Origin of the sequence: Streptomyces sp. NPDC002265 (genome assembly GCF_040296125.1) — a bacterium.
In the GTDB taxonomy this organism is placed as follows: domain Bacteria; phylum Actinomycetota; class Actinomycetes; order Streptomycetales; family Streptomycetaceae; genus Streptomyces.
Genome location: NZ_JBEOWS010000014.1, coordinates 1 through 55,830, shown reverse-complemented (window position 1 = coordinate 55,830; position 55,830 = coordinate 1). Strand labels below are relative to the sequence as shown.

Below are 55,830 nucleotides of genomic sequence, written 5' to 3'. Positions count from 1 at the left end.
CACCGTCTCGCCGCGTACTTCCCCGACGGGCAGCTCGCCCTGGACCTGCACGGCATGGCTGCCGAACCGACCACTCCGCGTGACGCGCTGGCCCGGCTGCTGGGTGCCATGGGAATCGCCGACGCCGCGATACCGGCCGGTACCGACGACCGCGCGAGCCTGTGGCGTTCCCTGGCCGCCGATCGACGGCTGCTCCTGCTGCTGGACAACGCCACCGACGAGTCCCAGGTCGGCCCGCTGCTGCCCGGCACCGGCGCGTCGCTGACCATCGTCACCAGCCGCCAGGCCCTGGCGGGTCTGACGTCCGTCCACCGCTGCGATCTGGCCCTGCTGCGCCGAGAGGAGTCGGTGGAACTCCTGACCCGCATCGTCGGCCCGGCACGGGTGCGGGCCGAACCGCAGGCCGCGCGCGATCTGGCCGATCTGTGCGGGCACCTGCCCCTCGCCGTGCGGATCGCCGGACAGCGCCTCCTCAGCCGCCCGCACGAGCGCCTGGGCAAGCTCGTCGCCCGGCTCGCCGCCGAGGGCCGGCGACTTGACGCTCTCCAGGCCGGAAGCCTGCGGATACGCGCCGCCTTCGCCCTCTCGTACCGCCAACTGTCCACGGAATCACGGACGTTCCTGCGCCGCGCCGCACTCGCCGCCGGGGCGGACTTCAGCCCGGAGACCGGCGCCCTCCTGGCCGGGCTGTCCTACGACGAGGCGGTGGACTGCGCCGAGGAACTGGCCGACGCCGGGCTGCTCCAGAGCGACCCCAGCGCCGAGCGCTACCGCTTCCACGACCTGCTCAGGCTCTACGCCGCCGAGCAGGTCGAGGCGGAGGACGGCCCCGCCGTCCGCGACACCGCCCTCGACCGGACCACGCACTGGATGCTGCGCCGGGCCACCGCCGCCGCGCTGCACTTCGACGTCGACCACGACGGGAAGGCGCCTTCCGGCGACCCCGACCCGGACGGAGCACCCGCCACCCGGCAGGATGCGCGGGCCTGGCTGGAGGCCGAGCGGGCCCAGTGGCTGGCCGCGCTGCGCCGGGCGCACGACACCGGCCGGCACCGGCAGGTCGTGGACACGGCGGAGGCGATGCACTGGTTCTCCGACCTGAACCAGCACTGGGAGCAGTGGGTGGAGGTGTTCCGGCGCTCCTCCGACTCCGCCCGCGCACTCGGCAGCAGGCGGGAGGAGGCGGTCCACCTCAACTACCTCGCCTGGGCCCACAACCTCTGCGTCCACGACCCCCGGGCCGCCCTGGTCTCCGCCGACGCCGCCCTCGCGGCCGCCCGCGACAGCGCGGACGTACTCCAGGAGGGCTGGGCGCTCGGCTACGGCGCGGGGGCGCTGCAACGACAGGGCCGGACCGAAGAGGCCCACACGCGACTGCGCGAGGCGGCCTGCTGCCTCGCCTCGCAGGACTCCCCGCAGGCGAGGCTGGCCGAGCTGACCATCCTCAACACCCTGGGCACCCTGCTGCGCGAGATCGGCCGACCGGCGGAGGCCCTGGACATCCACCGCCGCAGCGAACGGATCTGCCGGACGGGTGTCCCGGGCCGTACGGACGAACTGATCGCGCTGTACCACGCGGTCGCCCGCCAGCAGATCGGCAACGACCTCGCGGCCCTGGGGCGCCGGCAGGAGGCCGAGCCGCAGCTGCGGCAGGCCCTCGCCTCCTTCGAGACCGCGCAGATGCCGGCCTGGGCCGAACAGGCCCGGCTCGACCTGGGCCGGGTGCTCGGCGCGCTGGGCCATCCGGAAGCACGTCGGACACTGGCCGCCGCCCACGACGCCCTCGCCGAGCTGCGAAGCCCACGTCAGGACGAGGCCGCCACCGCACTCGCCGCGCTCGACCGGGCCGCCACGGGCAGCTGAGGCCCGGCCGGCCGCACGCGCCGTATGCCGCTGGCGTCCGCCCCGCCCGAGGCCCGGTCGGACCGGCCCGTACACCGAGAGCCCGGACCTGGGATGATCCGTGCATGCGTGCGGCGCGGCTCCTCTCACTCGTCCTCCTGTTGCAGAACAGGGGCAGGCTGACGGCCGACGAGCTCGCCCGGGAGCTGGGTGTCTCGGCCCGGACCGTCTACCGGGACATCGACTCACTGAGCAGCGCGGGCATCCCGGTCTACGGGGACGCCGGGCACCGCGGCGGCTACCGGCTGCTCGGCGGCTACCGGACCCGGCTCACCGGACTGCACGCCGACGAGGCCGAGTCGCTGTTCCTGGCCGGGATGCCCGGCGCGGCGGACGACCTGGGACTGGGCGAGGTGCTCGCGGCGGCGCAGCTGAAACTGACGGCGGCGCTCCCGACGCCACTGCGGGACCGGGCCGGCCGGATCCGCGAGCGCTTCCACCTGGACGCCGTCGGCTGGTACCGGGAACAGGACTCCCCGCCGGCTCTGGTGGCCCTCGCCGATGCCGTGTGGAACCAGCGGCGGATCCGGGTGCGCTACCGCCGCTGGGCCGAGCCGCAGGAGGTCGAGCGTGAACTCGACCCCTACGGCCTGGTCCTCAAGGCGGGCGTGTGGTACCTGGTCGCGGCGGTGGACGGCACGGTACGGACGTACCGGGTGTCGTCGATCCTGCGCCTGGACGTCCGGGAGGACGGCTTCGAGCGCCCCGACGGCTTCGACCTGGTGGCCCACTGGCAGGACTACCTCGTCGCCTACGACGCCCGCAGGCTCCGGCTTCAGGTCTCGCTGCGGATCGCTCCGGCACTGTTCGCCGCACTGCCGGATCACTTGGACGCGGTACTGGTCCGCGCCGTCGAGGCCTCGGCAGGTCCGCCGGACGCCGACGGCTGGGTCACGGCGACCGTGCCGCTGGAATCGGTCGACCTGGCGGTGCCCACACTGCTGTCGCTGGGGCCGGACGTCGAGGTGCTCGCCCCCGAGGAGCTGCGCCGCAGGATCGCTGAGACGGCCGCGGCCGTGCTCGACCGGTACCGGCCGGCGCGCGCATCGGGCCGGGCGGAGGCCGGCGACCTGAGCAGCAGTCCGGCGGACACGGTCGCCAGCAGTGCGAGGGCGGCGAGGACCGCGAAGCCGTAGCGCGTGTCGCTGTGGTCGGTGACCGTCGCGACCAGGAACATCACCCCGACCGTGGCCGCCAGCCCGCCGCCGTTGGCCAGCCCGAAGGCCCGGCCGACCGAGGCGTCGTCGGCCGAGGCCATCAGCATGGTGCGGGAGGCGATCCGGGCCTGCCCGAAGAAGAACGCACCCAGGGGTACCCCGACGAGGTATCCGGCGATCCCGAACTGGCTCTGCAGTACGAGGCCGACACCGACGAGCAGGAAGCCGACGACGGCGATACGAAGGTCCGTACTGCGTGTGCTGACGATCCGGTAGGCACCGGTGGCCGCCAGGAAACCGAGGCTCCCGAGGGCATCCACCACCCCGAACGCCCCTGCCCCTAGGTGTAGTTCACTGAGCACGGCGGTGGGCAGCAGGGCGTTGAAGACGGTGACGACCACGCTTCCCTGGGCGTAGAGCAGGATGAAGCGACGCATCCGCAGCGGCGTCCGCGCAGTCGTCCGGGACGGCGGCTGCTCTCCGGCGACGGGGGCCGCGGGCACTCGGTCCGGACGACGTCCCACCGCGCACACGCACAGCGCCGAGACCATGAACGTCCCGGCGTTGAACACCAGCAGCGGCATGGCACCGAACGCCTGGACGCACAGCCCGCCGACCGTCGCCGACAGCAGCATCCCCGCCTGGGTCCCCATCTCGTAGCGGGCGTTGAACCGCCGCAGCCGCTCCGCGGGAATCCGCTCCTTGACCAGCGCGGAGCTGGCCGGAACGAACAGGGCACCGATCACGGCGAGCGCCAGATTGGCGCCGTAGATCCCGGAGCCCGGGGCGCCACCGCAGGCCAGCCACAGCGGCAGCCCGAGGGCCAGCGCCGCGCTGGTGACATCGCAGCCGATCCACAGGGCCCGTCGGTCGAAGCGGTCGGCCAGGTGGCCGAAGAACGGTGACAGCAGGGCCTGCGGCCCGGCGACGGCGATGAACAGCCAGCCGACGGCCATCATGGTCTGCTGCTCCCTGATCAGGAGCAGTGCCCCGACGATGAGCTGGACGTTGTTGCCGAGCGCGGTGGCGAAGGCGGCGGGCACGAGCAGCCGCTCGGCCCGGCGGGAGTGGTGACTGAGGATCATGGCACCACTGTCCGGAGGTTCACTGACATCTTGTGTCAGTGAAGAAGTCCGGACGGGTCCAGACGGGACGGGAATACCCCAGGGGGGTATATGGTTCGGGTCGGTGACAGGATCCGGCAAAGGGGAGGCCGACGATGGACCACGGCGCACACCACCACCACGAGCACCAGCACCAGCACGACGCCCACCATGGCTCCGGCACGTCCTGGCGCACCGCCGCTCAGGCGACGCTGCACTGTCTGACGGGCTGCGCCATCGGTGAGGTCCTCGGCATGGTCATCGGTACGGCAGCGGGGCTGCACAACGCGACCACCGTCGTCATCTCCATCGCGCTCGCCTTCGTCTTCGGTTACGCCCTGACCATGCGCGGCGTGCTGCGTGCCGGACTGCCGCTCGGTCAGGCGCTGAAGGTCGCGCTGGCCGCGGACACCGTGTCCATCGCCGTCATGGAAGTGATCGACAACACCGTCATCGTGGCCGTGCCCGGAGCGATGGACGCAGGCCTCGGTCAGTTCCTCTTCTGGGCCTCCCTCGCGCTCTCCCTGGTTCTGGCCTTCGTGCTCACCACGCCGGTCAACCGGTGGATGATCGGCCGCGGCAAGGGCCATGCCGTGGTGCACGCCTACCACTGACGGCGCCGTCCGTCACCCGGTCCGGACCTCGTGCCGGACCGGTTCGGCTTCGCTCTGAGCCGCGCCCGGCGGGCTGCTCCCCGATACTGAGAAAATGGGCAAACTTGGGCGATTCGTCCCAGCGAGCCGACGGGACGGCCGTGTACCGCCGAAGGCCGAACCGCCGAAGGCCGTGCCACCGGAAGCCGGCCCGGAGGCCCGTCGCCGGTCGGCCGGCCGGCGCATGTGGTCGTGGCTGACTCCGCGCAGCGTCGCCGGTCAGGTTTTCCTGTTGCAGCTGGTGGTCGTCCTGCTGCTCATCGCCACGGCCGTGGTGGTGCTGGTGTTCCAGGACCGCAACCGTGCGGTCGAGGATGCCGCCGAACGGTCACTGGTGGCGGCGGAGTCGTTCGCGAACGCCCCGGGCACCGCGGAGGCGATGCAGAGCGACGACCCGACGGCGGCGCTCCAGCCGCACGCCGAGGCCGTACGCAAGAAGACCGGCGTCGACTACGTCGTGGCGCTGAGCCCGTACGGCTTCCGGTGGACCCACCCCGACCCGAACCAGATCGGCAAGCACGTCTCCACCTCCTACGGCCAGGCGCTGGAGGGCGAGCCCCACCAGACCACGTTCGACAGCAGTCTGGGCAAGGCGGTCGACTCGACGGTGGCCGTCTTCGACGAGAAGGGGACCGCCGTCGGGCTGGTCACCGTGGGGGTCACGGTGGGCAAGGTGTCCGGTGTGGTGCAGGACCAACTGCCGGTGATCTTCGCCTCGGGCGGTGTCGCGCTGTTGCTGGCCGCGGGTGGGTCGGCACTGGTCAGCGCCCGTCTGCGGCGTCAGACCGGGGGTCTGGGGCCGGTGGAGATGACCCGCATGTACGAGCACCACGACGCGGTGCTGCACGCGGTCCGCGAAGGCGTCATCATCCTGGACGGTGAGGGAAAGCTGCTGCTGGTCAACGACGAGGCGCGCCGGCTGCTCGCACTGCCGCCGGAGGCCGAGGGCAGGCCGGTCACCAGGGTCGGGCTGAGTCCGGCCCTGGTCGGACTGCTGAAATCGGACCGGGCGGTCACGGACGAGGTCTTCCTGGCCGGGGACGTCCTGCTCGCGGTCAACCTGCGGCCGGTGGGCCTGAAGGGGGGCAGTGTGGCCACCCTGCGCGACACGACGGAGCTGAGCGCCCTCGCGGGCCGCGCGGACGTGGCGCGCGGGCGCCTGCAACTGTTCTACGAGGCCAGCACGCGGATCGGCACCACCCTCGACATGACCCGTACCGCCGAGGAACTGGCCGAAGTGGCGGTCCCGCGCTTCGCCGACTACGCCACGATCGAGCTGATGGAGCCCGTGCTGCGCGGCAGCGAACCGGCGGGGGCGAGCATGGAGATGCGGCGGGTCGCGGCCGCGGGCATCCAGGACCGCGCGCCCCTCTACTCCGTCGGGACGCTGATGCACTACGTGTCCGGCAACCCCGTGGTCATCGGTATGACCAGCGGCCGGCCGGTCCTGCTGGGGGACCTCGCCGTGGCCGACGGATGGCGGGCCCAGGATCCGGTGCGAGCCCAGAAGATCATCGAATACGGGATCCATTCCATGATCTCGGTGCCGCTGAAGGCGCGGGGCCGATCGCTGGGGATCGTGGAGTTCTGGCGCTCGGAGCAGGACCCCTTCGAGTCGGACGACCTGTCTCCTGCCGAGGAGCTCGCCGCCCGGGCGGCCGTGTGCATCGACAACGCCCGCCGCTACACCCGCGAGCACACCACGGCCGTCACCCTCCAGCGCAGCCTGCTGCCCGGCGCGCTGCCCGAACTTTCCGCCCTGGAGGTCGGGCACCGGTACCTGCCCGCCCAGGCGGGGGTGGGCGGCGACTGGTACGACGTCATCCCGCTGCCGGGCGCCCGGGTGGCCCTGGTGGTCGGCGACGTCGTCGGACACGGTCTGCACGCCGCCGCGACGATGGGCCGCCTGAGGACCGCGGTACACAACTTCGCCGCCCTGGACCTGCCTCCGGACGAGCTCCTCGGGCATCTGGACGACCTGATCACCCGGATCGACCAGGACGCGGCGGCCGAGGGCAACACCGAGGCCGTCACCGGTGCCACCTGCCTGTACGCGGTCTACGACCCGGTCTCCGGGCGGTGTGTCCTCGCCCGGGCCGGGCATCCCGGTCCGGCGCTGGTCTCGCCCGACGGCAGGGTGACGTTTCCCGACGTCCCCGTCGCCCCGCCGCTGGGGGCGGGCGCGGGCCTGCCGGTCGAGACGGCCGAGCTCCTGCTGGCCGCCGACAGCCGGCTGGTCCTGTACACCGACGGCCTGGTCGAGGCCCGTGGCCGTGACATCGACGTCGGGCTCGAGATGCTGCGGGAGGCGCTCGCCGGCGCGGAGCGTGCCACCCCGGACGAGACCTGCCGGGTGGTGCTCGACGCGATGCTGCGCACCCGGTCGAGCGACGATGTCGCCCTGCTCGTCGCGCGCACCCGGCTGCTCGACCCGGAGCAGGTCGCGGAATGGGAGGTGCCGCACGACCCCGCGGCCGTACCCAGAGTCCGCGCCGAGGCCATCCGCAGGCTGGAGGCCTGGGGGGTCGGCGAGGCCGCCTTCACGACCGAGCTGATCCTCAGCGAGCTGGTGACGAACGCCGTCCGGTACGGAGCCAGCCCCATCCGACTGCGGCTGCTGCGCGACGGCGACAGCCTGATCTGCGAGGTCGCCGACGGCACCAGCACCTCCCCGCACCTGCGCCGCGCGGCCTTCACCGACGAGGGGGGCCGTGGACTGTTCCTCGTCGCCCAGCTGTCCCGCCGCTGGGGGACCCGGTACACCGACCGGGGCAAGATCATCTGGGCCGAGCAGGCGCTCGACGCCGGAGCCCCGGGGGATCTGAGCGGTCTGCTGATGGCGGAGCTGTGATGCGGGGCGCAGGCCGGACCGCGGTACGTCCCGGGGGTGTGCGGCGGTCCGGAGCGCTCAGGCGCTTTCCTGGACCGTGAAGTAGGGGATCTTGGCCGGGTCCTGGCCGAAGGCTGCCCCGAGATAGACCGCCGACAGCTTGGCCAGCGTCCCGTCGTCGATCAGCTGCCTCATGATGCGATCCACGCCCTTTCTGTTGGGTGACCCCTTCGGGAACAGGGCGCCGTACCCCTGGTCGGTACGGTACTGGCCCACGATGCGCACCCTGCCTTCCCGCTTCTGGGGATAGGCCAGCAGGATCGTCGTGTCGTGGACGACCGCGTCGATGCGGCCCTCCTCCAGCGCCGTGACCATGTCCGGATCGTTGGGGAAGGTGGTGACGGGCTTGGTCGGCTTGAGTCGGTCCTTGACGAACTTCTCGCCCGTGGTGCCCTCGGCCACTCCGATGTGCACGTCACGGACGTTCTTCTCGTTGATCCTCTCGCCGTCCCTGATCAGCACCCCCAGGGTCGAGGAGAGGTAGGGCTCGGAGAACTCGGCGACCTTGGCCCGTTCCGGAGTGATCGTGATCTGTGCCAGGGCCAGGTCGAAGTTCTTGGTCTTGCCGGACACGATCTCCGGAAAAGGCGTGTTCACCACCTTCACCCGGTCGAGTCCGGAGCGGTAGGCGATGTTGGCGGCCATGCAGTACTCGTAGCCGCTGGTGACGGAGTCCGGCGTCTTGCCGTTCCACCAGCCGGGCGCGGGCAGGGTCGTCCTGACCGTGAGGGCGCCCGCCGTCTGGGGTGACAGGTGGAACTCCCCGTAGTGCCCCGATACCTGGCAGTCGCCGTAGTGGGCGTTCGCGGACGCCGACCCGCCGTGGTCACAAGCCGATGTCGCGACGATGAGCGCCCCGCTGACAGCCAGGGAGACGATCGCTGCCGCGGCGCGCATCATTGCACCTCCGGTAGGGGCATCCTCCTTGAGTCACCATAAATCACCATGAACCATACGACCGCCGGAGGAGCATGGGACGGCTCCGGGGCGCGGGTCGGGTCGCCCGCCCTCCGATACGGCCTCCGGGAAAGGGGCGGTGCCCACCGCGATCCGCCGAACGGGTGGCCGCACGGGCCGCGCCCGGCCGTCAGGCGAAACGGACGGGCAGGGTGCGGGTGCCGCGGATGAGCAGTCCCGGCAGCCACTCCAGCGCGGCCGGTCGGGTGTCCAGGGCGAGTTCCGGGCAGCGCTCCAGCAGCGAGCGCAGGGCGATCCGGCCTTCCAGGCGGGCCAGGGGCGCGCCGATGCAGTAGTGGATGCCGTGGCCGAATCCGAGGTGGCCGCGGGCCTCGCGGCGGATGTCGAAGGTGTCGGGGGCCTCGTAGCGGTTCGGGTCGCGGTGGGCGGCGGCGAGCGAGATCAGCACCGGCTCCCGGGCGGGGACGACGGTGCCGGCGATCTCGACGGGCTCGGTGGTGCAGCGGTTGGTCGCCGACTCCAGCGGACCGTCGTAGCGCAGCATTTCCTCGATGGCGCCGTCGAGCAGGCTCATGTCGGCCCGCAGCGCGGCGAGTTGTTCGGGGTGGGTGAGCAGGGCGCGCACTCCGTTGGAGATCAGGTTGACCGTGGTCTCGTGGCCGGCCACCAGCAACAGGAAGGCCATGCCGACGAGTTCACCGGACGACAGCCGGTCGCCGTCCTCCTCGGTGGTGCGGATCAGCGCGCTCATCAGATCGTCGCCGGGCGTGCGGTGCTTCTTCTCGATCAACGACGTGAGGAAGGAGCCGAGTTCGCCGAAGGCCCGGAAGGCCGCCTCCTCGCTGGTGGGCGCCACGACCTCGTTGGACCAGCGCCGGAACTCCTCACGCTCCATGTCGGGCACGCCCAGCAGTTCGCAGATGACGGTGATGGGGAGCGGGTAGGCCAGCGATGCCACGAGGTCGGCCCGCCCGGCGGGCTGCTTCAGCATGGCGTCCAGCAGCCCGTCGGTGATCTCCTGGACGCGTGGTGCCAGCGCCTCGACCCGGCGCGGGGTGAACTCACGGCTGACCAGCCTGCGCAGCCGGGTGTGCTCGGGCGGGTCGGAGATGAGCATGTGACGTCCGACCAGGTCGGCGTCGTAGAGGTCCCAGCCCAGCTTGCGCATGTCCTTGGACAGCCGTGGGTCGGCGAGCGCGGCCCGGGCCTCCTCGTGGCCGACGACCAGCCAGAACTCTCCGCCGTTGGCGTCGCGCACCTTGTGCACCGGGCCCTGTTCGCGCAGTTCGGCGAGGAACGGGTGCGGGTCGGCGGTGAAGCGGTCGCCGTAGGCCGTCAGGTCGATGATGTCCATGGGTGTCCCCGTCGCCGTGGCGCTTGCCGATCTTCCGTCCCCCGCACGCTAACCCGCCCGCCGTCGGCGGCGCGTCGTCCACGGGGACGATGGCCGGAATGCGGCTCCCGGCCGGCACCGGCCAGAACCGGCCGGCGCGGGTGTCACGGGGCGTCGTGGAAGATCACGCCGAGGACGTGCCGTCGGCCGTCGTGCACCGTGCTCACTCCATGGCGCAGCATGAAACGGCTCCAGCCGCGCGTCGACGGGACCGGACGGTCGTGCACCGCGAAGATCAGCCCCTGCCCCTGGCCGGGCCGCTTCACGATCGGACGGGACTGGGCCCGCGGACGCTGCTCGACGAAGACGCTCTCACCACCGGTGAAGTCGACGTCGGGACGGTCCAGCATCACCGCCACCTGGAGCGGGAACGTCAGCTCGCCGTAGACGTCCTGGTGCAGGCAGTTGTGGTCGCCCGGGCCGTAGCGCAACAGCAGGGGAGTGGGCCGCAGTTGTCCGGCCGCGGCGCACGCCGCCGTCAGCTCGGCGTGGGTCGCCGGGAACCGGGGCCCGTCCAGGCGCTCGGCCCACTGGTTGGCGATCCGGGCCAGCGGCGGATACAGCTGTCTGCGCAGGGCGGCCACCACCGGAGGCAGCGGGGCCGCGAAATAGCGGTAGCGGCCGCTTCCGAAGCGGTGACGGCTCATGTCGACGGTGCTGCGGAACACCTCGTCCCGGTCGAACAGCGCGCGGATCTCCGCGCAGGCGCGCGGCGACAGCAGGGGCGGGGTGACGGCGACGCCGTCGGCGTCCAGCGCCGTGGTCAGCGTGGGCCGGTCCAGCGCGTCCACGGCGGGTGGTTCGATGCCGTCGTCGGTGCCCGCGCCGGGCGCGGTGGGGGTGCGGCCGTGCTCCGGGCCCGGCGGATGTGGGGTGTGGTGACTGGTCACTGTCGGCTCCGCGGTCGTGGAAGGAGAAGGGCGCCGCAGACGGGGGATCGCTCCGGCGCCCGCCGGTTCAGAGGGAGGCCGCGGGGGTGCCGCCGGACTCCAGGTCGAGCAGGAACCGCTTGGCCGTGACACCGCCGGCGTAGCCCGTCGGTCGGCCGCCCGCGCCGACGACCCGGTGGCAGGGAAGCACCACGCACAGGGGGTTCGCGCCGAGCGCGGTGCCCACGGCCCGCGCGGCCCGCGGCCGTCCGAGCGCGGCGGCCAGCCCGGCGTAGGTGCCCGTCACCCCGTACGGAAGGAGGCTGTCCAGCCGTTGTACGGTCGTGCGGCCGAACGGGGTGGCCAGGCGCAGGTCCACGGGCACGGTGAAGGCGCGGCTGCGGCCTTCGAGGTACGCGTCCACCTGACGGCCCGCCTCCTCGATGATCCGCAGCCGGCCGGGGCCGGCGACGTCGGCGAGGCCGGCCCGGGTGAGCCGGGCCACCGCCTGCTCGCGGCCGTCGAAGGCGCACAGCACCAGCGCGTCGTCGGTCGCCGCTAGGGTCAGCGGACCCAGCGGGGTCCGGTGCGAGGCGAGTGCAGCGGTGGGTGGGGTACGCATGGACGGACCTTTCTGCGGTGCTGTGCGGTGCACGGTGGGTGCGCCGGGCCGGACGGCGCCGGGTCAGACGGTGAGGGGCCGGCAGCTCTTGCAGGCCCGGTAACCCGCCTCGCGGGCGTCGTACGGGGTGCGGAAGTGCACCCGGTGCCCGGGAGTGATACGGCGGGCGTGGGCGCAGGTCGGGTGGCAGTAGATGAACGTGGTGTCGCTGCCCAGGAAGACCGCGCCGGCCCGGGACAGCTCCGTCACCCGGCGCATGTCGATGTGCTCGGCTCTGCGCAGGGCCTCGCCGGTCTCGGGCAGGTACGCCGCGTCGCACGGCGCTCCGTTGTCGTGTGTGACCCGGTGGCACGGTACGAGCACCGTGACGGGATTGGCCGCCAGCGCGTGCAGGATGTCGGAGGCCGAGGGCGGACTCGCGGCGCTGGCCTCGCGGGCGATCCAGCTCAGTGGCCGCAACTGGCCCGCCGGAATGTTGCGTACGGCCTGAAGGACCGCGTGCTGCTCCTGCGGCAGCCCGGACAGGTCGATCGCCAGTCGGCGCGCCCGGCCCGTGCGCAGCGCGGGGACGATCCCGGGCAACGGCTTGCTGCCCGGGATCGCCGAGCGGCCGGTGCGCGCGCGGTGCAGCTCCTCGAAGGCGGTCGCGGTCAGGCCTGCCGAGTCCAGGCATGCGCCGGTCACGGACTGTCGGCTCGCGGCCACGAACAGCCCGCCCGCGGCCGTGTCGAGGTGTACGTAACTGTCGTAGTGGTCCTCGGAGATGCCCACACGGCGCAGTACGCGCAGCGCGAAGTCCTCCGGTGCGGACGATGCGAGATCCGGCAGACGCCGCGCGACCGCGTCGTCCTTGCTCTCGTTCACATCGTCACCTCCTTCAGCGCCGTGGGCTGCGATTCGAGCAGGCGTCGCAGTCCGGCCAGCCCGCGGGAGACCTGCGCCTTGGCGGTGCCGACCGCACATCCCTGCACCTCGGCGACCTCCGAGTAGCTCATTCCGACGACATGGTGGAGCACGACCGGTATGCGATGGTGCTCGGGCAAGGCCGACAGGGCCGTGACCAGCCGCGACCGGTCCTCCGTGGTCGCCGCCCGTTCCTCCGGACCGGGGCTGCGGTCCGGCCAGACGTCCATGGTCTCCTCCACGGGCAGTCCGGCCGTGGCCGGCCGTCGTTTGCGTGTCCGCACGTGGTTGCGCCACACGTTCGCCGCGATGGTCATCAGCCACGCACGCGGACGCAGTTCACGGCGCCGTGCGGGGGAGTAGTCCTGGAGGGCCGTGTAGGCGCGCAGAAACGTGTCCTGCCCCAGGTCGTCCGCCTCGGCGAAGGAGCCGGAGACGCGGTACAGGAACGCGTGCACCGCCCCGGCGTGCACCCGGACCAGCTCGGTGAAGCCGACTTCGAGGTGTGCCGCCAGGAGATCCGTCAGCTGCTCTGCCTTGTCGTCCATCACTGAGAAGAACACCGTCCGGGCGCAGAGTGTTGCAGCCGTCCGGGAGCGGTCATCGGCGGACGACCGGAGCGTCCGGTGCCGGGCTGCCCGCCCGATGACCGGCCAGGGAAATCCGCCGGTGACAGCGGCGGACCGGGCGGGCCCGTACGCGGGGGCCGCGGTTCACCGGCCCTCGCGCACGGTGGTGCTCAGAGCTCCTTGAGGAGCCCGCCGTCCACCACGAACTCGGCACCCGTGGTGCTGCCGGAGCGCGGCGACGCCAGCAGCACCACCGCGTCGGCCACCTCCTGCGGCTCGACGAAGCGGCCCGTGGCCAGGTTCAGCATCTCCGGGACGACGCTGTCGATGACACTGTCCCTGTCGGTGCCGGCCTGCGAGGCGATCATGTCGGCGACGCCACCCTCGTCCGTCCACCACGGCGTGCGCACCACACCGGGGGACACGGTGTTCACGCGGATGCCCCGGGGTGCGAACTCGCCGGAGAGCACCTTGGTGACGTTGCTCAGAGCGGCCTTCGCGGCACCGTAGTCGACGTTGATCGGCGAGGGCTGCCGGGCGTTGCCGGAGGAGATGTTCACGATCGCGCCGCCGCCGCGCTCCAGCAGGTGCGGGATGGCGGCACGGACGGCGCGCACGGCCGAGAACAGGTTGAACTCGAACATGGCACGCCACTCCTCGTCGGAGGCGTGCAGGAACGAGCCACGCGGCAGGGTCACCCCGGGCGGCGGGCCGCCGGCGTTGTTCACCAGGATGTCGAGCCCGCCGAACTGCTCCACGGCGCGGGCGACGACCTGCGCCGGCGCGTCCTCGTCCATGAAGTCGGCCGGGACGTGCACGAGGTTCGGGCCGGCCAGCGCATCCAGTTCCGGGGTGCTTTTGCGGGACGTGGCCACGACCTTGGCGCCCTCTTCGAGGAGGGTGCTGGCGACGGCCAGTCCGATGCCCTTGGAAGCGCCGGTCACGACGGCGACCCGGCCGGAAAGCTGCAGATCCATGAAGGTTCCTTCTCGATGGTCGGCCCCGCCGACAGGAGGGGGAGGAGGGGTGCGTTGTGCTCTCGTCGACGGAAACACCGCTGTGCCCGCAGGTGTTGCGGTGCGCCGCCCACCGCCCCCGCGAGGGGCAGCGGTGCCGGCGCATGACCTCCTCCGGGAGGTCGTCGGGGCCCTGCGGGTAGGCGGCGGCCCTCTGGGCCAGTGAATTCAGCTGATCCGTAAGCTCCTTGTGACCTGCCCCGCGAGCACGTCGCGATGGATGTCGAGGGCCGCGGTCGACTGGTTGAGCGTGATGTAGTGCAGGCCGGGTGCGCCCTCGGCGAGCAGGCGCGCGGCCATGGCGGTGGCGTGCTCCACGCCGATCCGGTGGCCCTCTTCGGCGTCGTCGCGGGCGCCGTCGAGGCGATGGGCGAGGTCCTCGGGGAAGGCCGCGTGGGACAGTTCGGCGAAGCGGCGGATCTGACGGACGTCGGTGGCCGGCATGATCTCCGGGATGATCGGGACGTCGCAGCCGGCCGCGGCCACCCGGTCGCGCAACCGCAGATAGTCCTCGACGCGGAAGAACATCTGGGTGACGGCGTAGTCGGCTCCCGCCCGGCACTTTGCGACGAAGTGCCGGATGTCGCTGTCCCAGTCCGGCGAGCGCGGATGCATCTCGGGGAAGGCCGCCACACCGATGGTGAAGTCCCCCAGCGAGCGGACCAGTTCGACCAGTTCCCGGGCGTGGGTGAAACCCGCCGGGTGCGGCGTCCAGGGGCCGTTCGGATCGCCGGGCGGATCACCGCGCAGCACCAGGACGTCCCTGATCCCGGCGTCGGCGTACTGGCCGATGATGTGCCGCAGTTCGGCCACCGAATGCCCGACGGCCGTCAGGTGGGCGACGGGCCGCAGGGTGGTCTCGGCCGCGATGCGCCGGGTGACCTCGACGGTCCGTTCGCGCGACGAGCCCCCGGCGCCGTAGGTCACGGACACGAAGGTGGGGGAGAGGGACTCGACCCGGCGGACGGCGTTCCACAGGGTGCGCTCGCCCAGGCCGGTCTTCGGAGGGAAGAACTCGAAGGAGAACGAGGGGACGCCGCTCGCCGGCGCCTCGGGCACGGAACTCATGAACGCCCTCCCGCGGTGTGGGCGGCCGGCTTCTTCCGCGGCCCGCTCATGACAGCTTCGCCAGACGCGGCTCCATGTCACGGGCCGCGTCGTGCCCGTACGCGCGCTCGACACGGTCGATCAGATCCGCCGCGAGCACCTTGTACTCCTGGGTGCCGACGGTCTCCAGCACGACCGACGCCAGCGCACAGCCGAGCCGCGCCGCCCGCTCCTCGGGCCACTCCCAGCTCAGGCCGGCGAGGAATCCGGAACGGAACGCGTCCCCCGCCCCCGTCGGCTCGGCGATCTCCGCGACGGGGACGGCGGGCACTTCCCGCAGGAGCTGACCGCACCGCGCCAGGCGGACGCCGTCCGCGCCCCGGGTGGTGACCCACGTACCGACACGTTGCAGGATGTCCCGCTCGCTCCATCCGGTGCGCTCCTGCAACAGGGCGGACTCGTACCCGTTGGTGAACAGCAGCTGCGCGTGGTCCACGAGCTGCCGGGCCTGGGCGCCGGTCAGCCGGGCGAGCTGCTGCGAGGGATCGGCGGCCAGAGGGATGCCGGTACGCCGGGCGGCCTCGGTGTGCCGCAGCATCGCCTCCGGGGCGTCGGCGCCGACGAGCACCAGGTCGAGACCGTCGCAGTCGACGGCCACCGCGGCGAGGTCGATCTTGGCGGCGTCGGCCATGGCACCGGCGTAGAAGGTGGCGATCTGGTTCTGCGCCTCGTCGGTCGTGCACACGAACCGGGCGGTGTGCAGTGTCTCGCTGATCCTGACCGAGTCCGTGTCCACCCCGGCGGCACGCAGCCAGGCCCCGTACTCCTCGAAGTCGACGCCCGCGGCTCCGACCAGACGCGGAGTCAGTCCCAGCCGGGCCAGCCCGAAGGCGATATTGGCGGCGACACCGCCTCGCCGTACGTCGAGGCGGTCGGCGAGGAAGGACAGGGACACCTGCTCCAGCCGGTCGGCGATCAGTTGGTCGGTGAACCGACCGGGGAAGGACATCAGATGGTCGGTGGCTATCGAGCCGGTCACGGCGATTCGCACGACGGTCTCTCTCCTTGAACCCGGGGTCGAGGGGTGCGGCCCGGTGCGCTGCGGCCGCGCCGTACGGGGCGCCGGGGCCGGGCCCCGCGCGCTCGGGACCGCGCGGCTCGGGACTGTCCGGCACGCAGTCTGCCGGGCGCCGCTGAAGCGCCGGTCGAAATTCCCCGGAGCCGTCCGCGAGGTCGACGTCCGGATACCGCCTGCACGGCCGCCCGAGAAGATGCACAGTGCATGAGTGGACGGAGGACGGGTCGATGACACGGCAGCGTCCGCGCTCTCCGCGTACACGCCCCGGCCCGCCGCCCGGCCGCACACCGAACGCGAACTCGCGCGGTTGTGTTCGGCTTCGCGGCCGCGGGCGATTCGCGCCTGGTGACCGCCGCGGGTCCGGGGGTGCTGGACGGGGTGCGGGGGGCGACGGCGGACGGCAGGGTGTGGACGGTCCGCCGGGACTGGGTGGTGGAGTCCGGCGGCGGGCGAGCGACGCCGGGCCCGGTCGTGCGCGGAGTGTCGGGCCGTGCAGGATATGCGTGTGGCCTGCGCGAACTCCACAGCGGGTCACGGTGGTGCGCAAGCCGTGAGCCGTCGCGGACAGTGTTGTCGCGGGATGGTGAGGGGCCCGGCGCGACCTCGAGGAGCGACCCGACCGACAAGGACGACAGGTGCGTGCACGGGAACCCATGGCCGTCGTGGTCCTCGCCTGCCACCAGGACGCGGCGGCCGACCGGCTCACGGTCGTGGCGGTGGCCGCGGACGAGGTCGAAGCGGCGGAGCGACGGGCCCGGGCGGCGCTGGCGGGACGCGCCGTACCGGACGACTGGTCCGCGCTGCCTTCCGCGGCCCGCAGGCGAGTGGTGCGCGCCTGCCGCGTGATCCCGGCGATCGGAATGCACGGGATCGTCGACGACGAACGTCCTCGCGAACTCCGAGGCGACTTCCTGGGCAGAGCGTTGCGTGACGCCGTGGAGCAGTTCCTGGAACCCGGACTGGGTGATGCCCGGCGCCAGGTGATCCTCGGACCGGGCGGTGCAGTCCTCAGGGAAGCGGTCGTCCGGGACCCGTGGTTCACGTCCGGGCTGTCGCACACCGCCGACTCCTCCGGCTTCGAGGGCCTGCGCGCCCTGACGGAATGGACCGCCGCCTGCTGGTCGGCGCCGGACGTGCACGACCAGCCGGAGGACGAGGACCTGCTGGAGATCTACGACAGGTACTCCATAGGGGGCCTCCCCTCAGGGGGCCTCCCCTTCCTGTGAAGGCCGCCGCTCTTCGTAACTGCCTTAGGCAGACGTGAAGTTGGTGCACACGCTGCTGCGATGAGCAGCGAGACCTCATCTTGTACTGCGTGTTTGACACAAGATTCCGACTCCGGCATCTTGTACTCGCCGCTTGGTACAAGATGATCTGAGGGGATCCCCATGCTCGATGCCGCCCCGCTCCAGCGCCGCATACTCGATCACGCGGACCACTACGCCCGCTGGTCCGGCCTGGCCATCGGCATCGTCGTCGCACAGGCGCTGTCCACGCTGGTGCACATCGAGTTCGAGCAACGCGTCGTGTTCTGCATCACGGCCTTCGGTCTGTGCGCGGTGGCGGGCGTCCTTCTTGCCGACGCGCTGACCCTGGTCCCCCAGGACGCGGTGCGCACCGCGAGTCTGGCCCCACGCCTGGTCAGAGACCATGTGCCACCGCGCATGGGCCCCCTGATCGCACTTCAGGGGGTCTCCCTCACCGTGCTGCTGGCGATCGCGGCCGCCACGGCCTCCATCGACCCCGACCGCATCTTCAGCACGGGGAAGGTCGTCACCGTCACCTGCAACGGGATGCAGGTGCCCCTGGGTCCCTGGCCCGGCCTGTACTACAGCCTTCCGATGTTCGGCGCCCTCGCCGTCGCCACTCCCACCTGTGTGTGGGCCCTGCGCCGCATCGCCCACGGACCGGGCGGGGAGGAGCAGCGTCGCGACCGCGCGTGGGCGGTGACCGGGGCCTGGGGCCTGCTGGTGTCTAGCCAGCAGCTGTACGCCGTACTGATGGTCTCCGTCTCGCTGACGGACACGGGCTGCGCCGGGGCCATGGGCGCGCTCACCTTCTGGGTGTTCTACCCTCTGGCCCTGCTGAACCTGTTCACCGTTGGCTGGTCCCTTGCCACCCTGGTGGTCCCCCGGTCCGTCAACGACGATGCGGCGGGGGAGTGGCCCGACCATGAATGAGCCCGCCATCCGCGTCGACACCACCAGCCAGGTACCGCCGTACGCGCAGATCCGCGCCCAGCTCGGCGCGCTGATCGTCACCGGACGGCTGGCCGAGGGCGACCGGCTGCCGACCGTGCGCCAGCTGGCCATGGACCTCGGCCTCGCACCGGGCACCGTGGCCCGCGCCTACCGCGAGCTGGAGGCCGCCGAGCTGATCCGGACCCGTCGCGGCGCCGGTTCCCGGGTCGCGGCGCCCCCGGCCGGCCCGGACCGCTCCTACACCTCTCAACTCGCCACCCTCGCACGCGACTTCACCTCCTCCGCCCGCGCACTGGGCGCCGACACCGAGGCCATCCTGGCCGCGGTCCGCGAAGCTCTCGGTCCGGACCGCTCCTGATCCGCCGAGGTTCACCGGCACTCGCCGACGGCGTCGCCGCCCAGAAGGGCCGCTCCCAGTGTGGTGAGGGTGTGCAGGGCGCTGTTGGCGCGCCGGTGGGTGGTGATGAGGCCGGAGTCCCGCAGGGCCGTGGTGTGGTGGGTGGCGGTTCCGGTGGAGACCCCGGCCCGGCGGGCCGCCTCACTGGTGGTCACCCCGGTGGCGGCGGCCCGCAGGATGACCGCGCGGGTACGGCCGAGGAGGGCGTGCAGGGCGGCCTCGTCCTGGGTCGAGGCGGCCGTCAGCAGATGGTGGACGGGGTAGACGAGAACCGGGGGAAGCCGGGGGTCCGCCAAGGCTACGGGAGCCTTCCAGCAGAAGTAGGACGGGATGAGCAGCAGTCCGCGGCCGCCCAGATGCACCTCGTTCTCGGCGGGGTAGTCGGGGACCTCCAGTACCGGGTGCCGCCAGCGGATCGCCGGCGAGAGGTCGGCGAGCAGTCCGGCGGTGCCCTCGGCCAGCATGCTCCGGGCGTGACGGGCGCGCTCCGCCTGGAAGGTCTCCTGGATGTCCTCCTCATGGGGAGCGATGACGGCCCGGTGATACGCGCGCAGCAGATCCACCAGGTCCTCGCGCAGCGGCTTCTCGGCGACGCGTGACGTCCAGGACGGCACCCGGCTCGCCCGGGCCGCCATGGCCATCTCGTCGTTCACCTGCTCGTCGGGCGTCGCGAGTATGGCCTCCAGCGCGGGCTCCAGACCGTCGACGCCTTCGAACGGCGTGAGAAAGTCGGCGAAATAGCGGGCGCGCGGGAAGAGCGGCAGCAACATCGTTTTCACCGGAAGTGCGAGACCCGCTTCCTGAAGGTTCCCGCACGCACGGTCGTACCAATTCGCATAGTTCCATCTGCCGCTACGGGTCTGGAATCTGTGCAGGCTGGCGGCGATCTCCCACAACGGATGAGGCGAGGCCGCCACCCGCGTGCGCGCCAAGTCCTCGGCAGTGAAATGGAAGCGAAGCATCCGCTGTCTCCCCCTAGATGCACCTGCGAATCTTCACTGGAATCGAATGAGCATGACAGTCCGTGTCGGGCGTTGGGAACATGCCTTCAAGCCAGCCACAAAGACAGCATCGAGACGGGTTCTGTAAAGAGCGGAATTCCGTGACCGAAAATCAGACCCGGTACTTCAAAACGAAAGGACATATCATGGCTCGTATACGGGTGAGAGGGCTCCGTACGCGTCGGCTGGGCATCCTGGCCACGAGCGCGCTGTTCCTCTCCTTCCTGGTGCCGGCCACCGCGTCGGCCGCCACCACCGGGGCCGACCAGGCGGCGGTCACCTGTTACGGCGGGTCGGTGGCGATCAGCCTGCCGCCCAACGGCTACAGCGGTACGTACACGACGAGTTCACGCTGCAACGACATCAACCTGCGCATCGACTCCGGCGGCAGCCAGTGGGTCGCCGTGTGCTGGGCCGCGCACGGCTACTGCCAGGACCACTGGACCCTGGTCACGCAGGGCGCCGGTTACCAGGTGGTGGCCACCGACGTGCTGGACGGCACCACCTTCTACTTCGTGACCACGAACGGCGGCGGCACCCGCGGCGGGCGTACGGCCTACTAGGCCCCCGCACCAGGGTCACGGCCGGGAAGCCGTCGGCCCGCGCCGGACGGGAACCCCGTGCGACGCACCGCGCCGGACGCGGTGCGTCGCACGCGTGTCTGCCGTCGGCCGGAGCCGCAGTGGAGCACCTGTCGGTTCACCACGTACGACGCATACCCGATCGGATTCGTCCCGCGCTCGGAGCGCCCGCCGGCCGACGCCCGCATCCTGTCCTCACAGGATTCCTCCCGCGGCCTCGACGACGGAACGGACACCTCGCCATGAGCGAACTCGTGCTGGGCATCGACATCGGTACGGCCGGCACCAAGGGCGTACTCACCACCCTGGACGGATCGGTGACGGCGACAGCCGTGCGCCCGCACTCCATGTCGCTGCCCAGACCGTCCTGGGCGGAAGTGGACGCCACCACCGTCTGGTGGGACGACTTCACCGCGGTGGCCCGTGAACTGACGGCCCGGACGGGCGCGCACACCCTCGCCGGACTCTGCGTCAGCGGCGTCGGCCCCTGCCTGCTGCTCTGCGACAGCGACGGGGAGCCCGTGCGACCGGCCATCCTCTACGGCATCGACGGCCGGGCCGAGCGGGAGATCCGCGACCTCACCGTGCGGCTCGGCGCCGACACCGTCCTCGAACGCTGCGGCAAGGAACTCAGCACCCAGGCCGTCGGCCCGAAGATGCTGTGGATGCAGCGCAACGAGCCACAGGAGTGGGCGCGCGCGACGAGATGGTACAACTCCCACTCGTACGTGGCCGCCAAGCTCACCGGGGCCTACGTGCTCGACCACCACACGGCCAGCCAGTGCGACCCCCTGTACGACATCCACGCCGGAAGCTGGGCGCAGGACTGGCTGCCGGACATCGCAGGCCACCTGGAGACCCCCCGGCTCGTCCACCCCCACGAGGTGGTGGGAACGGTGACACCCGAGGCCTGCGAGGCCACCGGGATCCCCGTCGGCACACCCGTCTGCGCCGGCACCGTCGACGCCTGGGCCGAGGCCCATTCCGCAGGCGTACGGCACCCGGGCGACCTCATGCTCATGTACGGCTCCACCCTGTTCATCGTGCAGATCCTGGACACCTACCGGACGCACCCGGGACTGTGGACCACGGCCGGAGTGGAGCCGGGCCGACGCACCATCTCCGCAGGCATGTCGACCTCGGGTTCCCTGACCCAGTGGCTTCAGGAGGTCACCGGGGGAGCGTCCTTCGACACCCTGGTCGCCGAGGCCGAAGCCGTGCCGCCCGGTTCGGACGGCCTGCTGATGCTCCCGTACTTCGCCGGCGAGCGGACCCCGGTCTTCGACCCGCGGGCCAGAGGCGTGGTGGCGGGCCTGACGCTGCGGCACACGCGCGGCCACCTCTTCCGCGCCGCCTACGAGGGCATCGCGTTCGGGGCCCGCCAGATCCTCGGCCTCCTGGAGGACCCCGACGACCCGGTCCGGCGCATCGTCGCCGTCGGGGGCGGCACGAAGGGCGGACTGTGGACGCAGATCGTCAGTGACGTCACCGGCCGTGAGCAGCAGGTACCGGCGCAGACCATCGGAGCCTGCTACGGCGACGCCCTCCTCTGCGCGGTCGGGCTCGGACTCGTACCGCCGGACACGGACTGGGCGGTCACCGCGACGACCGTGCGGCCCCGGGCGCACACACGTGACACGTACGACCGCCTTTACGCGTCGTACACCGCGCTCTACCCGGCCACGACGGACATCGTGCACGATCTCGCCGACATGCAGTGAAACGCGCCCGTGCGGGCCGTGCACGGCAGGCCGGTCGGTGAACCGTTCTCATGGGTGAAGGCCGCGGGGCGCCGTCACCTTCCGCCGTCCTGCCGACGCACGGGACCGGGGCTGTCATGAGGATGCGGCCCGGCGGCCTCCACGCCCTGCTCGTCCTCCGTGTCCTCCGTGTCCTCCCCCTCAGCCTGGGAGGGGGTCGTTCGGGGGATCTCTGGACGGCTTGCTTCCGGTTCGTCGTCGCGTTCGCCCTCTGCCTGGGACGGGGTCGGGAACTGATCGCTCATGTTCGGCCTCACTGACCGGTGTGTCGGGTCCGTGTCGTGATGTTCGCCGGAGGGTTGCGACGGCCGCCTGCTGGAAAGCCGCTCGTACGCATGCTCGCCCGTACGCGTGCTGGGACGGCCCGGCGTCGTGCGAACCGCCGTGCTTGTCCGGCTTGGGTCCCGATGGCCCGTAGGTTCTCACCCCACCTTCCCACTGTAGTCCGTCGGCGGCTCGGCAGGCCGGCAGGTGCCGACGGCGGGTGGCGGAAGCCGCAGGCCGGCGCAGGTAGGCTGCGCCGGTGCGCACGGTCGAGGTCCTGTTGGACGAGTCGGCGGACTTCGCGGTCCGGGAAGCCTGGCGACGGCTCGCGGACGCGGGGCTGCCCAGTCAGGCGCGCCTGCGCTCACCGACCAACAGTCCGCACCTGACCCTGGCCGGCTGCCCGGAGCTGACCGCCCCGATCCGCTGGGAGCTTGCCGAGGTGGCCGCCGCCCTGCCGTTGCCGGTGCGGTTCACCGGCCTGGTCCGCTTCGAACGGCCGACCTCGGTGCTGGCCTGGGCCCTCCAACCCGACTCCGCTCTGGTCGACTTGCAGCGCAGGGCGTGGGACGCGGTGAGCTCGGACAGCCCGCCCGAGACCCTCAACCCCTTGCACGATCCCGCGCGTTGGAGCCCGCACGTCACCCTCGGCCGTTCCCGGCGGGCCGGAGCCTTCGCCGACCGGCGGATCCCCGAACTGCTGCCGATGCCGCCGTTGTCGGTACGGCTCACCACGCTGCGCAGCTACGACACCGAGACCGGCGCCCTGGAAGTGCTGGCGCCCCGCCCGTGAGGAACCGGGGGCGGGTGGTCAGGTGGCGAGTGTGTAGCTGCTGCTGCCGGTGAGCCACAGGCCGGCCAGGAGCGAGAGAGCGACGATCAGTTGCTCCTGGTGTGTCTCGAGCCAGGTCCGCAGGGCGCGCAGACGGCTCCGGGCGGCCTCGGGTGCCAGGACGGTGCAGAGCAGCATGATCAGGAGGCTGAGGGTGGCGAGGAGGCAGTAGCCGGTGAGGGTGAGCCAGTCGGTGAGGGTGGAGAGGTCCGCGTCGACGACGGTGGCGGCGCCCGCGGCGACCAGGGCCCAGGGCTGGAGGAGCCAGGCGAGTGCGGCGGCGGTGCCGAGGGAGGCGTTGTCGATGCGGGCCGTCCAGTGCGGCGGCCGGTAGGGGCGGGGGAGCTGCCGGTAGCGATGGCCGCCGAAGACGATCAGACCGACACCGATGGCGAGCTTGGCGGCGACCGCGGCGGTCGAGGGCGTGCTGTGGTGGACGAGCGGTTTGCCACCGGTCAGCACCATCACGCAGGCGACCACGGCGACGAGGTCGGCCAGCCAGGACAGCAGGAAGACAAGGCCCTTGCGGGCACCGCGGCGTGACGCGAGCAGCAGGATGAAGGCGCTGTTGTGCAGGGGCCCGAAGGTGATGGCCGTACCGATCACGACCAGGTCGACGGCCATCGGCACAGCTGCTCCCCAGGGTCAGGGACACCCGGCGTCTTCCGGACGGGCGTCTTGCGCGGGCGTGCCCGGCGGGCGGGGGTGCCGGCGGTCGGGGCGCCGCACCCAGACTCTGCGGCCCCCGACCGCACGGGTCAAGCAGGCCACGCCGACACCCCGAACGGGGCAGGCGCATGATCCGAGTCACCGAAGCCGGCCGTGTGCCTCCGGCGTGGGCCGGACGAAGACGAACGCGGCCCGCTGTCCCGGCGGTTGAGCCGGTGGTCGTTCTCGTGGACCCTTGCGGGGTGGACGATGACGGCGGACACCTGCTCGGAGAACTTCGGTCGCTGGATCCCGCGGTACGCGCGGACGTCGTGCGCCTGCTGGACCGTGTCGTACGGGACCTCCCCGCCCACTGGCGGCGCCGCACGGGGGTGCCGCAGCTCATGGTGTTCCTCGACGGGCCACAGGACGTACGGATGGAGAGGATCACCCTGCGGGAGTTGTCCGAGCACGGATATCTCGACGAGTTCAGCCGCTGGGCCGGCGGCGTCCCGGTGGCCAAGGCCCGCGAGCACGACTGTGCCGCCCTGGTCCACGGCAACCGAATTCACGCGAGGATCAACCGGATCGGACCCTTCGGATCGGGTTGGCACGTTCCCGACACCTCGGTCTTCGTCCGCATCGCGCACCGGGATCTGAAAATGATCCGGTCCTTGTCCTTCGAGTTCGACGTCGAGGGCCGGCTCCTGCCGCGGCTCGTCTTCCCCCGACGGATCCTCGACACCCTCGCCCGCGCCCGGCCGAGCTGACCTCCGGGGCGAGCACTCCGGCCGTACGGGCCGTCGCCAGGCCCCGGTCACCGAAACGCCGTGACCGGGGCCTGGGATCAGGTTCCGCGCGGGGTGCCGGCCGCTGCTAGCTCCGGTAGCGGAACACGATCCGGCCGCGTGTCAGGTCGTACGGCGGGAGTTCCACCAGGACCCGGTCCTCCAGCACGATCTTGATGTAGTTCTTGCGGATCTTTCCGCTGATGTGCGCGAGCACCTGGTGGCCGTTGTCGAGCTCCACGGTGAACATGGCGCTGCGCAGGCACTCGACGACCTTGCCCTCGACTTCGATGACGTTCTTGTGCTTCGTCATCGCACCAGCTCCAGGTTGCTGTTCAGCCGCCGGGCGCCGACGCCCTCGAACAGTGCTGTGGCCGCCCGGTTGGACTCCTGGACCTCGGTCCAGGCCGCGGCGGACCCGGAGTGGTGCAGTGTTTCCAGCGCGTGGGCCAGCAGTGCCCGCGCGATGCCGCGCCGTTGTTCGCCGGCGCACACCGCGAGCAGGCCGATACGCGGCCGTTTCGCCCTCACCACCCGGATCAGCCCCAGGTAGCGGTCCGGCGCCGCGGCCACCGCGTACTTCGACGGGTCGACGATGGTGTCGCCCTCGGGGTGGGAGATCACCTCCACGGGCATCGACTGCCACCCGACGCTCGCCTCGACCTCGTCACGGATCGCACGGTCCACCGCCCGCAGCAACGTCTCGTCCGTCCGGCCGGCGGGCACGATCGTCACACCCGCGGGCGGCAGGACTGTTCCGAGTCCGGTGACCTGTGGGTCGGTCGGTACGGCGTACTCCCACTCGCGGCGCCGGACCGTGAATCCGGCCCGCCGCCAGCCGGCCGTCAGCCCGGCGTCGGCTTCGTCGACCACCGTGTACAGCGGCGCGGGCAGTTGCGTCAGCATCGTCTCGGCGAGACGGTCGAAGGTGGCGTCGTGCCAGGCGTCGATGCTGACGAACAGGCGTCCGTCGGGCCGGTGCTGCGCATGTCCGCGGCCGACGACCAGATCGTCGTCCAGTGCGTGCCATTGCCGGTCTGCGACGCGCGTGATCACCACCGCGTTCTCGCCCGGACCGGAGGTGAACGGCTTTGTGTTCATCGGAGTCTCCTTCAGGAGTGCCTTGTTCTCAGGCGCTCCTGGCGACACCGGACGTCAGCCGCCGGACCGTGACGGGTTGAGGGAGCACCCACGGGTAACTGCGTTCACGGGGCTCACCTCCCTACGTCGACTTCACGGTCCGCCCCGAACGTAGCAGCGGGGCGCCGCCTCGCTCAAAGCCTTTTCCCCGAGCTCGTGCGGCGGCGACGACCCGGCCGACGTCGAGGCGGTCTCAGTCCTCGAAGCCGTCCCGCAGCAGGCAACGGGCCACCTCTGCGCGGGCCGTGGCGAGTTCCGCGGCGATCTGCCCGGTCCGGCGGTCCTGCGGCACCACCACGGCCGTCGAGGGCTCCCCGCCGAGGAGGCAGGCACGCCGCAGATGGGTCGGCGGGTGGGTGGCGTCGACCTGGTGGCCGCGCCGGGCTCCGGCCCGCCGCTGCCGTTCGTACTCGTGCTCAGGGACGGACGCCGCGAATGCGGTGAGCCGCCCCCACAGCTCGTCGGCCCGGGCCATGGCATCGCGGGTGGACCTCGGCCCGCCGAGGGCGGCACGGTTGGTCTCGCTGCGCAGCAGGACGCCGTACGACCCGGAGACGAGCAACCGGTCCATCAGGCCCACCGCCGCCTGCGTGGACGCGGTACGGGCGGCAAGCCTGTCGGCGAGGTACTCGGCCCGCATGCCGGCCCGGGAGGTCAGCCGGACGAGCAGCACCAGCATCCCCCAGACCAGCAGCCGTGGCACCAAGCAGAAGGCATCGACGGCCATCTCGATCGCGGTCGGGTGCTGATGCGGCCGGAGGGTGTTGTACCAGAGCGCCAGGGTCCGCGTCGCCGTACCGACCACCAGGCCGTTGCGCGTGTCGCCGTTGGCGTAGTGGGCCAGTTCGTGGCCGAGCAGTGCGATCCGCTCCTCGGGCGTGAGGACTTCCCACAGCGGCATGCCCAGCACCAGCAGTCGCCGGCCGCGCACATCGTACGTCGTGACACTGGCGTTGATGCTGCCGTCCACGGCGATCGCGTGCACGCTCCGGGTGCCGACGGCTTCCGCCACCTCGTCCACCAGGGCGAAGAGTTCAGGCGCGTCGGCCCGGAACAGCACCGGCCAGTCGTCGGGCAGCCGGCCAACCCTCGGGGCGAGCGCCCAGGCCATCAGCAGGGGCATCAATCCCGCCACCATGCCGATGCCACCCCAGCCCGCCACCACGCACCAGATGCCGCCGACAGCAAGCGCGAGGGTGACACCGTGCACGATCAGGGCGAGTGCGGTGGCCGACACCGCCGAGACGTCGCGCCGCGGGCGCGGTTCCTGCCCGCTCGACATCTCGGCGAGCAACTGCTCACCATGCCGTTGGGCCAGGGCCCGCTGGGCCCGCTCCAGGCGTCCGGGCTCCGGCCGCGGCTTTTCGGGATCCACGTTCCAGTCGCAGGCGGCGCACCAGACGGTGAACCGGTTGTCGCCGCGGATCTCCGCGCCGCATTCCGGGCACGACTGTGCTGTCTCCGTGGCACTTCCAGGCATCACGCTGTCCCCTCCCTCGCGGCCCTCCCCGAGCCGCCGTTCATCGGTAGGAGCCGATCTGATCACACGCCTGACCTGCACAGAAGGCCTGATCGTCCTAGGGGAGGAACCGTGATCGCGTCGCAATACGGGCCGGCGCCTCAACCGGCCAGAAAGGAGAACACGTCGGCGAAGGACAGGGAGGTGCCGGGTTCGAGGCGCTTGGTCTCTCCTCGGAAGGACCGCACCTCCAGCCAGCTCTGCGGCGATGCCTGCGGCAGCAGGTCCATGAGCTTCTGGAGGTCGGCCGCCCGGTGCACCTTGAACTTCCGCGACGGCCGGTAGTACGACGGCTCGACGTCGAAGCGCAGATCGACGGCGGGATACGGCGAGCGTCCCCAGTCGCTGTACGGCAGCGAGGCATGACCGTGGATGCGGGCATCGACAAGCACCTCCGTGTCCTCGTCCCCGATCTCGCAGTCGAACACGGGGAAGGCCGTCGCCACCCGCGCCGCCACCTCCGGGTGTGCGGCACAGGCCTGGCTGAGGGCCGGCGAGCAGAACAGCGCGTGGTCGAAGGACCCGACCGGGCTCGGCAACGGCACCTTGTGATGGGACCGGCCGTCGAAGGCGAGGTCACGCCTGGCGCAGAGGAACTCCAGGAAACCCGCGACCACCTCGGCCTGATGACTGTCGGCTCGTACTGCGAAGCGGACCGCGCTGCGCCCTTGCTCACGCAGTACGTAGTACTCGAGGAAGCCCCGCGGGTGATCGGGCGAGAGTGCGCGGCGGTAGACCTCGTCGAAGCCGTCGACCGGCAGGTACGGGGCGACCGGCGCGTGTGGGCCGACTGACCTGGTCAGGAAGTCCAGAACCGGTGTCCCGGCCTCGGCCTCTGCCGGATCACAGGGCGGGTCCACCTCGGTGAACCCCTTGCGGAGACGTTCGCTGATCTTGCGTGCCGCGTGACGCCGCGCCTGTTCCTCGTCGTCCAGCGTCGTCGTACTGGCCTTGCCGGGGCTTCGGCCGGATCCCCACTTGAGGAAGCACCGGATCCCGTCCTGGCGAATCTGCCAGTAATCGAGCGTGGCCTCCTGCCGCTCGAACCTCCGCCATCCGCCCATCGGGCCTCCCGTACCGTCCGCGGCAGGCCTTCGCCGGGACCGCACGCGGGTGACCCTATCGCTCACCTGCGACCTTGCCTTCACCGGTGGTCGGGCCACCGGGCGGGGCAGTCGTCCGTCCCTGCGGATGCTCCCTTCGGATGCCACCGACGGCGTGGGGACCGCGGTGCCTCTCCGTTCAGGGCGACAGCGCCTTCCTTCAAGGCCGGGCGGTCCGCGATCTCGTTTGGTCCGCAACGGAGTTGGCGACATCCTGACCACATGGACACCGACTCAGTCACTCCCGTTCACCTCGACACGGTGATGAACGGCCTGGCGACGAATCCCGCCCTGCCGCCCTCCATGGTCCGGCGGATGTTCGGATGGCGGCGGGGCTGGGGACAGGTGGCGAGGCGTCCGGATCTCACCGAGGACATCGTCGCCGAGATCGTCGCGACCGACGACCACTGGCTTCTGCACAGCCTGGCGCTCAACGACCGACTGCCGGACCGGTTCCGTATCCGTCTGGCCGCCCACCGGGACGAGGGGGTGAGGGCCGCGCTCGTCATGTGCGCGGAGACCGCCCCGAGGGAGATGCTGGAGCAGCTCATCGACGATCCCGACCCACACGTCCGCGAGTACCTGGCCCGGAGTGCTCACACGCCGCCCGGCCTGCGGGCACGTCTCGCATCCGACCCCGACCCCAAGATCCGCGCCGTGCTGGCGAGACACTGGACACAGGCGCCGGAAGCGGTCCGCCGCGTCCTGCTGACCGATCCCGAGGCCACGGTGCGGGCCGCGGCCTGTTCGACCTACTTCGCGCACGGGCCGCATCCGACACCTCCCTCGGACCTGCTGCCGGCTCTGCTCGCGGACCCCGTGACCCGGGCGGGCGCGGTGATCCACAGCGTTCTCGACGAGGACACCCTTCAGCGGCTCGCCGGTGATCCGAACAGCGAGGTACGTGCCCAGGTCGCCCGGCATCCGGACCTGCCGCCGTCGGTCCGTGCGGTCCTTGCCGTCGATCCGGCCCTGAACGTCCGGGTGAAGGTCTTCGCCCGGCCGGACACGTCGGAGCACGAGCGGGCGCAGATCCACACCTCGGTCCACGAGCTCTCGCGCTCGATCCCCGACCCGAGTGACGACGCCGACGACGAAACCGTCGAGCAGTGGATGCGAAACTGCTTCGCAGCAACGGAGTTGAGAATCCTGCGCCTGCCCTGGGTCACCGCGGACCCGCTGCCGCACATCGACTCGCCCTACGTCAGCTTCCGTGTCTCGGCGGCCGCCGCCGAGGACCTTCCCGCCGATGCGGTGGCCCGGCTGCTCGACGACGAGGAGGAGATCGTCCGCCTCACCATGGCGCACACCGCCCCGCACCTGGTCGCTCCCGAGACCGCCGAGGACATCGAACGCCGCTACCGCCGACGGGACAAGTTCACGTTCTGGTGGGACAAGGCGGAGGTTCTGACGTTCTCCCCGGAAACCCTGCGCCGCTTCGCCACCGACCCGGAGCCCCGGCTCCGCTCCTTCGCGCCCCGCGACCCGGACCTGCCGCCGGCACTCGCCGAGCAGCTGGCCCGCGACCCCGAGGAGCAGGTCCGCCGCGCGGTCGCGCCCCACCGCAGTCTCCCGGTGCCCTCCCTGCTCCGACTCCTCGCCGATCCCTCGGAGCACGTGGCGGAGGCCGCGGGTGCCTCGCCCTTTCTTCCCGTCGAGCACATGGAGCGGCTGCTGACCCTGGCGGGCTTGTAGTCGTCGTGCACAACGCTGCCCCCCGGCGCCACCGACTCTCGCCCCGCGCCCGCCGGGGCCCTCAGAACGGGCGGTCGGCCGTGCCCAGAGCGATGATTTCGGTGCCGCCCAGCACCTCCGCGAGAGTCTGCGGCGCGCCGCGCATGTGGAAGTAGTCCCACTGTGCGCGGCGGGTCACCTGGTCAGGGTGGCCGAGCGCGCGCAGTACGTCACAGTGCAGGGCCTGGGCCCAGACGTAACCCGGATCGCCGTCGACGTCCATGTCCTCCACGTCGATCGGGGTGTCCGCGAGCGCGGAGGCCAGGCGATGGCCGTCCACGGGCCCCGCGGCGAAGTCCAGGAACGCGGCGGGGTCGGCACCCAGGGGCTCGTCGAGGGCGTCCTCGTCGTCCCGGATCGGCCAGGAGTCGTAGCGGTGGTCGCGGACTCCGTCCCGCCAGACCTCCAACTCGAGCCGGTCGCCGTCGTACTGGAAGGCGGCCAGCACCGGTACGCCCAACTCGGCGCTGATCGGCCCGGCGAGCGCGAAGACGTCGTTGTCGTCGACGGACCGGTCCGGATGGACGAGACAGAATCCTTGCCCGGCGGGAATCGCGTAGCCCGCCGCGCAGACCTCGCGCAGGACGGGAGCCGCCCGTTCGAGCGGTACGGGAATCAGTATCGTGCCGTACGTGGTCACGGCCTCACCTCCTGGGACGCGGCGACCCTATGCGGCGGCGGAACTGCGAGGCAAAGGAAATTGGCCCACCGCGGACTCGCGGCCGGAGCTGTGGCGCAGGCATTGTCCTGTGGTCCGCCCGGTGAGCGGGACGTAAGCCCCTAGGATTGAGCGATGCAGCCGCCAAGTCCCGCCGAAATCCGCTCGTTGCACGAAAAATACGCACCCGGCAGCGATGCGTTCGATCTGGTCTTCACGCACTGCGAGATCGTCTGGTCCATCGCGGAGAAGCTGATCGCGACGGCAGGGCGCGACCTCGACGCGGATCTTGTGCGTGCCGGATGCCTGCTCCATGACATCGGCGTCTATCGACTCATCGACGAAACCGGAAGAATCGACGAAGCCAACTATCTGCGTCATGGCTTGCTGGGTCACGAGATCCTGGCCGCAGAAGGGTTCCCGGAGGCACTCTGCCGGTTCTGTTCGTGCCACACAGGAGTCGGACTGACGAAGCACGACGTGGAAAGCCAAGGCCTGCCACTGCCGGTCGCGGACTACGTCGCCGTGACCGTCGAAGAGCGACTGGTGATGTACGCCGACAAATTCCACAGCAAGTCCGATCCGCCGAAGTTCCTTTCCGCGGACTCCTACGCCAGGTATGTCGCCCGCTTCGGCAGGGACAAGGTGTCCGCGTTCGCCCGCCTGCGCGCGGAGTTCGGTGAACCGGACCTGACCGGCTTGGCCGCGGCACATCAACACGCCCTCGTCTGAGGGTGCTCTCGTTCCTGTTCGCACAGCCCGTCTGGTGCCGTTGGTACGGGATGGCCCAGGCTGGCCCGCATGGACTGGTTGCCACTGCTCTCCACCCTGGCCGGTGCCGCGATCGGCATCGGCGCGACTCTCATAGCCGATAGGAATCGGTGGAAGCACGAGGATGTCAAAGAAGCTCTGCGGCTGCGGCTGGACATCTACACGCAGTACACCACCACCGTGAAGACCCTCGGTGAGACCCTGCGGGCCTTGGCCGAGCGGGAGTACCCCTCCGACGGCGAGCGGGCGCTGGCGCTGCGTGAAGCCTTTCGGGATTCAGGCATGGGCACCGCCTCGGAGCGGATGTGGCTCATCGCGCCGGAACCCGTCGTCAAGGCCTCCAACAGCGTGTTCCACTGCCTGCGACGCATCTGCGACGGCTACGCCGACGGAAGTGCGGTCAGCAGCCCGGAGGATCGCGCCCGCTGGGAGGCACGCGGCAAAGCAGCGGCCAGGATGCGCAAGCTCATGCGCGAAGATCTCGGCGTCGGCCCTCTCGCCGAACGGCACAGCCCACTTGCCGACGACTACGACGCCCCTGCCGCGCAGTGACGCCGCCCGGGCAACACAGCAGTCGTCAGGAGCGCCCGAGTACGCGGGGCAGGGCGGTGAGCCACCCGTCGGCGACTGCCCCCCAAATCGCTGCCCCACCACCGACAACCCTCCGCCGGAAGAGAAGCATGACCGACATCGCACCCGCCGACACGACGGCCCGCATACCCGATGCCGCCCTCGCCCAGCGCCGCATCCTGCGGGTCCTGGTCGCTTCCCAGGTCCTCAGCGGGGCCGGGCTCGCCGCCGGTGTCACCGTCGGAGCCCTCCTGGCCCAGGACATGCTGGGGTCCACGAACCTCGCCGGGCTGCCCAGCGCCCTGATGACCACAGGCTCCGCCCTCACCGCCGTCACCGTCGGCCGCGTCTCCCAGGCCCGCGGCCGCCGTCCCGGACTTGCGGCGGGGTATCTCGCCGGGGCGATCGGCTCGGCCGGCGTCATCGTCGCCGCCGTCCTGGACAACCCGGCGCTGCTGTTCCTCTCCCTGTTCGTCTACGGCGCGGGCACCGCCACCAACCTCCAGGCCCGCTACGCCGGGGCCGACCTCGCCGCCCCCGGACACCGGGCCCGCGCGGTGTCCACCGTCCTGGTCACCACCACCCTCGGCGGTGTCGCCGGCCCCAACCTCGCGGCCCCCACCGGCACCTTCGCCGAACGCATCGGCATCCCCCACCTCGCCGGACCGTTCATTCTCTCCGGCGTCGCCTACGTCCTCGCCGCGGTCGTCCTCGCCGTATGGCTGCGGCCCGACCCGCTGCTCATGGCCCGCAGCCTCGCCCGGGCCGAGCAGGCCGACGCGGCAGCCGCCCGGACCGCCGCCGACGCCGGTCCGGCCGGTCCGGACGAGGCCCGCGGAGGCGTCGTCCTAGGCGCGCTCGTCATGATCCTCACTCAGCTCGTCATGGTCGCGATCATGACGATGACGCCGGTCCACATGCACGACCACGGCCACGGAACCGCCGCCTCCGGCCTCGTCATCGCCGTCCACATCGGCGCCATGTACCTGCCCTCCCCGCTCACCGGCCGGCTCGTCGACCGCTACGGCCGAATGAAGATCGCCACCGCCTCCGGCATCACCCTCCTCGCCGCCGGCATCCTCGCCGCCGCGGCCCCCGGCGACTCCGTCGCCCTGCTCGCCCTCGCACTCGCCCTGCTCGGCCTGGGCTGGAACCTCGGCCTGGTGGCAGGCACCGCGATCATCACCGACACCGTCCCGCTCGCGACCCGCGCCAAGACCCAGGGCCTGGTCGACGTCTCCATCGCCATCGCGGGCGCGACCGGGGGCATGGCCTCCGGCATCATGGTGGCCGCCACCAGCTACCCCGCCCTCGCCCTGACCGCAGGCATCCTCGCCCTCGCCCTCCTGCCCGCCGTCGCAGTCACCGCGTACCGCAACTGAGCACCGCGAACTCGGCTTGTCCGGTGGCGATGTCAGTGGTGCGGCATACGATCCGGGCATGCGAGCTTCAGGAACGTTCAAGGTTGCCGACTTCACCCCGGCTCCGGTGCCGAGCCCCGCGATCGAGACGGCGCTGCCCGTCGGTGTCGCCACGATGGACAAGCAGTACGAGGGCGAGATCGCCGGACGATCCGCGACCTTGTTCACCGCCGCGTACGACCAGTCCAGCGCGACGGGGACGTATGTCGCGATGGAGTCCTTCGAGGGGACGCTCCACGGGCAGGCCGGTGCCTTCAACTTCGCGCACTCCGCGACGACCCGGGGCGAAGGCAGGGAGGGCGAGTTCTTCGTCATCGTGCCGGCCAGCGGAACGGGCGCGTTGGCCGGGATCACCGGGACCGGCGGCATCGCGGTCGACGGGGACGGCACCCATCGGATCTGGTTCGACTACGAGCTCGGCCGGTAGCCGGCCTCCGGTGCGGCACGACCCTCCGGGCAGGCCCTAACCTGCGTCCATGACGACGACACCGCGGCGCAAGCTTCCCCGGGGCATGAGCGCCCTGCCGGTCGACGAGGTGGAGTCGCTCCAACGGGAGCGCGTGTACGCGGCGTTGGCGCAGGTACTGACCGAGCGGGGGTATGCCGCCGCCACCGTCGAGGACGTCGTCAGGCGGGCGGGGGTGTCCCGCCAGACGTTCTACCGCTACTTCACGTCCAAGGCGGACTGCTTCGCTGCGGCCTACCAGGCGGCCGGGGAGAACCTCCTGGCCCAAGTGCTGGAGCGGTTCGCCGTTGCCGAGAGCGAGCCCTCGGCCGGTGCCGACGACGGCCCGCCGCACCGGTTCGAGCGGCTGGTCGACGCCTATCTCCGCACCCTGGCAGCCGACTGGCCCAGGGCCCGGCTCTGCCTGGTGGAGGCGTTCGCGGCCGGTCCCGGTGTGCTGCCCGTACGGGCGCCCTTGTACGACACCGTGGTGGACCTGGTCGCGCGGACCCTCGGGGTCGAGGACACGGAGGGCCGGCTCCTCTGCCGGATGATCCTCGCTGCCACCACCGCCCTGGCGACCTCGGCGGTGGCCGACGGCGACCAAGGCCAACTCGACTCGGCTGGGGTCGAGTTGAACCAGTACGTACGCCGGCTTTGGGACGCCGGTCTGCTCGGCCCGCGGGCCTGACCGGCCGCGTCACGCCTCCCCCATTCCTAACAGACATCCGTGTTCCTTTGCGTGGACGAAACCGCTACGCTGCCGGAAGCACCGACGTCCGGACCCCCGAGCGCGGAGGCGACACCTGCACAGCGCAACGGTCATGCCGGTTCCGGCACCGGTCCCTGTAGGACCCAGGCCTGGTGAACTCCGCCCGGAGGACCGGCGATCGGAGCAGGAGCGGACGCGGGCGCAAGAGCAGGAGCAGGCGCAGGAGCAGGCGCACGGACGGATCGAGGGGCCGGGGGAAACCAGTGGTACATGAGACAGCCGAAGCACCTCGGATGCTCGAACTGACACTCTCCGATCCAGCACAACTCTGGGGACTCCGAGACTGGTTACGTGCACAGGACGGGATCACCGTGCGCGTCATTCCCACGTCGCCGGCCCCCGGCGAGCTCGGCACCGCCGACGTGCTGGCCGTGCTCGCAGGCAGCAGCGCGCTGGCCGCAGCGGTGAGGACCCTGCCCGACTTCCTGCGCTCGCGCCGCTCGAACCTCAGGGTGCAGATCACCGTCGACGGCAAGCAGGTCGAGATCGAGCTGGAGAACACGGACCGGGCACTGGAGATCCTCGAACGGCTGCTCCGTGACAGTGCCTGAGCCGTTGTACGACTACGCACGCTCACGGGCGGTTCTCGTCGGCGTGTGGGACTACGAGCATCTGCCTCCCGTGGCCTCGGCCACCAGGAACAGTCTCGACCGGATGACCGATCTGCTCCAGGGCCCCCTCTGCGGCTGGCCACGGTCCTCGGGCAGCCCGGCGGACCGGCTCCAGGTCGTCCGCAATCCGCGGCGGCGCAACAACTTGCCCGACGACCTCATGCGGTGGTTCGAGGACGCCACGGACCTGGCTCTGTTCTACTTCGTGGGCCACGGCCGCCTCTACGGGGACGAGCTCTGCCTGGCGCTCGCCGAGTCCCCGTTGAGCGGATCCGCCCAGAAGACCACCGGGCTGCGGTTCTCCGACATCCGGGAGGCCCTGGAGGAATCCCAGGCCGTCACCAAGGTGGTCATCCTCGACTGTTGCTTCTCGGGCCAGGCCACCCTGCCCAGGCACACGCTGTCCGCGCCCGCCATCACCGAGCTGACCCACTGCTCCGGGACCATCACGCTGACCGCGACCGACGCCTACCGCACCGCGTGGTACGAACCCGACTCGACGAGCGGCCGCCCGCAGACCCACTTCACCCGCTACCTGGTCGACGCGATCGAGACGGGTGCCGTCGGCCACCCCCACGGAGTCTCCCTCGAAGCCGCCTTCGCGACCGCCTCGGCGGCACTGGTCCGCGACGGCAAGCCCCGGCCGACCCAGTCCGTCCGCCACCACGCCGGGCGGTTCGTCATCGCCCGGGGCTCGGCCCGCCGACCTCCAACTGACCAGGACCACAGGCCCAGTGAACAGGGCGTCGGGACCGGCCCGGCCCACCAGGACGTGGACGAGCTCTTCCAGGCCGCCCTCGCACTCGACCGGGACGCCGAGGCGGCGAACCTGCCGCGCCTCGAGTCGATGTACCGGGCCGCCGCCGAGGCCGGGCACCCGGAGGCGATGACCCGCCTGGGCATGATCCTCGAAGGGCGCACCCAGGAGCGCCTCGGGGTCACGCTCCCCGGTGGGACCATCGCCCCGGACATAGACGGTGCCATGCACTGGTACACCCGGGCGGCCCGGCTCGGCAGCTCCCATGGCGCCTACTTCCTCGGGCTCGCCTACGAGGACCACCTGGGCAACTGGCCGGAGGCGCTGGCCTGGTACCGGCAGGCCGCCCGCGACGAGCGGAACTGGGCGGCGCGCAAGGCCCTGACCGGACTCGAGGACCGACTGGCCCGCGGCCTCGGTCCGTTGAAGAACGCCGGCGAGTTCAAAGAACCCGGCCATTCCGCGCACCACCAGGACCGAGAGAAAGGGGAGTCAGTCGTGTTCAGCAATCGAGCGAACGAGCAGGGAGCACTGGTCGCCAGGATCCTCGCAGGTCAGGCCGGCCCCGATGTCGTAGCGACAGTCCAGAGCAACTTCGGGCAGTGGATGCGCGACCACTGGGGCGGTGACCAGAACCTTGCCCTGGCCTTCTGCGTCAACGCGCTCGCCGAAGCCTGTGGCGGGATACGCGGTGAGTGGGGCACGCTGAGCGACAAGCAGCAGTCGGGACTGGTCTGGTTCTTCAGCCTGTTGTGCCTGCCGACCAGGGACAGCGTCGAAAGGGACGCGACCGCCTTCCGCAAGCAGGCCCGCGACGGGGGCCAGCGCTTGGCCGACATCGCCCGTACCGCGAATCTCTTGCGCGGCCAGCCCTGAGCCTGTCAGGGCTGGATCGTGCCGGTGGGCTCGGAGCCCAGGCGACCGAGCGCCCGCATGGCCTCGCGTTCCAGGCGTGAGAGATCGCCGAGGACCGAGCCGGCCTGCACGAGGCTCTGCGCATCGCCCGATTCACCGGCCGTCGTGATCAGTGCTGCCACTTCCGTCCACAGGGTGGCTGCCTCGGCGTACAGCGTGTGGCCGGTGCGCAGGTGGCTGCTGTCGAGCAGACCGGTGCATTCGGCGAGGAAGTCGCGGTAGAGGTTGCGAAACAGGGCCCCACCGGTGCCGGACTTCTCCATCAACAGGGCGGCCTGTGGCAGGTCTTGCCGGGGGTCGTCGGTGCGTTGGAGCCATGTGCGCACCAGCTTGCCGGCCTTGTCGATGCCGCGGTGGCCGAGGTTGGCGATGGGCGGGTTGAGGAAGGCGTCGGCGCAGGCGGTGATGGCGGGGACGATCTGTCGGTATGGTGCTGGCAGGTTTCTCGGAGCGGTGAGGGTGAAGGAGCGGTGCCTGGCGGTCATCGGACCACGGGCGGCCCTGGCTCGGGCGAGAGTGGTCAGGCTGGTGGAGACCGCTCCGCCTTGCTGGTCGGTGTCCACCAGGTAGGCGCTGCGGTCGTCGTAGCCGTACATGGCGACGACGTGACCGCCGAAGTGGACCTTCGAGCCGAAGTAGTCCAGGTGGTAGCTGTCGAGCTGGAGTCCGACGGGCCGGCCGGAGTCGATGAGGGCCGCCACGTTGTCCCATGCCTTGCGCGGGGAGGTGGTCTCCTGGACCAGGAGCTCCAGCCCGAGCCTGCCGGCCAGGTTCCTGGTGAGGTCGAAAGGTCTGACCCGTCCGCCGAGGAAGGGGAAGCCCATGTTCTTGGCGTCCCAGTAGACGAAGGACAGACCGGAGCCGAGGCCGAACAGCATGGGCTCGGACAGATCGAGTCCTTGATGACGCAGTAGCACTCCCAGTGCTGTCGTCTCGCAGTGCTGCGAACCGCGAGCATCGATGGGTGCCACCGTGGTCATGCGGTGCTCTCCTGGTCGGGGATGATCGGCCGGGTCGTCGGTTCTTCCAACTCTATGGCGATCAGCCACTGGGAGGACCGGGTTCAAAAGCCTTGACCCGTGGCTCACTGGGCACCGCAATATTCCACTAATTTCACCAATAAAGTACAGAGTTATCGTAATGATGTGCCTTTTGATCCGAGCGTGCGGTTCGACGCGGCCGACAGCGCCATCCACTCCGCCAGCGTCCTTGGTAAGGACTCGCGGCGCCCCGCTGACCTGCGACGCCGCCCGGTAAGGGGATCGCCGGCAAAGGGGGGCGTGCACCGCGAATCCCTGCGGCGCCCATCCGCACGCACCGTCGTGCTCGGCCCAGGCCCGAACTGGGGGGAAGCCCGTTGAGGCGTTCCGACCGGAGCCTTCCCATGTCGACCAAACGCGCAATGAACCGTCCTGCTCGTTCCGCACCATCGCCACCGCATCCCACCACCGCCTTCGTGGTGACCGCCGCCGACTGCGGCCTGCTGCTCATCCGACTGACCTTCGGCCTCCTCATGGCCGCTCACGGGGCTCAGAAAGTCTTCGGACTCTTCGGGGGCCAGGGCCAGGGCCTGACCGCGACCGGCAAGGGATTCGAGGCCCTGGGCTACCACCCCGGCAAAGTCTTCGCCGTGATCGGCGGACTGTCCGAGCTCCTGGGAGGTCTGGGACTCGCCCTCGGCCTGCTGACGCCGCTGGCGGCAGCCGCCCTGATCGGCGTCATGATCAATGCGATGGCCACGGTCACCGGCGCACACGGCCTGTGGGAGACGGATGGCGGTGTGGAATACAGCGTCTGCATCGCCGTAGTCGCCCTCGCGATCGCTGCCATCGGTCCTGGCCGACTGGCCGCCGACCGCTTCCTGCCGTGGGGCGCGGGCGGCTGGAAGGAGGCAGCCTTCGCCCTCGGCCTCGGCGGCGTGGCCGCCGCGATCACACTGAGCCTGTGAGCAGCCACCCGAAGGTGATCGTCTCGTGGCGGCCGTGGCGTATCCGTCCGCGGCGCGGTGGGCAGGGTAGAACCCAGAATGTGAAGAACCGGCTGCAACGGCAGGAAACCGGAGGCATTCGATGACCGAGGCGAGCGACGCGGCCCGTGCCGACCATGTGCTGAAGGCGAAGCACCGTGCGATGTGGGCGCTGGGCGACTACGCCTCCGTGGCGTCGCACGTCATCCATGATCTGGGTGGTGAGCTGGTGCGGGAGTGCGGCGTCGGGCAGGGCGACAGCGTCCTGGACGTCGCGGCCGGCTCCGGGAACGCGGCCATCCCCGCCGCCCTCCTCGGAGCCGACGTCGTCGCCTGCGACCTCACGCCCGAGCTCCTGGAGGTCGGACGCCACCTCGCCTCGGTGCGTGGCGCCCGGGTGGACTGGCGGGAGGCGGACGCGGAGTCCCTGCCGTTCGCGGACGGGGAGTTCGACACGGTGATGTCGTGTGTCGGTGTCATGTTCGCTCCGCACCACCAGCGGGCGGCCGACGAACTGGTCCGGGTCTGCCGACCGGGCGGCACCGTCGGCCTGATCAACTGGACCCCGGAGGGGTTCATCGGGCAGATGTTCGCAGTGATGCGCCCCTTCGTTCCGCCGCCGCCGCCCGGCGCCCAGCCGCCACCCCTGTGGGGCGACCCGGAGCACGTGTACTCCCTGCTGGGGGACCGGGTCACCGACGTCGATGCCCGCCGGCAGCGATTGCGCGTGGACCGGTTCGCGCGGCCGCAGGACTTCCGGGAGTTCTTCAAAGCCTGCTACGGGCCGACCGTCGCCGCGTACGCCCTCGTCTCCGGGGACCCCGAGCGGGTGGCGGCACTCGACGCGGCCCTCGACGACCTGGCCGCGCGGCACCTCACCGACGGCGCCATGGACTGGGAGTACCTGATGGTCACCGCCCACCGGACCCCGGCGTAGCCACGCACGCCAGGTGACACGGCCACCGGCACACCGCGGGAGTCCCGACGCGGTCCGCGGTCACTTCTCGATCTGGAGCACGGCCATCATCCCCGCGTCCTCGTGGTTGAGGATGTGGCAGTGCAGGACCGTCTTGCCGGGATAGTCGAGGAAGCGGATCCGCAGAACCATGTTCCCGCGCGGCGGTACGTCGACGGTGTCCTGCAGGCCGTAGTTGGTCTGCGGCTTGCCGTTGATGCTCATGACCTGGAAGTCGTTGGTGTGGACGTGGAACGAGTGGACCTCGTCGCTGTCGTTCTTGATCGTCCACTCTTCGACGGTGTTGAGCTTGGCCCGGAAGTCGACGCGGTGATGGTCGAACAGCTTGTGGTTGATGTAGAAGACCGTGCCCGCCTTGTTCTCCGTGAAGACGACCGTCTTGCGTCCGGCGATGGACTCCTTGCCGAGATCGTCCACCGGGGCGAAGGCCGTGGGCAGGGCCGCGGGCCGCATCGGTTCGCCTTCGGAGCGGACCGTGGCCAGGGTCGCCAGGGGGAACTGGTTGCCGGCCTTGCCGGTGTTGTACGGCAGGGTCCGCAGCTCGGACACTCCGGCCTTCGGGCCCTGGACGAGCACGTCGTAGCGGGCACCGGCCGGGATGACCAGGGAGTCGACGGAGTAGACCCGGTTCACCGGGTAGCCGTCCTGGGCGATGATGTGGAACCTGGTGCCCGGCAGCTGCACCTTGTAGAAGATGTTGGCCCCGATGTTCGCCAGGCGCCACAGCTGGGTCTCGCCGGGCCTGATCCGGATCCGCGGGTCGAGCTGCCCGTTGACGGTACGTGTCGTGGGAGCGCCGATCTTCAGGTTCGCGGTCTTGACCTCGTCACCCACGAGCTGGAAGTCCTTGAGCGCGACGACGCGTTCCGTGATCCCGCGCAGCGCCGCGGGCAGATATCTGTCGAGACCGTCGACCACGATCAGGCCGGCCATGCCCCCCGCGGTCTGACCTGCGGAGAGCGGGTGCGGGTGCGGGTGGTACCAGTACGTTCCCGGTTCCAGGCTCTTGGGGAAGGCATACCTGTAGGTGAACGACTTGCCCGGTTCGACCGTGAGGAAGATGTTGTCCGAATCGCCGGCGGGGGAGACGTGCATGCCGTGGACGTGCAGATTCGTCTGCTGGCCGAGCCTGTTCTCGAAGGAGACCTCCATCCGGTCCCCCGGTCGCAGGCGCAGCGTGGGCGGCATGTACATCCCGTTGTACGTCAGGGCCCACAGCTCGCGGCCTGCCAGACGCACCTTCCTGCGCTCGACGACGATCCGCGTCCTGAGCAGCCCGTCGCGGCTCACGACCTGCGGGGGATCACGTAGGTCCTCCGTCGCCCGCGCGGTGAGGGCAGGCGAGGGGGACACGCTCGGCACGGGAACGGAAGCAGGCTGGGAACGGCCGAGTGCGGTCGCCTCGGTACGCGGTGCGGTGCACCCGGCCGCCAGGGCGAGCACGGCGAGTGCGGATCCGATGGCGGTTCGGGTGCGACGGGCGTGTGCGGGCAACATGAACTCCCCTGCCCCGCGAAGGGCGGAAGACGGGCGGCCGTGGGCTGCCATCATGCATTCCGGAGTCCGGCGCGATCGGTCACGACCCGAGGGATCGATGCGGGCGTCACCTTCTTGAACGAGCCCCCGGGACGCGACGCGCGTTCCAGCACCGGACGCGCGCCGCGCCGACGAGGCATCAATCCCGGTCGACGGCCACGCGCAGTCCGCGGATCACATAGCCCCCGATCTCGTCCTGGAACGTGACGCGCGGCGGTGTGAGCATGCGGATGCCATCGAGGGCGAAGAGGTGGCCGAGGAAGACGTTGGTCTCCATCAGGGCGATGTCCGCACCGGGACAGCGGTGCGGTCCGTCGCCGAAGGACAGGGCAGCCGCGTACCGCCCGGTCGTCGCCGGCCGGCCGGGGCAGACCGCCGTGGGAGTGGCCCCCACGGCCTCGGGGTCGGTGTTGGCCTCGTCCACGAAGATGTCGACGAGCGCGCCGGCGGGCACGGTGACCGGGCCGTCGGCGCCCGGCACGTCGAGCGCGCCGGTGGTCCGCCGGCTCAGCCGGGCGACCACGGGTTCCAGACGCAGGATCTCGTGGATCACTGCCAGGCGTTCGGTCTCGTCGCCGTTCGTGTAGCGCTCGCGCAGGGCGGCGTCGGTGAACAGATGCCAGGCGGCGACGGAGATGAACTCACGGGTGGTGATCATTCCGGCGGCGGCGTAGGTGAGGCACTCGCCGAGGATCTCGGGATTCGAGCAGCCTTCCGAGATCAGGTGGGAGATCAGGTTGTCGGCGGGCCGTGCGCGGTGGGCGCGGACGGCCGGGCGGACGTCGGCGAAGTAGATCCGCAGCCAGTTGGTGTTCTGGCGGAACAGCCAGTAGATCCCGTGCGGACTGGTGAAGCCGGGCTTGCCGAACTTCTCGGGGAAGAAGCGCTCCAGACGGCCCTGAATGCCGGGTCTGCTGTGGGTCAGGCCGATCACCCCGCACGCCACATCGATCGAGACGCCGAAGGTGAGGTCCTCCAGCTGAGCCTCGCCTTCGGTCCGCAGAGCGCTCAGGTGCTTCTGCGTGACGCGTTCGGTGAGTTCCCGGTAGTGCTCGTCCACGTGGCGGGGCGTGAAGTAGCGGGCGGTCTGACGGCGGTGTTCCCGGTGTTCGGGCCCGTCGCGGTACAGCACGGGCCGCCGGATCCGGGCGGGCAGCTTCTCGACGGTCTCGATGCCCAGACCTGCCTGCACGGTGTCGGTGCTGCGCAGCACGGCACGCGCCGCCGCGTAGCCGCGTACCTGCCATGTGCCGTCGTCCCCGCGGCCGACCGGGCAGCCGGGCCCGGTGGGATCCCGGCGGATTTTCCGTGCGTCGTCGTCGACTCGGTCCATCGGATGCAGCCTCCGTCGTCGTGTCGTACTCCTGCCGGGAGGCCGGGAGGAGTCCGCTGTCCGGCATGTGCGGCCAGACTTCAGGAGGACCGGCCCCACCGCCAGTCCCTCGGCCGCCAAGGGATCTCCAACTGTGCCGTGGTGCAACGGACTTCTCTCTCGCGGCAGCGCCCCGCCACGGCTTCGGGCCTCACGGTGGTGGGGGCGACAGTACGATCGACGCCTTGAGCGGCTCGGGCTCCCCGTACGGCCCGGCAGGCCAACGGACGGAAGGCGGCCCATTCGTGACGGCCCTGCGACTGCTGACCATGAACACCCTCTTCACCGGCGATGTCCCGGCCCGGCTGAGGGCCCTCGGCGCGGCGCTCGACCGGTCCGACTACGACGTCGTCTGTCTGCAGGAGGTCATGTTCCGCCGCAACGCCCGGCTGATCTGCCGTGCCGCTCCCGCGTACCGGCACTTCGCCTACTCGGGCACGGTTCTGCTCAAGGGCGGCCTGGTGCTGCTGTCGCGGTGGCCGATCAGCCGATGGCGGTTCGTGCGGTACCCGACGACGGGCCCGGTGCGCGGCGAACTCCTCATGCGCAAGGGTGCACTGCTGGCGTCCGTTGCCACCCCGGACGGTGAACTGGTCGTCGTGAACACCCACTTGTCGGCCAACCGCGACGACGACTGGTCGCCCACGAACCGGTACACGCGGATCGCCGCTGCTGAACTGGCCCTGCTCACCGGGCTGATCGCGGCCATGGGCCCGGACCTGCCCGTGGCCGTGGCCGGTGATCTCAACCTCCCGCGCGACTCGGCGGTGCTCGCCGACTTCATCGCGACAGCGGGACTGCGCGACGTCCTCGCCGGCGACACGCGTCCGACCTACCGGCCGACACCTCAGTGGCCGTCGCCGCCGGCCTTGGACCACGTACTGGTCCGGGCCGCGGCCGGGGAGACGCTGACCGGCGGCGCGGACCTCGTGTTCCAGGACCCGGTGACACTGGACGACGGCCGCCAGGCCTACCTGTCCGACCACTACGGCGTGCGGGCGCAGCTGATCCGGTCGAAGTGACACGGACACCGGCCGCCGGCCGTGCAGGCCACCGGTGTGAGTGTGCGACCGGCAGGGGTTCCCCTCCCGTCCGGTACTCAGTGACGGGAGGGGAGCCTCTGCAGGCCCGGGCCGCCCCCTGGATGCGCTGTCAGTGCAGGCTGCTGTAGGCGGCCATCACGATCTCCATGCCGCGGTTGTCCTCCTGCCGGTCCCGGTCGATCATCTGGTTCATGGCGTAGGCGACCGTCATGCGTGAGCCGGGATCGCTCACCACCAGCGAGCCGCCCCAGCCGCCCCAGCCGAAGGCGGTGCCGAACTTGCCGAAGCCCACCGTCCAGGCCATCGGCGTCCGCAGCACGCGGTCCTCACCGCGGAACACCTCCTGCCACGCCGGCTCGCACCCCTGGGGGGACAGCAGCCGCACGCCGCCGGCCGAACCCCGGTTCGCCAGTACCGACTGGACCAGGGCGACGGAGCGAGCGTTGCCGAAGCCGTTCACCGCGGGGATCCGCGCACGGCGCCACGCCACGGAGTTGGCGTCCTTGACCCGGATCGCGAGACCGGTGTTCTCCCGGCGAGTGCCGTCGGGTCCGGACGGTGCGCCGGCAACGTACTCGTCGGTCAGCGACGGCGGCGGGATGAGCGGTGCCACGCGGTGGTCGTGAGCGGCGGAGATGCCGAGGTGGAAATCCGCGCCCAGCGGCTCTGCCACCTCTTCGGCGAAGAACTCGCCGACACCGCGGCCGGTGATGCGGCGGACGATCTCACCCACGAGGAAGCCGAAGGTGAGCGCGTGATAGCCGGCCGCCGTTCCCGGCTCCCATTCGGGCACCTGGGCGGCCAGCCCCGCCGTCACACTCTCCCAGTCGTAGAGCTCCTCGACCGCCGTCGGCCCGGACAGGTCCGGGAGCCCCGCGGTGTGCGACAGTACGTGCCGTACCAGCACGTTCTCCTTGCCGGCCGCGGCGAACTCGGGCCAGTAGGCGGCGACCGGCGCGGACAGGTCGAGCTCACCCCGGTCGGCCAGAATCAGCGCGCACAGGGCGACCATGTTCTTGGTCGTCGAGTTCACACCGACGAGGGTGTCGCGTTCCCAGCCGACGGACCGGTCCGCGTCGGCGTACCCGCCCCAGAGGTCCGCCACCGGCTCGCCGTCGAGACAGACGGCCGCCGAGGCGCCCACGTCGTCCTTGCCGAGCAGAGCCGCAAGTGCCTCACGGACCGCGGCGAACCGGGGATCACAGAATCCCTTAACATCAGTCATGGGCATAAGCCTCAGGTGGTCCCAAGTCTTCCTGCCCGACCATTCCCGCACGCGTTCGGTCGGGCGGGACGCGGGCGATCCCCGCTGCCCCGGTACGGCGGCCTGACGGCCCTCCGCAGGTCGAGGGGCATGCGTCACGACAGCCGAAGGACGGACAGGCGTGCTGGAACGGCTGAATCAGGCGCTGGACCACCTGGAGGCCCGCCTCGACGGCGAGGTCGACATCGCCGAGGTGGCCAGGATCGCCGCGGTCTCGGAGTACCACTTCCGGCGGCTGTTCTCCGCACTCGCCGGAATGCCGCTCCCGGTCTACGTACGGCGCCGACGCATGACCCTGGCCGGGGCCGACGTACTGGCCGGGGAACCGACGCTGCTCGACATCGCGGTGCGCTACGGGTACGGCTCGGGAGAGGCGTTCGCACGGGCCTTCCGGTCGGTGCACGGCGTCGGTCCGGGCGAGGCCCGGCGCACGGGCGCGGTGCTCACTGCGCAGCCGCGCATGTCCTTCCGCGTCGTCGTCGAAGGCAGTACGACCATGCGGTACCGCATCGTGGAGAAGGAGGCGTTCCGGGTCGTCGGCAGAAAGGCCCGGGTCCCGCTCGTGCCCGAGGGGATCAACGCGGCCGCCACGGCGCACTTGAAGAGCCTGGACGAGCGGGCGATCGTACGGATGAAGGAGCTGGACCAGCAGGAGCCGGCGGGGATCCTGTCGGCGGCCGTGTACCTGACCGACAGCCGGGACGAGGGTGCCGAGGCGGACTACTGGATCGGCGTGGTGACCGGTCCGGGGACGGCCGCCGATGAGCTCGACGCCCTCGACGTGCCGGCCGGGACCTGGGCGGTCTTCGACAACCACGGGCCCTACCCCAGCGCCCTCCAGGAACTGTGGCGAGACGTGTTCACGCAGTGGTTCCCTTCCAGCCTGTACGTGAGCCGGCCGGGTCCCGAACTCCTGCGGACGCAGCCGGTGCGGATCGGTACGGAGACCGACTCCCAGCTGTGGATCCCGGTCGAACGAGGCACCGCAACCGCCGGGCCGTGAACTCCGGCACCTGACCACAGGGTCATGCCTGCGCGTTTCGAGGCGCGGGGGATCAGACCGTCAGCCCGCGCTGGATGACGTGAGCGGGGCCGGCGCCGGGGCCGATGCGGGTGAAGTATTCGGTCGCCAGGATCCGGATGCGCGTTGCCTCGTCGAGGCGGGACAGCAGCGCAGGCAGCGCTCGCTCGCCCCGGAGCTGGCTGGTGTGTGAGGAGATCGCGGCCCACTTCTGCACCACCCATGGCGTCACGTCCACGACTGCGGTCACGTCCTCGTCCGGCACGCTGTGCACCGTCTTTCCGACGCCGCTCAGCAGCGGCCCGAGGTCGCCGGTCCCGGAGCGCGGGTGCGTGGCCGCGTAGAGCGCGCCGGTCTGCCAGGGCTCGCCCGCCTCGGGGTGAAGCCGGCCGATCCCGGCAGCCTCCACGGCGAGCACAGCCACTCGGTGGGTACGACGGTGATCCGGGTGGCCGGTGAGCTGGCCGAGCGCGTCATGCGTGACGACGACATCGGGACGGAACCGCCTGATGTGCGCGACGACCTGGGCGACGGCCTCGGTCAGGTGCACGTCGCACCAGCGGGGCCGAGCGGGAGCCGAGGACTCGTTGCGGGCGTCGCCGTGTCCGAGCATGCGCGGCTCGCCCGCGCCCAGAACCGTCAGGGCCGCGTCGAGTTCGGCGGCACGCGCAGTGTTTCGGGCCCAGGTCGCAGTGACGACGGCCGTGCGGGCGCCGCCGGCGGCATGCCGGGCGAGCACACCGCCCGCGAGCAGGCTCTCGTCGTCGGGGTGGGCGAAGACTCCGAGCAGCGAAGGACAGCGGGCCGCGGTCGTGGAGGCGGAGGTCGTCATGAGCGGGAACCTCATATCTCACCGTGGGCGGAGTTCGGGGAGGGCGGGCGAACGCCTGGCCGGACAGGCCCGAGGCGCGGGCGGTCGGTGCCAGGGTCGAGGTGGGGTTCGGTCAGAGCGTCGGGTTGCGTTGGAGTGCGCTTCAGGTCGTAGCGTCGCAGTGACCGCGGCGCACGAAGCCTGTAAGCACACGTCCCGGACGGGATACCCGCTTGTGGAAGCCGTGCTGGACGAGATGCTGCGCGCGGTCGCGTGAACGATGAACGAGTGTGCGGAACAAAGCTGGGAGACGTCATGCGCAAGCGCAGTCTGCGGGACCTTGAGGTATCGGCCATCGGCTTGGGATGCATGGGCATGTCCGCCTTCTACGGGTCCGCGGACCAGGAGGAGGGGATCGCGACCATCCGGCGTGCCCTCGACGTCGGGGTGAACTTCCTCGACACCGCGCAGATGTACGGGCCGCTGACCAACGAGTCGCTCGTCGGCGAGGCGATCCGGGGGCACCGCGACGCGTACGTGATCGCGACGAAGTTCAACTACCGGATGGACGACGCCGTACCCGGCGACATCAGCACGGTCGGCCCGCAGGACGGATCCGCCGAGCATGTCCGCAGCTCGGTCCACGGCTCCCTGCAGCGTCTGGGGACCGACCACATCGACCTGTACTACCAGCACCGGGTCGACCCGAACGTACCGATCGAGGAAACGGTCGGCGCGCTGGGCGAGCTGGTCGCCGAGGGCAAGGTGCGTTACATCGGCCTGAGCGAGGCGAGCGCGGAGACCATCCGGCGCGCGCACGCCGTGCACCCGGTCACCGCGGTGCAGAGCGAGTACTCGCTGTGGTCACGGGACGTGGAGGCCGAGGTGCTGCCCGCCTGCCGTGAGCTGGGCATCGGCTTCGTGCCGTACTCGCCGCTCGGCCGTGGCTTCCTCGCCGGCCGGTTCAGTTCGCCGGACGAGCTCGACGCCAACGACTGGCGCCGCGAGAACCCGCGCTTCCAGGACGCCAACCTGGAGGCGAACCTGAGGCTGGCGGCGAAGGTGAAGGAGATCGCCGCCGAGAAGGAAGTGTCCCCGGCCCAGCTGGCCATCGCCTGGGTGCTGGCCCAGGGCGAGCACCTGGTGCCGATCCCGGGCACCAAGCGCCGCACCTACCTGGAGCAGAACGCCGCCGCGGTCGACATCGAACTGACCAAGGGGGACTTGGCCCGCATCGATGCGGAGCTGCCCGAGGTGTCGGGTGAGCGCTACGACGAGGCGGGCATGCGATCCGTCAACCGATGAGAACCGTCCGGCCGATCAGGTGACCGTCGCTTGATCTGCTGATCAACTCGGCGCTCCCGCACGGGACATGGAGAGGTTGGGCCAGACCTGGGTGGGAGGCCGGTTGTTCAACGACAGGCCGGAAAACCCGGGCGCGGTGTGCTGCCCTGTCATGTGATGATCAAGCTGATGCGCCGGATACGTCGGCGCATCAGTCACGTCACCACGCCCCTGGGGGTAGCAATGAGCTTGTTCTCTGCTGGACGCCCGTTACGCCGCAGATCCGCCGCCGCCCTGGCGGTGGCGGCGGGTCTGCTGACGGCCGGCGTCGCCGCGCCCGCGTTCGCAGCCGACGACCCGCCGCAGAGCGACCAGTTGTGGATCCACGAGCCGTACGAGCAGACGCTGCCGCTCGGCACCGACGGCGGTCAGCCGCAGTCCCGCACGCTCGGCGTCGGCCTCTACCACGACAACCAGAACTTCACGGTGACCGACGGCAGGCTCACCGTCGACGTCTCCGGCCTCACCGGGGTCGCCGAGGTGACCTGGCCCGACAATTGCACGCCGAGCGGCACGACCGCGGTGTGCGACGTTCCCGTGGTGCCCGGTCTGGGGGCCGACTACGAGGACCCGGTGGTGCTGAAGGTGCGCGCGGCCGACGGCGCCGCAGTCGGCGCACACGGCAGGATCACCTACGAGGCGACGGCCACCGGCGGCCCCGACGGCACGCTCACCGCGCCGCACGCCGGCTTCGACACCACGCTCACCGTCGGATCCGGGCCCGACCTCGCCATCGACCCCGTCGCCGACATCAAGGACGGCCGGCCCGGCGACCAGCGGACGATCGCGTTGAAGATCACCAACAACGGGAACGAGAGCGCGAACGGGTTCACCGTCAAGCTGAACGCCTCGTACGGCTTGACGGACCTGACCCGGTACGACGCCTGCGCCTACAGCGCGACGGACGGCACCGACTACGCACCGACGGCCAAGGCGGACTGCACGTTCGACCAGCTGCTCGCGCCGGGCGACTCCTTCGAACTGCCCGAGCCGCTGACGGTGCGACTCACCCCGCACGCGCTGAGCGAGCGGCTCGACATCGATGTCGAGCCGGGCGGTGGCGCCCAGGACATCGACTCCCGCAACGACTACACGGTCGTTCAGATCGCCGCGGCGAACACCGCGGACTTCTCCGTGACCGGTGACTCCATCACCGGTGCGGCGGGTACCACGGCCACGGCCGAACTGACCTTCAAGAACAACGGACCGGCCTGGTTCGGCAACCTCGTCTCCGGCGACCCGGTCGCCAGGCTCCGGCTGATCCCACCCCAGGGCACCACGGTCACCGGCGCGCCGTCCGACTGCGTCCCGCACACCCTCGACGGCGCGTACTACCCGACCAGGACGGGCGCGCCGCGCTACGACTGCAAGATGCCTTACTGGGTGCTTGAGGACACCCAGCGGACGTTCGCGTTCTCCGTGCGCATCGACACCGTGGTGCCCGGCGCGACCGGTGCCGTGAGTATTCACCCCGCGTTCGGCGAGTTCGGCCAGCGCCCCTTCGACTTCGACCCGGACCTCACGAACAACACGGCTGCTCTGACGGTCAACTGACCGACCCGGCGGAGTTCGGGAGCAGCAGCTGCACGAGCGCCTGCTCCGGAACTCCGACTTTCGGACCTCCGGCTCCCGGACCGGCGGTGTCCGTGGTCGCGGCGGCGGTGTCAGTGGGCTGAAGTACTCTTCCAGCCACCGCACACCGACTCGGAGGATCGAGAGAATTGACCAGCCTGTCTGCTTTCCCGCTGCCCTTTCAAGCCTCTCGTTCCATATCGTTCGCGACGCCCCGAACGCTGCGGGAACTTCAGATGATGCAGTGCAGCGCCCATATTCGGGCGAAGCCGGGGTGGTTCGACAAGATGAACGACGCCGAGATCGTCGCCAGGTGGACGCAAGAGGCCGTCGCTCAGGGCCTCACCGAGGCGCAGGTTCGTTACGTGCTTGCCGAACTCGCGCATTACGCCGCGCTGCGGGACGGACACACCGGCGCCGAGGTGTCCGCCGTCGACGGGGTGTGGCAGTCGGACACTCTGGTCGACGACAAGCTCGGATCCCGGCTGCGCGAAGCTGTTCGGGTTCTGGAAGAGGTCCCCGAGGCAGAACGGGACTGGCATCCCGGTTCCGACGGCCAGGTGCTGGATCTGGTTCATCCCTCACTGTTCTGCCTGGTGAAAGAGGCGAGCGGTGCACCCGAGCGGGCTTGGCAGAACCCGACGAACCGCTACTCGAAGTACGAGTTCTCGGAGAAGTTCCAGTGGCTGCCTACGGACGTCGACGTCAGCGAGGACGGCGAGGTCGCCTTCCGCTCGTACGTCAACAACGTCCACCCTGACACGCACCGCGAACTGGCCTTTGTCCTGCCGGACTTGTTCGCGCGAATGCGCCCGCTGCTGGAGAACGTCCTCACCGATCTGCGCCATCCACGGCCGTTGCGGATCGAGGCCGATCCCTATGGGTGGTACGAGTCGCAGGGATCGGAGTATCCGGACAAGTCCTCCTACGGCGATCAGGAGGCCTACGCGGAAGCCGTCCGCGTCTGGGAGGCGGCTCAGGACGAATGGTGGGAGAACCGCCGCCCGACCATCCCGGACGCCCCGCTCTTCACCGCGCCCGAACTGCCTGATGAATCCGCCCGGGTCGACCTGCGCGGTCGCAGTCTCCAGGTCATCGTCAAGCTCGCCACGATCCAGCTCACTCCGGACAAGCCCGAGTACTCCGGCGGTTCCTGGCATGTCGAGGGGATGCTGAACGAGCGGATCGTCTCGACCGGCATCTACTACTGGGACAGCGAGAACATCACCGAAAGCCGGCTGAGTTTCCGGACGGCACTCGACGATCCGGACTACGAGCAGAGTGACGACAACGGTGTGCGTGAGGTCTATGGCCTGGAGGACCTGGACGCACTGAACCAGGTACTGGGATCGGCCTCGACCCCGGCGGGCCGCTGCCTGGCGTTCCCGAACATCCTGCAACACCGCGTCGGTTCGTTCCGCCTTCAGGACGACACCCGCCCGGGATATCGCAAAATCCTCGCGTTCTTCCTGGTCGATCCGTCCGAAAAGATCGTCTCGACTTCCGATGTGCCACCGCAGCAACCCTGGTCCGACACCTCGACCATGACGCTTGAACAGGCCGAGAACTACCGCGAACAGCTCATGCAGGAACGCAAGTTCTTCGTCGACGAACACAACGAGCAGCTCTACGAACGAGAATTCTCCCTCTGCGAGCACTGAATCTCTCGTTCTCCAACCAACAACCCGCTGATAAGCGGCCGGTTCTCCGGCCATACTTGATCCATGGGGACTGTGACGGCGCTCTACCGCTATCCGGTGAAGTCGATGCTGGGCGAAGCCATGAGTGCAGTGGAGGTCACGGAGTCCGGGTTCTCGGGAGACCGGACCCACGCCGTGCTCGACGAGACGGGCGCGGTGGGCAGCGTCAAGCACCCGCGCAAGTGGGGCGCACTGCTGCGCTGTCGCAGCCGGCGGGCGGAGTCCGGCGCGGTCCGGGTCGAACTGCCGGACGGCAGCGACCTGTTGGTGGAAGACCGTGAACTGGACCTGCTCCTGTCCAAGTTGCTCGGCCGGCAGGTGTTCTGCTCCGCCGTCGTACCGGAGCGCGGCAGGCTGGAGCGTGCGGTGCCCGCGTACGAAGGCGGGGTGCCCGATGCCGTGCGCGCGTCGGCCGCCGTCGATGTCACCGGGGAGAGCATCACGACCGGCAGCGTCGCCCCGGGTACGTTCTTCGACTTCGGGCGGGTCCATCTCGTCACCACCGCGGCCTTGGCGCGGATGCGAGAGGTGTACCCCGGAGGGGACTTCGACCCGCGCCGGTTCCGGCCGAATCTGGTCGTGGACGCCGGTACGGGGCCGGGCTTCCCCGAGGACGCCTGGGTGGGGTCACGGCTGCGCGTGGGGGAGGCGCTGTTCCGGGTCGTGGTGCCCACGCCTCGCTGCGTGATGCCCACGCTGGGCCACGGCGAACTCCCGGCGGATCCCGGCATCATGCGTGCGGTCGCCCGCGAACACCGGGTACCGGTGTTCGACCTGGGCCCGCTCTCCTGCCTGGGTGTCTACCTGGATGTGCTGGAGGCGGGGACCGTCAGGCTGGGCGACGCGATCACGTTGCAGGACGCCGCCTGATCGCTGCGCCGGCGCTTGTCGGCCCCCGGCGGCGGCCCGCCCGCCGCCCTTCGGGTGGCGAACGGGCCGCGCTCGTCGACCGTCCGGGTGTCGTGGTGCAGCAGACGCGGAGGTGCCGGGGGCGATCCGGGTGGCTCAGGGACGGGCGGCCTCGGCGACCGGTTCGGAACTCCCGTCCTGGCCGGGCAGGTCAGGCTCGGTGACCTCGTGCCGCGCCGGTCCGCGGGCATGGCGGCCGATCATGCCGAAGGCGGTGAGTGCCGCGGCGACGGCGGCCGCGATGCCGCACACCCAGTACGCGGTGGAGAAGCCGCTGCCGAGGGCGTCGAGAGCCAGGCCGTGGGCGGCCGAGCCCGGAACGGTGGGCGGCAGGCCGTTCACGGCGAGGGGGCCGTCGGCCGCGGCGATCGCCTGTGCCGCCGCCGACTGAGCGGCGGGCAGATCGGCGCCGGCGAGGTTCGTCGCGAATTCCGACCCCGCATGACTGAGGGCCACGGCGCCGACGACGACCGGTCCGAGGGCGAAGCCGAGGTCGCGCAGCATGTTGGTGGTGGCGCTGGCCATGCCCGCCAGGTTCGGGGGCACGCTGTTCAGCGCAACGGTCGTCACCGAGCTGACGGTCAGGGCGAAGCCGACGCCGATCAGCAGGGCGGGCGCCACGAACGCGCCGAGCCCGGGGTCGGTGACGTCGAGCCGGGTGAACAGCAGGCAGCCGGCCGCCAGCAGAAGGAAGCCCGAGGTCAGCAGCCAGGACGCGGCGACCCGGTGCAGAAGGCGCGAGACGACCGGGATGAGGACGAACGCCGGTCCCTGGAGCAGGAGGAAGAGGATGCCGACCCGCATCGGGTCCTGGTGCTGTACGGGTCCCATCCACATGCTCGTCGAGAAGCAGGCGCCGAGGAAGGCGAGCATCCCGATCACCGCGACGACGGACGACACGGCGAACGGCCGGTTGAGGAACAGCCTCAGGTCGAAGATCGGGGACTCGGCCCCCAGTTCCACCACGACGAACGCGGCGAGGAACACCGCGCCGAGGGTGAGGGAGAGCAGGACGGGCAGGGTGCCCCAGCCCGACTCCGGCCCCTCGACGGCGCCGTAGAGCACCAGGATGAGACCGATGGCGAAGGTGATCTGGCCGGGAACGTCGAACCTGCGGCCCTGGGGTGCCGTCGACTCCGTGGCCAGCAGCAGGGTGAGCACCATGCTGACCATGGCGAGGCCGACGAGCACCCAGAACGAGCCGCGCCATGAGCCGACCTTGGCGAACATGCCGCCGACCAGGGGTGAGACGGCGGCGCCCGCGGAGAGGAAGCCGCTCCAGACGGCCACGGCGTGCGCCCGCTGCCGCATGCCTCGGGCCAGGGCGGTGATCGCGGTGAGCGAGCCGGGGAACATGGCGCCTGCGCCCAGTCCGTTCAGGGCGGCGCCGATCCACAGCACCTGGACGGTCGGCGCGAGCGCGGCCACGGTGCTGCCCACGGCGACCAGGGCCGTGCCGGCCACGACGAGCCTGCGCCGTCCGAACAGGTCACCGAGGACACCGAAGGTGAACTCGAAGCACACCACGGCGATCATGAAGGCCGCGGTGATCCAGGTCAGCTGGGATCCATGCGTGTTCAGGTCCTCCTGGAAGAGCCCGAGCAGTGAGGCGGGCAGCGCGTTCGCGACCTGGGCCACGAAGACCGCGCCGCAGGCGGCAGCCAGTGTTCCCGCGTAGCCCGGCGTCCGGGCGGCCCCCGCGGTTGGGCCATGGGAGACAGTCGTCCCGTTGTTGAGCGTCATCTCTGGTCTTTCTGGCTGGGGAAAGAGGGGCGTCCCGTGGCGGGGAGCCCGAAGAGCATGAGGGGCTCGGCTCTGCGGCGCGGTGGGGGGACGGGCGCGACGTGAGTCGGGCGTGATGCCGTGGAGAATGACATTCGCTTTACGCCGTGTCAATGATGTGTGCGAGATAGCAAGAAAATAGATTCGATGAAAATGTGACGCCTCGGGTGTTCAGGTCCGGTGGAGAAGGTCCTGCTCCAGCGCGTGCGCCGCGGCCTCCAGGGCTTTGACCAGCGGCTGGAGCCGGTGCGGGTCGTAGCGCACGCTGGGCATCGAGATGGAGAGGCCGGCCAGCGCGGTGCCGTCCTCGTCGCGCACGGGGACGCCGACCGCGACGAGCCCGCGCTCGGAGCGTTCCTTGTTGACGGCGAAGCCGTTGCGGCGCAGGCGCCTCAGCTCCGTCCGCAGCCGCGCGAGGTCGGGGCGGTCGCCCGGGCGGTCCCGGTAGCGCTCCGGGGCGTAGGCCTGCTCCAGTTCCTCGTCGTCCAGCTCGGCGAGCAGGAGCAGTCCTGCCGTGGTGCGGTGCGCGGGGAAGACCATGCCCTCCCGGGAGCCGACCCGCAGAGCCTGCCGGCACTCGACGCTGGCGATGAACCGGACGGTGTCCCCGGTCCGCACGATCAGGTTCGTGGTCTCACCGAGGAGATCGACGACCCGGTGCAGATGAGGAAGAGCCGCCGCCCGCAGCCGGGACACGAGAGACTGGGAGTGCGCGGCCAGTTCCAGCACCGGACCCGCGCGATAGACACGGTCCTCGCCCCGCACGGCGAAGTCCCGGTAGACGAGCATCGCCAGGATGCGGTGAGCCGTCGACCTCGCGACCCCCAGACGCTCGGCGAGCTGCGCCACCGTCGCGTCGCCCTCCAGCTGCAGGATGGTCGCCGCCCGCAGCGCATGGTCCACGCTGGCGATGGGATAGGGCGGCGGCGTCTTGAGCTCCTTGTCCACGGTGATCCTCCATGGGCCACTGTTCTGCTCTCCAGAATCCATATGCTCCTACAGCAGACACGCGCCACGCTGAATCCGTGACCGAGTCCTTCACCACCCAAGTCAACGCTCCGGGCTCACCGGTCCGGCTGCACGCCGTCGCCGCGGACGGACAGCCCGCCGTCACCCCGGCGCTCGAGGAGCTGTACCGGGGCTTCGAGCAGGAACTCCTCGTCCCCCTGTGGACCGAGATCGGCGACCTGATGCCGGCCCACCCGCGCTCCCGGGCCGTACCGCACATATGGCGCTGGGAACGGCTGCGGCAGCTCGCCGCGCGGGCCGGCGACCTCGTTCCGGTCGGCCGCGGCGGCGAGCGCCGGGCGATCGCGCTGGCCAACCCCTCCCTCGGCGGCAGGCCCTTCGCCACGCCGACGCTGTGGGCCGCCATCCAGTACCTCATGCCCGGCGAGGACGCCCCCGAGCACCGGCACACCCAGCACGCCTTCCGCTTCGTCGTCGAGGGCTCCGGCGTGTGGACCGTCGTCGGCGGCGACCCCGTGCCCATGAACCGCGGCGACTTCCTGCCGCAGGCCGGCTGG

52 protein-coding genes and 1 pseudogene (1 of these 53 only partly in view) are annotated in these 55,830 nt (G+C 70.8%); 28 read left to right on the top strand and 25 right to left on the bottom strand.

The window, feature by feature from the left end; all coding sequences use genetic code 11:
- Positions 1–1,863, top strand: partial view of a helix-turn-helix domain-containing protein gene (locus tag ABT085_RS04580; RefSeq protein WP_351601986.1) — the 3' portion only. 462 nt of this gene lie to the left of the window's left edge; only the last 1,863 of its 2,325 coding nucleotides appear in the window; the start codon falls outside the window, past its left edge; it ends in the stop codon at positions 1,861–1,863.
- A gap of 104 nt (positions 1,864–1,967) precedes the next feature.
- A complete protein-coding gene (locus ABT085_RS04575) occupies positions 1,968–3,038 on the top strand; it encodes a helix-turn-helix transcriptional regulator (protein WP_351601983.1) in 1,071 nt (356 codons plus the stop codon).
- Here the strand turns inward: ABT085_RS04575 and ABT085_RS04570 are convergent.
- Positions 2,948–4,144, bottom strand: a pseudogene (locus ABT085_RS04570) (MFS transporter); the annotation flags it as partial. The gene ABT085_RS04575 and the pseudogene ABT085_RS04570 sit on opposite strands and share 91 nt — an antisense overlap.
- A 134-nt stretch (positions 4,145–4,278) precedes the next feature.
- Between ABT085_RS04570 and ABT085_RS04565 the strand changes: the two are divergent.
- Both ABT085_RS04565 and ABT085_RS04560 read left to right on the top strand, forming a co-directional pair.
- Positions 4,279–4,776 carry a DUF4396 domain-containing protein gene (locus tag ABT085_RS04565; RefSeq protein ID WP_351601980.1) on the top strand — a complete coding sequence of 166 codons (498 nt, stop codon included), beginning with the start codon at positions 4,279–4,281 and terminating at the stop codon, positions 4,774–4,776.
- 223 nt (positions 4,777–4,999) lie between these two features.
- A complete protein-coding gene (locus ABT085_RS04560; protein ID WP_351601977.1) occupies positions 5,000–7,666 on the top strand; it encodes a SpoIIE family protein phosphatase in 2,667 nt (888 codons plus the stop codon).
- Positions 7,667–7,723: 57 nt separating this feature from the next.
- On the opposite strand, the gene ABT085_RS04555 is transcribed toward ABT085_RS04560, so the two are convergent.
- The 9 genes from ABT085_RS04555 to ABT085_RS04515 form a co-directional block, all read right to left on the bottom strand.
- A complete protein-coding gene (locus tag ABT085_RS04555) occupies positions 7,724–8,602 on the bottom strand; it encodes an ABC transporter substrate-binding protein (protein WP_351601974.1) in 879 nt (292 codons plus the stop codon).
- Positions 8,603–8,792: 190 nt separating this feature from the next.
- Entirely contained in the window at positions 8,793–9,977 is a 1,185-nt protein-coding gene (locus tag ABT085_RS04550) for a cytochrome P450 family protein (protein ID WP_351601971.1), read from the bottom strand.
- A gap of 143 nt (positions 9,978–10,120) precedes the next feature.
- Complete coding sequence (locus tag ABT085_RS04545) at positions 10,121–10,906, bottom strand: 2OG-Fe(II) oxygenase (RefSeq protein WP_351601968.1); 786 nt, start codon at positions 10,904–10,906, stop codon at positions 10,121–10,123.
- Positions 10,907–10,973: 67 nt separating this feature from the next.
- Positions 10,974–11,507 (bottom strand): methylated-DNA--[protein]-cysteine S-methyltransferase, encoded by a 534-nt coding sequence (locus ABT085_RS04540; RefSeq protein ID WP_351601965.1) that lies wholly within the window; start codon positions 11,505–11,507, stop codon positions 10,974–10,976.
- Between the two features lie 63 nt (positions 11,508–11,570).
- Entirely contained in the window at positions 11,571–12,371 is an 801-nt protein-coding gene (locus ABT085_RS04535; RefSeq protein WP_351601963.1) for an MGMT family protein, read from the bottom strand.
- Entirely contained in the window at positions 12,368–12,958 is a 591-nt protein-coding gene (locus ABT085_RS04530) for an RNA polymerase sigma factor (protein WP_351601960.1), read from the bottom strand. The genes ABT085_RS04535 and ABT085_RS04530 overlap by 4 nt, the downstream gene beginning before the upstream one ends.
- A 191-nt stretch (positions 12,959–13,149) precedes the next feature.
- Positions 13,150–13,956, bottom strand: coding sequence for an SDR family NAD(P)-dependent oxidoreductase (locus ABT085_RS04525; protein ID WP_351601957.1), 807 nt, complete (start codon positions 13,954–13,956; stop codon positions 13,150–13,152).
- Positions 13,957–14,163: 207 nt separating this feature from the next.
- Positions 14,164–15,063 carry a methylenetetrahydrofolate reductase [NAD(P)H] gene (gene metF, locus ABT085_RS04520; RefSeq protein ID WP_351601954.1) on the bottom strand — a complete coding sequence of 300 codons (900 nt, stop codon included), beginning with the start codon at positions 15,061–15,063 and terminating at the stop codon, positions 14,164–14,166.
- 46 nt (positions 15,064–15,109) lie between these two features.
- Positions 15,110–16,093, bottom strand: coding sequence for a carbohydrate kinase family protein (locus ABT085_RS04515; RefSeq protein WP_351601951.1), 984 nt, complete (start codon positions 16,091–16,093; stop codon positions 15,110–15,112).
- A 662-nt stretch (positions 16,094–16,755) separates the two neighbouring features.
- Here ABT085_RS04515 and ABT085_RS04510 point away from each other — a divergent pair.
- The 3 genes from ABT085_RS04510 (at position 16,756) to ABT085_RS04500 (ending at position 18,679) form a co-directional block, all read left to right on the top strand.
- Positions 16,756–17,346, top strand: coding sequence for a hypothetical protein (locus ABT085_RS04510; RefSeq protein ID WP_351601948.1), 591 nt, complete (start codon positions 16,756–16,758; stop codon positions 17,344–17,346).
- Positions 17,347–17,508: 162 nt separating this feature from the next.
- On the top strand, positions 17,509–18,300 hold the full coding sequence (locus ABT085_RS04505) for a hypothetical protein (RefSeq protein ID WP_351601945.1): 792 nt from the start codon (positions 17,509–17,511) through the stop codon (positions 18,298–18,300).
- Positions 18,293–18,679, top strand: a complete 387-nt coding sequence (locus ABT085_RS04500; RefSeq protein ID WP_351601942.1) for a GntR family transcriptional regulator — start codon at positions 18,293–18,295, stop codon at positions 18,677–18,679. Before ABT085_RS04505 ends, ABT085_RS04500 begins: the two co-directional genes overlap by 8 nt.
- An 11-nt stretch (positions 18,680–18,690) precedes the next feature.
- On the opposite strand, the gene ABT085_RS04495 is transcribed toward ABT085_RS04500, so the two are convergent.
- Positions 18,691–19,488, bottom strand: coding sequence for a DUF5937 family protein (locus ABT085_RS04495; protein WP_351601939.1), 798 nt, complete (start codon positions 19,486–19,488; stop codon positions 18,691–18,693).
- Positions 19,489–19,865: 377 nt separating this feature from the next.
- Here ABT085_RS04495 and ABT085_RS04490 point away from each other — a divergent pair, with 377 nt between their 5' ends.
- Together ABT085_RS04490 and ABT085_RS04485 are read left to right on the top strand one after the other, a co-directional pair.
- Entirely contained in the window at positions 19,866–20,282 is a 417-nt protein-coding gene (locus ABT085_RS04490; RefSeq protein ID WP_351601936.1) for a hypothetical protein, read from the top strand.
- Positions 20,283–20,542: 260 nt separating this feature from the next.
- Positions 20,543–22,021, top strand: coding sequence for an FGGY-family carbohydrate kinase (locus ABT085_RS04485; RefSeq protein WP_351601933.1), 1,479 nt, complete (start codon positions 20,543–20,545; stop codon positions 22,019–22,021).
- A 74-nt stretch (positions 22,022–22,095) separates the two neighbouring features.
- On the opposite strand, the gene ABT085_RS04480 is transcribed toward ABT085_RS04485, so the two are convergent.
- On the bottom strand, positions 22,096–22,305 hold the full coding sequence (locus ABT085_RS04480; protein WP_351601930.1) for a hypothetical protein: 210 nt from the start codon (positions 22,303–22,305) through the stop codon (positions 22,096–22,098).
- Positions 22,306–22,583: 278 nt separating this feature from the next.
- On the opposite strand from ABT085_RS04480, the gene ABT085_RS04475 reads away from it, so the two are divergent.
- Positions 22,584–23,117, top strand: coding sequence for a 2'-5' RNA ligase family protein (locus tag ABT085_RS04475; protein ID WP_351601927.1), 534 nt, complete (start codon positions 22,584–22,586; stop codon positions 23,115–23,117).
- 18 nt (positions 23,118–23,135) lie between these two features.
- Here the strand turns inward: ABT085_RS04475 and ABT085_RS04470 are convergent, their stop codons facing one another.
- Positions 23,136–23,780, bottom strand: coding sequence for a GAP family protein (locus ABT085_RS04470; protein ID WP_351601924.1), 645 nt, complete (start codon positions 23,778–23,780; stop codon positions 23,136–23,138).
- 287 nt (positions 23,781–24,067) lie between these two features.
- On the opposite strand from ABT085_RS04470, the gene ABT085_RS04465 reads away from it, so the two are divergent.
- Entirely contained in the window at positions 24,068–24,574 is a 507-nt protein-coding gene (locus tag ABT085_RS04465) for a hypothetical protein (protein WP_351601921.1), read from the top strand.
- 106 nt (positions 24,575–24,680) lie between these two features.
- Here ABT085_RS04465 and infA read toward each other — a convergent pair whose 3' ends face one another.
- The 4 genes from infA to ABT085_RS04445 form a co-directional block, all read right to left on the bottom strand.
- A complete protein-coding gene (gene infA / locus ABT085_RS04460; protein WP_351601918.1) occupies positions 24,681–24,905 on the bottom strand; it encodes a translation initiation factor IF-1 in 225 nt (74 codons plus the stop codon).
- Positions 24,902–25,693 carry a GNAT family N-acetyltransferase gene (locus ABT085_RS04455; RefSeq protein ID WP_351601916.1) on the bottom strand — a complete coding sequence of 264 codons (792 nt, stop codon included), beginning with the start codon at positions 25,691–25,693 and terminating at the stop codon, positions 24,902–24,904. The genes infA and ABT085_RS04455 overlap by 4 nt, the downstream gene beginning before the upstream one ends.
- Before the next feature lie 232 nt (positions 25,694–25,925).
- The gene (locus ABT085_RS04450) at positions 25,926–27,212 is read right to left on the bottom strand and encodes a M48 family metallopeptidase (protein WP_351601995.1); all 1,287 of its coding nucleotides are present in this window, start codon (positions 27,210–27,212) and stop codon (positions 25,926–25,928) included.
- Positions 27,213–27,352: 140 nt separating this feature from the next.
- Positions 27,353–28,315, bottom strand: coding sequence for a WGR domain-containing protein (locus ABT085_RS04445; RefSeq protein WP_351601913.1), 963 nt, complete (start codon positions 28,313–28,315; stop codon positions 27,353–27,355).
- A 261-nt stretch (positions 28,316–28,576) separates the two neighbouring features.
- Here ABT085_RS04445 and ABT085_RS04440 point away from each other — a divergent pair, with 261 nt between their 5' ends.
- A complete protein-coding gene (locus ABT085_RS04440; RefSeq protein WP_351601910.1) occupies positions 28,577–30,049 on the top strand; it encodes a hypothetical protein in 1,473 nt (490 codons plus the stop codon).
- Positions 30,050–30,110: 61 nt separating this feature from the next.
- Here ABT085_RS04440 and ABT085_RS04435 read toward each other — a convergent pair whose 3' ends face one another.
- Positions 30,111–30,728 carry a hypothetical protein gene (locus ABT085_RS04435; protein ID WP_351601907.1) on the bottom strand — a complete coding sequence of 206 codons (618 nt, stop codon included), beginning with the start codon at positions 30,726–30,728 and terminating at the stop codon, positions 30,111–30,113.
- A 153-nt stretch (positions 30,729–30,881) separates the two neighbouring features.
- Here ABT085_RS04435 and ABT085_RS04430 point away from each other — a divergent pair, with 153 nt between their 5' ends.
- From ABT085_RS04430 to ABT085_RS04400, 7 genes are all read left to right on the top strand, one after another.
- Entirely contained in the window at positions 30,882–31,478 is a 597-nt protein-coding gene (locus tag ABT085_RS04430) for an HD domain-containing protein (RefSeq protein ID WP_351601904.1), read from the top strand.
- A gap of 69 nt (positions 31,479–31,547) precedes the next feature.
- The gene (locus ABT085_RS04425; protein ID WP_351601901.1) at positions 31,548–32,069 is read left to right on the top strand and encodes a hypothetical protein; all 522 of its coding nucleotides are present in this window, start codon (positions 31,548–31,550) and stop codon (positions 32,067–32,069) included.
- Positions 32,070–32,197: 128 nt separating this feature from the next.
- Complete coding sequence (locus tag ABT085_RS04420) at positions 32,198–33,469, top strand: MFS transporter (protein WP_351601898.1); 1,272 nt, start codon at positions 32,198–32,200, stop codon at positions 33,467–33,469.
- Between the two features lie 58 nt (positions 33,470–33,527).
- Entirely contained in the window at positions 33,528–33,935 is a 408-nt protein-coding gene (locus tag ABT085_RS04415; RefSeq protein WP_351601895.1) for a DUF3224 domain-containing protein, read from the top strand.
- A 49-nt stretch (positions 33,936–33,984) separates the two neighbouring features.
- On the top strand, positions 33,985–34,644 hold the full coding sequence (locus tag ABT085_RS04410) for a TetR/AcrR family transcriptional regulator (protein WP_351601892.1): 660 nt from the start codon (positions 33,985–33,987) through the stop codon (positions 34,642–34,644).
- Positions 34,645–34,958: 314 nt separating this feature from the next.
- Positions 34,959–35,276 (top strand): effector-associated constant component EACC1, encoded by a 318-nt coding sequence (locus ABT085_RS04405; protein ID WP_351601889.1) that lies wholly within the window; start codon positions 34,959–34,961, stop codon positions 35,274–35,276.
- Positions 35,263–36,969, top strand: coding sequence for a caspase, EACC1-associated type (locus ABT085_RS04400; protein WP_351601886.1), 1,707 nt, complete (start codon positions 35,263–35,265; stop codon positions 36,967–36,969). Before ABT085_RS04405 ends, ABT085_RS04400 begins: the two co-directional genes overlap by 14 nt.
- 5 nt (positions 36,970–36,974) lie before the next feature.
- Here ABT085_RS04400 and ABT085_RS04395 read toward each other — a convergent pair whose 3' ends face one another.
- Positions 36,975–37,988: a BtrH N-terminal domain-containing protein gene (locus ABT085_RS04395; RefSeq protein WP_351601883.1), complete on the bottom strand. Its 1,014-nt coding sequence runs from the start codon at positions 37,986–37,988 to the stop codon at positions 36,975–36,977.
- A 422-nt stretch (positions 37,989–38,410) separates the two neighbouring features.
- On the opposite strand from ABT085_RS04395, the gene ABT085_RS04390 reads away from it, so the two are divergent.
- Positions 38,411–38,956: a DoxX family membrane protein gene (locus tag ABT085_RS04390; RefSeq protein ID WP_351601878.1), complete on the top strand. Its 546-nt coding sequence runs from the start codon at positions 38,411–38,413 to the stop codon at positions 38,954–38,956.
- 121 nt (positions 38,957–39,077) lie between these two features.
- Positions 39,078–39,911: a class I SAM-dependent methyltransferase gene (locus ABT085_RS04385; RefSeq protein WP_351601872.1), complete on the top strand. Its 834-nt coding sequence runs from the start codon at positions 39,078–39,080 to the stop codon at positions 39,909–39,911.
- A 60-nt stretch (positions 39,912–39,971) separates the two neighbouring features.
- Here the strand turns inward: ABT085_RS04385 and ABT085_RS04380 are convergent, their stop codons facing one another.
- Together ABT085_RS04380 and ABT085_RS04375 are read right to left on the bottom strand one after the other, a co-directional pair.
- Positions 39,972–41,447, bottom strand: coding sequence for a multicopper oxidase family protein (locus tag ABT085_RS04380; RefSeq protein ID WP_351601869.1), 1,476 nt, complete (start codon positions 41,445–41,447; stop codon positions 39,972–39,974).
- A 178-nt stretch (positions 41,448–41,625) separates the two neighbouring features.
- Positions 41,626–42,819 (bottom strand): cytochrome P450, encoded by a 1,194-nt coding sequence (locus ABT085_RS04375; protein ID WP_351601866.1) that lies wholly within the window; start codon positions 42,817–42,819, stop codon positions 41,626–41,628.
- A gap of 284 nt (positions 42,820–43,103) precedes the next feature.
- On the opposite strand from ABT085_RS04375, the gene ABT085_RS04370 reads away from it, so the two are divergent.
- Positions 43,104–43,880 (top strand): endonuclease/exonuclease/phosphatase family protein, encoded by a 777-nt coding sequence (locus ABT085_RS04370; RefSeq protein ID WP_351601864.1) that lies wholly within the window; start codon positions 43,104–43,106, stop codon positions 43,878–43,880.
- 130 nt (positions 43,881–44,010) lie between these two features.
- Here the strand turns inward: ABT085_RS04370 and ABT085_RS04365 are convergent, their stop codons facing one another.
- Positions 44,011–45,126, bottom strand: coding sequence for a serine hydrolase domain-containing protein (locus tag ABT085_RS04365; RefSeq protein ID WP_351601861.1), 1,116 nt, complete (start codon positions 45,124–45,126; stop codon positions 44,011–44,013).
- 160 nt (positions 45,127–45,286) lie between these two features.
- On the opposite strand from ABT085_RS04365, the gene ABT085_RS04360 reads away from it, so the two are divergent.
- Positions 45,287–46,168: an AraC family transcriptional regulator gene (locus ABT085_RS04360; RefSeq protein WP_351601858.1), complete on the top strand. Its 882-nt coding sequence runs from the start codon at positions 45,287–45,289 to the stop codon at positions 46,166–46,168.
- A gap of 52 nt (positions 46,169–46,220) precedes the next feature.
- Here the strand turns inward: ABT085_RS04360 and ABT085_RS04355 are convergent, their stop codons facing one another.
- Positions 46,221–47,018, bottom strand: a complete 798-nt coding sequence (locus tag ABT085_RS04355; protein WP_351601855.1) for a PIG-L deacetylase family protein — start codon at positions 47,016–47,018, stop codon at positions 46,221–46,223.
- Positions 47,019–47,312: 294 nt separating this feature from the next.
- Between ABT085_RS04355 and ABT085_RS04350 the strand changes: the two genes are divergently transcribed.
- The 4 genes from ABT085_RS04350 (at position 47,313) to ABT085_RS04335 (ending at position 52,483) form a co-directional block, all read left to right on the top strand.
- Positions 47,313–48,302, top strand: a complete 990-nt coding sequence (locus ABT085_RS04350) for an aldo/keto reductase (protein WP_351601850.1) — start codon at positions 47,313–47,315, stop codon at positions 48,300–48,302.
- A 222-nt stretch (positions 48,303–48,524) separates the two neighbouring features.
- On the top strand, positions 48,525–49,895 hold the full coding sequence (locus tag ABT085_RS04345) for a COG1361 family protein (RefSeq protein WP_351601847.1): 1,371 nt from the start codon (positions 48,525–48,527) through the stop codon (positions 49,893–49,895).
- 167 nt (positions 49,896–50,062) lie between these two features.
- Positions 50,063–51,574, top strand: a complete 1,512-nt coding sequence (locus ABT085_RS04340; protein WP_351601844.1) for a DUF4246 domain-containing protein — start codon at positions 50,063–50,065, stop codon at positions 51,572–51,574.
- Between the two features lie 63 nt (positions 51,575–51,637).
- Positions 51,638–52,483 (top strand): MOSC domain-containing protein, encoded by an 846-nt coding sequence (locus ABT085_RS04335; RefSeq protein ID WP_351601841.1) that lies wholly within the window; start codon positions 51,638–51,640, stop codon positions 52,481–52,483.
- A 135-nt stretch (positions 52,484–52,618) separates the two neighbouring features.
- Here ABT085_RS04335 and ABT085_RS04330 read toward each other — a convergent pair whose 3' ends face one another.
- Both ABT085_RS04330 and ABT085_RS04325 read right to left on the bottom strand, forming a co-directional pair.
- On the bottom strand, positions 52,619–54,265 hold the full coding sequence (locus ABT085_RS04330) for an MFS transporter (protein ID WP_351601838.1): 1,647 nt from the start codon (positions 54,263–54,265) through the stop codon (positions 52,619–52,621).
- Between the two features lie 210 nt (positions 54,266–54,475).
- Positions 54,476–55,252 carry an IclR family transcriptional regulator gene (locus ABT085_RS04325; RefSeq protein ID WP_351601835.1) on the bottom strand — a complete coding sequence of 259 codons (777 nt, stop codon included), beginning with the start codon at positions 55,250–55,252 and terminating at the stop codon, positions 54,476–54,478.
- Between the two features lie 77 nt (positions 55,253–55,329).
- On the opposite strand from ABT085_RS04325, the gene ABT085_RS04320 reads away from it, so the two are divergent.
- A partial coding sequence (locus tag ABT085_RS04320) for a cupin domain-containing protein (RefSeq protein ID WP_351601832.1) occupies positions 55,330–55,830 on the top strand: 501 nt, incomplete at its 3' end.

What these genes read in the sequence shown, in the direction of transcription:
- ABT085_RS04470 (WP_351601924.1), bottom strand. Translation starts at nt 23,780, where the DNA reads ATGGCCGTCGACCTGGTCGTGATCGGTACGGCCATCACCTTCGGGCCC.
- ABT085_RS04380 (WP_351601869.1), bottom strand. Translation starts at nt 41,447, where the DNA reads ATGTTGCCCGCACACGCCCGTCGCACCCGAACCGCCATCGGATCCGCA.
- ABT085_RS04385 (WP_351601872.1), top strand. Translation starts at nt 39,078, where the DNA reads ATGACCGAGGCGAGCGACGCGGCCCGTGCCGACCATGTGCTGAAGGCG.
- ABT085_RS04350 (WP_351601850.1), top strand. Translation starts at nt 47,313, where the DNA reads ATGCGCAAGCGCAGTCTGCGGGACCTTGAGGTATCGGCCATCGGCTTG.
- ABT085_RS04355 (WP_351601855.1), bottom strand. Translation starts at nt 47,018, where the DNA reads ATGACGACCTCCGCCTCCACGACCGCGGCCCGCTGTCCTTCGCTGCTC.
- ABT085_RS04405 (WP_351601889.1), top strand. Translation starts at nt 34,959, where the DNA reads ATGCTCGAACTGACACTCTCCGATCCAGCACAACTCTGGGGACTCCGA.
- ABT085_RS04425 (WP_351601901.1), top strand. Translation starts at nt 31,548, where the DNA reads ATGGACTGGTTGCCACTGCTCTCCACCCTGGCCGGTGCCGCGATCGGC.
- ABT085_RS04495 (WP_351601939.1), bottom strand. Translation starts at nt 19,488, where the DNA reads ATGTTGCTGCCGCTCTTCCCGCGCGCCCGCTATTTCGCCGACTTTCTC.
- ABT085_RS04410 (WP_351601892.1), top strand. Translation starts at nt 33,985, where the DNA reads ATGACGACGACACCGCGGCGCAAGCTTCCCCGGGGCATGAGCGCCCTG.
- ABT085_RS04345 (WP_351601847.1), top strand. Translation starts at nt 48,525, where the DNA reads ATGAGCTTGTTCTCTGCTGGACGCCCGTTACGCCGCAGATCCGCCGCC.
- ABT085_RS04430 (WP_351601904.1), top strand. Translation starts at nt 30,882, where the DNA reads ATGCAGCCGCCAAGTCCCGCCGAAATCCGCTCGTTGCACGAAAAATAC.
- ABT085_RS04540 (WP_351601965.1), bottom strand. Translation starts at nt 11,507, where the DNA reads ATGCGTACCCCACCCACCGCTGCACTCGCCTCGCACCGGACCCCGCTG.
- ABT085_RS04485 (WP_351601933.1), top strand. Translation starts at nt 20,543, where the DNA reads ATGAGCGAACTCGTGCTGGGCATCGACATCGGTACGGCCGGCACCAAG.
- infA (WP_351601918.1), bottom strand. Translation starts at nt 24,905, where the DNA reads ATGACGAAGCACAAGAACGTCATCGAAGTCGAGGGCAAGGTCGTCGAG.
- ABT085_RS04395 (WP_351601883.1), bottom strand. Translation starts at nt 37,988, where the DNA reads ATGACCACGGTGGCACCCATCGATGCTCGCGGTTCGCAGCACTGCGAG.
- ABT085_RS04335 (WP_351601841.1), top strand. Translation starts at nt 51,638, where the DNA reads ATGGGGACTGTGACGGCGCTCTACCGCTATCCGGTGAAGTCGATGCTG.
- ABT085_RS04450 (WP_351601995.1), bottom strand. Translation starts at nt 27,212, where the DNA reads ATGCCTGGAAGTGCCACGGAGACAGCACAGTCGTGCCCGGAATGCGGC.
- ABT085_RS04330 (WP_351601838.1), bottom strand. Translation starts at nt 54,265, where the DNA reads ATGACGCTCAACAACGGGACGACTGTCTCCCATGGCCCAACCGCGGGG.
- ABT085_RS04440 (WP_351601910.1), top strand. Translation starts at nt 28,577, where the DNA reads ATGGACACCGACTCAGTCACTCCCGTTCACCTCGACACGGTGATGAAC.
- ABT085_RS04420 (WP_351601898.1), top strand. Translation starts at nt 32,198, where the DNA reads ATGACCGACATCGCACCCGCCGACACGACGGCCCGCATACCCGATGCC.
- ABT085_RS04555 (WP_351601974.1), bottom strand. Translation starts at nt 8,602, where the DNA reads ATGCGCGCCGCGGCAGCGATCGTCTCCCTGGCTGTCAGCGGGGCGCTC.
- ABT085_RS04365 (WP_351601861.1), bottom strand. Translation starts at nt 45,126, where the DNA reads ATGACTGATGTTAAGGGATTCTGTGATCCCCGGTTCGCCGCGGTCCGT.
- ABT085_RS04455 (WP_351601916.1), bottom strand. Translation starts at nt 25,693, where the DNA reads ATGAACACAAAGCCGTTCACCTCCGGTCCGGGCGAGAACGCGGTGGTG.
- ABT085_RS04490 (WP_351601936.1), top strand. Translation starts at nt 19,866, where the DNA reads ATGGCTCGTATACGGGTGAGAGGGCTCCGTACGCGTCGGCTGGGCATC.
- ABT085_RS04560 (WP_351601977.1), top strand. Translation starts at nt 5,000, where the DNA reads ATGTGGTCGTGGCTGACTCCGCGCAGCGTCGCCGGTCAGGTTTTCCTG.
- ABT085_RS04390 (WP_351601878.1), top strand. Translation starts at nt 38,411, where the DNA reads ATGAACCGTCCTGCTCGTTCCGCACCATCGCCACCGCATCCCACCACC.
- ABT085_RS04525 (WP_351601957.1), bottom strand. Translation starts at nt 13,956, where the DNA reads ATGGATCTGCAGCTTTCCGGCCGGGTCGCCGTCGTGACCGGCGCTTCC.
- ABT085_RS04480 (WP_351601930.1), bottom strand. Translation starts at nt 22,305, where the DNA reads ATGAGCGATCAGTTCCCGACCCCGTCCCAGGCAGAGGGCGAACGCGAC.
- metF (WP_351601954.1), bottom strand. Translation starts at nt 15,063, where the DNA reads ATGAGTTCCGTGCCCGAGGCGCCGGCGAGCGGCGTCCCCTCGTTCTCC.
- ABT085_RS04575 (WP_351601983.1), top strand. Translation starts at nt 1,968, where the DNA reads ATGCGTGCGGCGCGGCTCCTCTCACTCGTCCTCCTGTTGCAGAACAGG.
- ABT085_RS04415 (WP_351601895.1), top strand. Translation starts at nt 33,528, where the DNA reads ATGCGAGCTTCAGGAACGTTCAAGGTTGCCGACTTCACCCCGGCTCCG.
- ABT085_RS04530 (WP_351601960.1), bottom strand. Translation starts at nt 12,958, where the DNA reads ATGGACGACAAGGCAGAGCAGCTGACGGATCTCCTGGCGGCACACCTC.
- ABT085_RS04565 (WP_351601980.1), top strand. Translation starts at nt 4,279, where the DNA reads ATGGACCACGGCGCACACCACCACCACGAGCACCAGCACCAGCACGAC.
- ABT085_RS04375 (WP_351601866.1), bottom strand. Translation starts at nt 42,819, where the DNA reads ATGGACCGAGTCGACGACGACGCACGGAAAATCCGCCGGGATCCCACC.
- ABT085_RS04505 (WP_351601945.1), top strand. Translation starts at nt 17,509, where the DNA reads ATGCTCGATGCCGCCCCGCTCCAGCGCCGCATACTCGATCACGCGGAC.
- ABT085_RS04500 (WP_351601942.1), top strand. Translation starts at nt 18,293, where the DNA reads ATGAATGAGCCCGCCATCCGCGTCGACACCACCAGCCAGGTACCGCCG.
- ABT085_RS04550 (WP_351601971.1), bottom strand. Translation starts at nt 9,977, where the DNA reads ATGGACATCATCGACCTGACGGCCTACGGCGACCGCTTCACCGCCGAC.
- ABT085_RS04445 (WP_351601913.1), bottom strand. Translation starts at nt 28,315, where the DNA reads ATGGGCGGATGGCGGAGGTTCGAGCGGCAGGAGGCCACGCTCGATTAC.